Source organism: Cytobacillus firmus NBRC 15306, from assembly GCF_001591465.1.
GTDB lineage: Bacteria > Bacillota > Bacilli > Bacillales > Cytobacillaceae > Cytobacillus > Cytobacillus firmus.
The window spans coordinates 1-57671 of sequence record NZ_BCUY01000003.1; the positions used below are offsets into that span (position 1 = coordinate 1).

54 protein-coding genes and 1 pseudogene (1 of these 55 running past the window's edge) are annotated in these 57671 nt (G+C 42.8%); 4 read left to right on the top strand and 51 right to left on the bottom strand.

The window, feature by feature from the left end:
• From mutS to BFI01S_RS01300, 5 genes and pseudogenes are all read right to left on the bottom strand, one after another.
• Positions 1-2584: DNA mismatch repair protein MutS (gene mutS / locus BFI01S_RS01285; protein WP_061790997.1), on the bottom strand; the 2584-nt coding region annotated here is incomplete at its 3' end.
• 194 nt (positions 2585-2778) lie between these two features.
• Positions 2779-3396: a PH domain-containing protein gene (locus BFI01S_RS01290; RefSeq protein WP_061790998.1), complete on the bottom strand. Its 618-nt coding sequence runs from the start codon at positions 3394-3396 to the stop codon at positions 2779-2781.
• A 117-nt stretch (positions 3397-3513) separates the two neighbouring features.
• A complete protein-coding gene (locus BFI01S_RS23645; RefSeq protein ID WP_390890800.1) occupies positions 3514-3963 on the bottom strand; it encodes a VOC family protein in 450 nt (149 codons plus the stop codon).
• 288 nt (positions 3964-4251) lie between these two features.
• Positions 4252-4563 (bottom strand): annotated as a pseudogene (locus BFI01S_RS24525) (VOC family protein); the annotation flags it as partial.
• Positions 4564-4726: 163 nt separating this feature from the next.
• A complete protein-coding gene (locus BFI01S_RS01300; RefSeq protein ID WP_019381802.1) occupies positions 4727-5272 on the bottom strand; it encodes an outer spore coat protein CotE in 546 nt (181 codons plus the stop codon).
• Positions 5273-5588: 316 nt separating this feature from the next.
• Here BFI01S_RS01300 and BFI01S_RS01305 point away from each other — a divergent pair, with 316 nt between their 5' ends.
• The 3 genes from BFI01S_RS01305 to BFI01S_RS01315 all read left to right on the top strand — a co-directional run bounded on the left by BFI01S_RS01305 (position 5589) and on the right by BFI01S_RS01315 (position 6720).
• Positions 5589-5963 carry a hypothetical protein gene (locus BFI01S_RS01305; protein WP_009330658.1) on the top strand — a complete coding sequence of 125 codons (375 nt, stop codon included), beginning with the start codon at positions 5589-5591 and terminating at the stop codon, positions 5961-5963.
• A gap of 44 nt (positions 5964-6007) precedes the next feature.
• Positions 6008-6304: a hypothetical protein gene (locus BFI01S_RS01310; RefSeq protein WP_009330659.1), complete on the top strand. Its 297-nt coding sequence runs from the start codon at positions 6008-6010 to the stop codon at positions 6302-6304.
• 65 nt (positions 6305-6369) lie between these two features.
• On the top strand, positions 6370-6720 hold the full coding sequence (locus BFI01S_RS01315; RefSeq protein WP_061791000.1) for a hypothetical protein: 351 nt from the start codon (positions 6370-6372) through the stop codon (positions 6718-6720).
• Between the two features lie 101 nt (positions 6721-6821).
• On the opposite strand, the gene BFI01S_RS01320 is transcribed toward BFI01S_RS01315, so the two are convergent.
• The 8 genes from BFI01S_RS01320 to rny all read right to left on the bottom strand — a co-directional run bounded on the left by BFI01S_RS01320 (position 6822) and on the right by rny (position 16322).
• On the bottom strand, positions 6822-7247 hold the full coding sequence (locus BFI01S_RS01320) for a YlbF/YmcA family competence regulator (RefSeq protein ID WP_009330661.1): 426 nt from the start codon (positions 7245-7247) through the stop codon (positions 6822-6824).
• On the bottom strand, positions 7247-8797 hold the full coding sequence (gene miaB / locus BFI01S_RS01325; protein ID WP_180319773.1) for a tRNA (N6-isopentenyl adenosine(37)-C2)-methylthiotransferase MiaB: 1551 nt from the start codon (positions 8795-8797) through the stop codon (positions 7247-7249). The genes BFI01S_RS01320 and miaB overlap by 1 nt, the downstream gene beginning before the upstream one ends.
• 460 nt (positions 8798-9257) lie before the next feature.
• The gene (locus BFI01S_RS01330) at positions 9258-10124 is read right to left on the bottom strand and encodes a 2-oxoacid:ferredoxin oxidoreductase subunit beta (RefSeq protein ID WP_061791002.1); all 867 of its coding nucleotides are present in this window, start codon (positions 10122-10124) and stop codon (positions 9258-9260) included.
• Positions 10125-11861, bottom strand: a complete 1737-nt coding sequence (locus BFI01S_RS01335; protein WP_061791003.1) for a 2-oxoacid:acceptor oxidoreductase subunit alpha — start codon at positions 11859-11861, stop codon at positions 10125-10127.
• Positions 11862-12161: 300 nt separating this feature from the next.
• The gene (locus BFI01S_RS01340; RefSeq protein ID WP_082804444.1) at positions 12162-13085 is read right to left on the bottom strand and encodes a dipeptidase; all 924 of its coding nucleotides are present in this window, start codon (positions 13083-13085) and stop codon (positions 12162-12164) included.
• 157 nt (positions 13086-13242) lie between these two features.
• Entirely contained in the window at positions 13243-13503 is a 261-nt protein-coding gene (spoVS, locus tag BFI01S_RS01345) for a stage V sporulation protein SpoVS (protein ID WP_009330666.1), read from the bottom strand.
• Between the two features lie 325 nt (positions 13504-13828).
• Positions 13829-14626 carry a TIGR00282 family metallophosphoesterase gene (locus BFI01S_RS01350; protein ID WP_061791004.1) on the bottom strand — a complete coding sequence of 266 codons (798 nt, stop codon included), beginning with the start codon at positions 14624-14626 and terminating at the stop codon, positions 13829-13831.
• Between the two features lie 130 nt (positions 14627-14756).
• Positions 14757-16322, bottom strand: coding sequence for a ribonuclease Y (rny, locus tag BFI01S_RS01355; protein ID WP_386850996.1), 1566 nt, complete (start codon positions 16320-16322; stop codon positions 14757-14759).
• A 60-nt stretch (positions 16323-16382) separates the two neighbouring features.
• Here rny and BFI01S_RS22825 point away from each other — a divergent pair, with 60 nt between their 5' ends.
• Entirely contained in the window at positions 16383-16523 is a 141-nt protein-coding gene (locus BFI01S_RS22825) for a hypothetical protein (RefSeq protein ID WP_156478320.1), read from the top strand.
• A 164-nt stretch (positions 16524-16687) separates the two neighbouring features.
• On the opposite strand, the gene recA is transcribed toward BFI01S_RS22825, so the two are convergent.
• From recA to BFI01S_RS01545, 38 genes are all read right to left on the bottom strand, one after another.
• Positions 16688-17728 carry a recombinase RecA gene (gene recA, locus BFI01S_RS01360; protein WP_061791005.1) on the bottom strand — a complete coding sequence of 347 codons (1041 nt, stop codon included), beginning with the start codon at positions 17726-17728 and terminating at the stop codon, positions 16688-16690.
• 271 nt (positions 17729-17999) lie between these two features.
• Complete coding sequence (locus BFI01S_RS01365; protein ID WP_061791006.1) at positions 18000-19250, bottom strand: competence/damage-inducible protein A; 1251 nt, start codon at positions 19248-19250, stop codon at positions 18000-18002.
• A gap of 27 nt (positions 19251-19277) precedes the next feature.
• Positions 19278-19856, bottom strand: coding sequence for a CDP-diacylglycerol--glycerol-3-phosphate 3-phosphatidyltransferase (gene pgsA / locus BFI01S_RS01370; protein ID WP_061791007.1), 579 nt, complete (start codon positions 19854-19856; stop codon positions 19278-19280).
• A gap of 116 nt (positions 19857-19972) precedes the next feature.
• Entirely contained in the window at positions 19973-20878 is a 906-nt protein-coding gene (locus tag BFI01S_RS01375; protein WP_061791008.1) for a helix-turn-helix domain-containing protein, read from the bottom strand.
• A 21-nt stretch (positions 20879-20899) separates the two neighbouring features.
• The gene (locus BFI01S_RS01380) at positions 20900-21691 is read right to left on the bottom strand and encodes a YmfK family protein (RefSeq protein WP_061791009.1); all 792 of its coding nucleotides are present in this window, start codon (positions 21689-21691) and stop codon (positions 20900-20902) included.
• Between the two features lie 234 nt (positions 21692-21925).
• The gene (locus BFI01S_RS01385; protein WP_061791010.1) at positions 21926-22183 is read right to left on the bottom strand and encodes a DUF3243 domain-containing protein; all 258 of its coding nucleotides are present in this window, start codon (positions 22181-22183) and stop codon (positions 21926-21928) included.
• A 115-nt stretch (positions 22184-22298) separates the two neighbouring features.
• Positions 22299-23021, bottom strand: a complete 723-nt coding sequence (ymfI, locus tag BFI01S_RS01390) for an elongation factor P 5-aminopentanone reductase (protein ID WP_061791011.1) — start codon at positions 23019-23021, stop codon at positions 22299-22301.
• A 58-nt stretch (positions 23022-23079) separates the two neighbouring features.
• Positions 23080-24369 (bottom strand): EF-P 5-aminopentanol modification-associated protein YfmH, encoded by a 1290-nt coding sequence (gene yfmH / locus BFI01S_RS01395; protein WP_061791012.1) that lies wholly within the window; start codon positions 24367-24369, stop codon positions 23080-23082.
• Positions 24369-25649 (bottom strand): EF-P 5-aminopentanol modification-associated protein YfmF, encoded by a 1281-nt coding sequence (yfmF, locus tag BFI01S_RS01400; protein WP_061791013.1) that lies wholly within the window; start codon positions 25647-25649, stop codon positions 24369-24371. Before yfmF ends, yfmH begins: the two co-directional genes overlap by 1 nt.
• 285 nt (positions 25650-25934) lie before the next feature.
• Complete coding sequence (locus tag BFI01S_RS01405; protein WP_035329089.1) at positions 25935-26894, bottom strand: ABC transporter permease; 960 nt, start codon at positions 26892-26894, stop codon at positions 25935-25937.
• The gene (locus BFI01S_RS01410) at positions 26895-27941 is read right to left on the bottom strand and encodes an ABC transporter permease (protein ID WP_061791014.1); all 1047 of its coding nucleotides are present in this window, start codon (positions 27939-27941) and stop codon (positions 26895-26897) included. It abuts the gene before it with no gap.
• Complete coding sequence (locus BFI01S_RS01415; RefSeq protein ID WP_061791015.1) at positions 27934-29469, bottom strand: ABC transporter ATP-binding protein; 1536 nt, start codon at positions 29467-29469, stop codon at positions 27934-27936. The genes BFI01S_RS01410 and BFI01S_RS01415 overlap by 8 nt, the downstream gene beginning before the upstream one ends.
• A 236-nt stretch (positions 29470-29705) precedes the next feature.
• On the bottom strand, positions 29706-30812 hold the full coding sequence (locus tag BFI01S_RS01420) for a BMP family lipoprotein (protein WP_035329083.1): 1107 nt from the start codon (positions 30810-30812) through the stop codon (positions 29706-29708).
• Between the two features lie 72 nt (positions 30813-30884).
• Positions 30885-31610, bottom strand: coding sequence for a GntR family transcriptional regulator (locus BFI01S_RS01425; protein WP_061791016.1), 726 nt, complete (start codon positions 31608-31610; stop codon positions 30885-30887).
• A gap of 428 nt (positions 31611-32038) precedes the next feature.
• Positions 32039-34375 carry a DNA translocase FtsK gene (locus tag BFI01S_RS01430; RefSeq protein ID WP_061791017.1) on the bottom strand — a complete coding sequence of 779 codons (2337 nt, stop codon included), beginning with the start codon at positions 34373-34375 and terminating at the stop codon, positions 32039-32041.
• A 164-nt stretch (positions 34376-34539) separates the two neighbouring features.
• Positions 34540-34761 carry a YlzJ-like family protein gene (locus tag BFI01S_RS01435; RefSeq protein ID WP_061791018.1) on the bottom strand — a complete coding sequence of 74 codons (222 nt, stop codon included), beginning with the start codon at positions 34759-34761 and terminating at the stop codon, positions 34540-34542.
• On the bottom strand, positions 34758-35510 hold the full coding sequence (locus BFI01S_RS01440) for a ClpP family protease (RefSeq protein WP_373682864.1): 753 nt from the start codon (positions 35508-35510) through the stop codon (positions 34758-34760). Before BFI01S_RS01440 ends, BFI01S_RS01435 begins: the two co-directional genes overlap by 4 nt.
• 127 nt (positions 35511-35637) lie before the next feature.
• Entirely contained in the window at positions 35638-37305 is a 1668-nt protein-coding gene (locus tag BFI01S_RS01445; RefSeq protein ID WP_061791019.1) for a ribonuclease J, read from the bottom strand.
• 215 nt (positions 37306-37520) lie between these two features.
• Positions 37521-38387 (bottom strand): 4-hydroxy-tetrahydrodipicolinate synthase, encoded by an 867-nt coding sequence (dapA, locus tag BFI01S_RS01450; RefSeq protein ID WP_061791020.1) that lies wholly within the window; start codon positions 38385-38387, stop codon positions 37521-37523.
• Between the two features lie 127 nt (positions 38388-38514).
• Positions 38515-39759 (bottom strand): aspartate kinase, encoded by a 1245-nt coding sequence (gene dapG, locus BFI01S_RS01455; protein WP_061791021.1) that lies wholly within the window; start codon positions 39757-39759, stop codon positions 38515-38517.
• A gap of 41 nt (positions 39760-39800) precedes the next feature.
• Positions 39801-40850, bottom strand: coding sequence for an aspartate-semialdehyde dehydrogenase (asd, locus tag BFI01S_RS01460; RefSeq protein ID WP_061791022.1), 1050 nt, complete (start codon positions 40848-40850; stop codon positions 39801-39803).
• A 286-nt stretch (positions 40851-41136) separates the two neighbouring features.
• A complete protein-coding gene (gene dpaB / locus BFI01S_RS01465) occupies positions 41137-41736 on the bottom strand; it encodes a dipicolinate synthase subunit B (protein WP_061791023.1) in 600 nt (199 codons plus the stop codon).
• Entirely contained in the window at positions 41733-42635 is a 903-nt protein-coding gene (gene dpaA / locus BFI01S_RS01470; protein WP_061791024.1) for a dipicolinic acid synthetase subunit A, read from the bottom strand. Before dpaA ends, dpaB begins: the two co-directional genes overlap by 4 nt.
• Positions 42636-42994: 359 nt before the next feature.
• On the bottom strand, positions 42995-43249 hold the full coding sequence (locus BFI01S_RS01475; RefSeq protein ID WP_048008980.1) for a YlmC/YmxH family sporulation protein: 255 nt from the start codon (positions 43247-43249) through the stop codon (positions 42995-42997).
• A gap of 126 nt (positions 43250-43375) precedes the next feature.
• Entirely contained in the window at positions 43376-44611 is a 1236-nt protein-coding gene (locus BFI01S_RS01480; RefSeq protein WP_061791025.1) for a M16 family metallopeptidase, read from the bottom strand.
• Between the two features lie 43 nt (positions 44612-44654).
• Positions 44655-45662: a polysaccharide deacetylase family protein gene (locus tag BFI01S_RS01485; protein WP_061791026.1), complete on the bottom strand. Its 1008-nt coding sequence runs from the start codon at positions 45660-45662 to the stop codon at positions 44655-44657.
• Between the two features lie 185 nt (positions 45663-45847).
• Positions 45848-47968, bottom strand: coding sequence for a polyribonucleotide nucleotidyltransferase (gene pnp, locus BFI01S_RS01490; RefSeq protein WP_061791027.1), 2121 nt, complete (start codon positions 47966-47968; stop codon positions 45848-45850).
• Positions 47969-48284: 316 nt separating this feature from the next.
• On the bottom strand, positions 48285-48554 hold the full coding sequence (rpsO, locus tag BFI01S_RS01495; protein ID WP_009330698.1) for a 30S ribosomal protein S15: 270 nt from the start codon (positions 48552-48554) through the stop codon (positions 48285-48287).
• Between the two features lie 122 nt (positions 48555-48676).
• Positions 48677-49627: a bifunctional riboflavin kinase/FAD synthetase gene (ribF, locus tag BFI01S_RS01500; RefSeq protein ID WP_061791028.1), complete on the bottom strand. Its 951-nt coding sequence runs from the start codon at positions 49625-49627 to the stop codon at positions 48677-48679.
• Positions 49628-49693: 66 nt separating this feature from the next.
• Entirely contained in the window at positions 49694-50611 is a 918-nt protein-coding gene (gene truB / locus BFI01S_RS01505; RefSeq protein WP_061791029.1) for a tRNA pseudouridine(55) synthase TruB, read from the bottom strand.
• Positions 50612-50677: 66 nt separating this feature from the next.
• Positions 50678-51058: a 30S ribosome-binding factor RbfA gene (rbfA, locus tag BFI01S_RS01510; RefSeq protein WP_035329043.1), complete on the bottom strand. Its 381-nt coding sequence runs from the start codon at positions 51056-51058 to the stop codon at positions 50678-50680.
• Between the two features lie 16 nt (positions 51059-51074).
• The gene (locus BFI01S_RS01515; RefSeq protein WP_061791030.1) at positions 51075-51356 is read right to left on the bottom strand and encodes a DUF503 domain-containing protein; all 282 of its coding nucleotides are present in this window, start codon (positions 51354-51356) and stop codon (positions 51075-51077) included.
• The gene (infB, locus tag BFI01S_RS01520; RefSeq protein WP_061791031.1) at positions 51356-53587 is read right to left on the bottom strand and encodes a translation initiation factor IF-2; all 2232 of its coding nucleotides are present in this window, start codon (positions 53585-53587) and stop codon (positions 51356-51358) included. Before infB ends, BFI01S_RS01515 begins: the two co-directional genes overlap by 1 nt.
• A gap of 19 nt (positions 53588-53606) precedes the next feature.
• Positions 53607-53909, bottom strand: coding sequence for a YlxQ family RNA-binding protein (locus BFI01S_RS01525; protein ID WP_009330704.1), 303 nt, complete (start codon positions 53907-53909; stop codon positions 53607-53609).
• Positions 53906-54190: an RNase P modulator RnpM gene (rnpM, locus tag BFI01S_RS01530; RefSeq protein ID WP_009330705.1), complete on the bottom strand. Its 285-nt coding sequence runs from the start codon at positions 54188-54190 to the stop codon at positions 53906-53908. Before rnpM ends, BFI01S_RS01525 begins: the two co-directional genes overlap by 4 nt.
• Positions 54191-54207: 17 nt before the next feature.
• The gene (gene nusA, locus BFI01S_RS01535) at positions 54208-55365 is read right to left on the bottom strand and encodes a transcription termination factor NusA (protein ID WP_061791032.1); all 1158 of its coding nucleotides are present in this window, start codon (positions 55363-55365) and stop codon (positions 54208-54210) included.
• Positions 55366-55517: 152 nt separating this feature from the next.
• Positions 55518-55985: a ribosome maturation factor RimP gene (gene rimP, locus BFI01S_RS01540; protein ID WP_048008989.1), complete on the bottom strand. Its 468-nt coding sequence runs from the start codon at positions 55983-55985 to the stop codon at positions 55518-55520.
• A gap of 269 nt (positions 55986-56254) precedes the next feature.
• A protein-coding gene (locus BFI01S_RS01545; RefSeq protein ID WP_115596720.1) for a PolC-type DNA polymerase III crosses the window boundary here: on the bottom strand, positions 56255-57671 show its end. 2894 nt of this gene lie beyond the right edge of the window; 1417 of the gene's 4311 nt are visible here — the last part of the coding sequence; its start codon lies off the right edge, out of view — the gene reads right to left on this strand; its stop codon occupies positions 56255-56257.

Consider the following 57671-nt stretch of genomic DNA (forward strand, 5'->3'; position numbering starts at 1 on the left):
GGTGCAGTTCATATAATGTATTTAATGCCTGCATTGGCGTCATATCAAGGATATCGAGCGCTTTGACTTTATCAATAATCTTCTTTTCTTTAGAGCCTATTGAAGGTTTCTTCACGTCTTCAGGCTCCTCAAAGAAGGATAATTGGGCAGCAGGCTCTGCAATCTTTTCTGCAGCAGGAATCTCTTTTTTCATTGGATGAGAGTCGTTCGATTCCAGTCCTGTTAAAATTTCATTGGCCCTTACAATCAGTTCATTCGGAAGCTCTGCAAGCTGGGCAACATGGATTCCATAACTCTTATCTGCTGCTCCTTCCTTAATTTTATGAAGGAACACAACCCGACCATTTTGCTCGACAGCGCTGACATGGATGTTTTTCACTTTTTGCAGTTCTTCTTCAAGCACGGTCAATTCATGGTAGTGGGTGGAAAACAATGTCTTCGCCCCAATCCGGTCGTGAATATATTCAATGATTGCCTGCGCCAAAGCCATTCCATCATAGGTGGATGTTCCGCGCCCGATTTCATCGAACAGAATCAAACTGTTTTGAGTGGCATTCACAATAGCATTTCGCGCTTCAAGCATCTCGACCATGAATGTACTCTGGCCGGAAATAAGGTCATCGGCGGCTCCGATTCTCGTAAATACCTGGTCAAAAATCGGCAGCACGGCTTCAGAAGCAGGTACATAGCAGCCGATTTGGGCTAAAATCGCAGTCAGGGCGATTTGCCGCATATACGTACTTTTACCGGACATATTCGGCCCTGTAATCAGCAGCACTTCCCGGTCCGCATCCATATAACAGTCATTCGGCACATATTCTTGTGCGTTCAGCACTTTTTCAACGACTGGATGGCGGCCGTCTTTGATATAAACCCGTCTTTCATTTGAAAAACTTGGCTTTATATAATGCCTTTGCTCGCTGACAGCGGAGAAGCACTGAAGAACATCCAGCTCACTTAGTGTTTTCGCCAGCTTTTGCAATCTCGGAATAAATTCTTTTACATGTTCGCGGACATTCGTAAATAATTCATACTCGAGCTCCACACACTTTTCCTGTGCTTCCAGTATGAGTGATTCTTTTTCCTTTAATTCAGGCGTAATAAATCGTTCGGCATTGGTCAGGGTCTGTTTGCGCTCATATTGCCCTTCTTTTAGAAGATGAAGGTTAGCGCGAGTAACTTCAATATAATAGCCAAACACACGGTTAAAACCGATTTTCAATGATTTAATGCCTGTTTTTTCACGTTCCTGCTTCTCAAGCTGGGCAATCCAGGTTTTCCCGTTGCGGCTGGCATCACGGTATTTATCCAGCTCTTCATGATAGCCGTCCTGAATGATGTTTCCATCCTTCAATGACAGCGGCGGATTTTCCATTATCGCGCTTTCCAAAGTATCCGTGACTTCTTCACACGCATCCAGGCGCTCAGCAAGCCTCACTGCTTCCTCATTCGGCAGATTTGAGACCATTTCTTTTAGAACAGGTATCTGCTGAAGAGATTTCTTAAGCTGCACAAGGTCGCGGGCATTTACATTTCCAAACGCCACTCTTCCTGCAAGGCGTTCCAGATCATAGACTTCCTTCAGTTTTTCCCGGATTTCTTCCCGTTCAAAGAAAGAGTGAATAAGCGTTTCAACCAGCGAATGGCGGCGTTTGATTTCCTGTTCATCAATAAGCGGCCTGTCGATCCATTGCTTTAAAAGCCTGCCGCCCATGGCAGTCTTCGTTTCATCCAGGAGCCATAACAGCGAGCCCTTCTTGCCTTTGCTGCGGATGGTTTCTGTCAGCTCAAGATTCTTTTTTGAAAAATAATCGATTTTCATGTATTGATTAATCTGATAAGTAGCCACCTTTTGAAGGTGATCCAGGCTCCTCTTCTGCGTACGGTACAGGTAATTAATCAGTCTGCAAGAAGTTGTCCTGAGCTTGTCCTGATTTAAATCAGCCAGAAGTCCCTCGAAAGAGTCCCGGACTCCGCAATCATCCTCGAATGAAATCGCCATGACGGAGCGTTCTTTCATTCTCCGCTGCCATTCTCCATCAAAGTCGGAAGAGATGACTACTTCCTTTGCACCTGACATAGACAGCTCGTTTAAGACCTCATCAAACCCGCTGCTTAACATCGTTACCTTCGTCTCACCTGTTGATAAATCATTGGTGGCAAATCCAAAGGTTTCATCTTCAAAGACCGAAATCGATGCAATATAGTTGTTTTCTTTTTCCTGAAGGCCTTTGCCCTCCATCATTGTTCCAGGTGTGATAAGCTGAACGACTTCCCGCTTCACAACTCCTTTTGCCTGTTTCGGATCTTCTGTTTGCTCGCAGATTGCGACTTTGTATCCTTTTTCAATCAATTGTTCAATATAAACCGGTGCTGAATGATACGGCACCCCGCACATGGGAATCCTTTCTTCCGTGCCTCCCTCGCGGCTGGTTAATGTGATTTCAAGCTCCTGTGATGCTTTAAGTGCATCATCGAAAAACATTTCGTAAAAGTCTCCAAGGCGAAAAAATAAAAAGGCATCCTGATATTCTGCCTTTACCCTTAAATATTGCTGTATCATAGGCGTGTATGCTGCTGCCATAACTTCCTCCAACGATCCATAATCTATTATTTTATAATCCTTTTTTAGAGATTTCCTCTAAAAACGTCTTTTTCATTATATCATAGATTATTGGCTGACTCAGATGTGCAATATTTGCCTTAGCTATTTCTTTTCACAGGTTCTCAGGCCAAGAAATAAAGCAGCAGCTCCCCAATGGAGAGCTGCCAGGATTCTTAGTTATTAATGTATTTTTCAAACACATATCCGAAGTCTTTCACATTATATTTCTTGCGGCTGTTCATCAGCCAGTTGAAGGCTGTTTCATTTAGTACACGGAAATTGTCCACCACATTGGCGTCCTGATTGGACACTGAACGTCCAAGAGTGCTTGATGCCAAATTCAGGCTTTTTTCAGCATACTCCATGGACACTTCATTTTCGCGGCAGATTTCGGAAATGCGGATCAGTGCTTTATATAAATCTTTCAATTCTTCGATATGCTTTTTATGTACGTCAATAGAGAATGCCTGAGATCCAATCACGAATTTGATTTCCACATCCAAATCGACTGTACCAGCTGTTTCCAGCATCACATTTGAAATGCTGTATTCGCGGTAGCTGTAGCGCTTTAGAGTTCGTTTTTTGCTGACAGCACTTGTACCATCCAGATGAATAAGCGCCTTATTTGTAAAGCAATATTCATCAGACTTGGACTTGATCAGGAAATAGATTTTCTCATTATCTTCGTGCAGGACATAATCATCAGCATCGACTTTGTCATAATCAGCCGGGTGAATGACGCTTCCCACATCACTTAATCCCAGCACATCAGAAGCAACCTTTTTAAACATAAACCCTCAACCTTTCTGAATTCATTTTACTACTTTGCTATTTTAACATATTTAGGAAAATGATAGCTTATTCATCTTAAAATTTACGTTGGAAAAGCTCCCGGCAAACCGGAAGCTTTATATCCCTGGTGTATTCATTAAGACAATCGGCCATCCATCGGGGTCTTCTATTGTTATTCCGCCTCTGCCCCAATATGGATTTTCCGGTTCTGTTTCCATATACCCAAAGGCAGCAAGCCTTTCGGCAATGTTATCACGCTCCAGGCGGTCTCCCACATAAAAAACTAATAGATGCTCCTTTGTCGGCTGCGGAAGCTCCATTTTTTCCTTAGATTGAGTAAATTCAAGATGGTATTGGCTATCAGGCAGACCAATCATAATACCATCATAGCCTTCATGATTCCAAAACTCGCCAACTCTCTTCAGACCCAGTCCTTTTTCATAAAAGGAAATGAGTTTATCAAGCTCGTTTGTCGGACGTGCAATGCGAAATTGCACAGCCGGGATGCTCCCTTCCCATTCCTTCCTCACAATCACTTCATAAGGATATTCCTGATGCTGAAACATAACATCCCTTGGTCCTGATGCAAATACTTTAATTGGTGAAATAACGGAAGCCCTTTCTGTTGGATACCAGTTCCGCCCTTCCTTTACAAGCACAAAAACCCCTTTCCTGTCTCCGTAAAAAGCAAACGTCTCACTGGAATCCATCTGTTCATTGTACAGATACTGATCTAATTCCTGCTCCATTGCAGCTACATCATTGACTGGCAAGCCAACTTCCCCAACATCATGCCAGCGGAGACCATCCTTTTTCACACCATCCAAAGGCCGCTCGAGCATCTCCATAATATTTCCGTCCGGATCGATAAAATATGCCTGCTTTCCTTTCCAAAACATACTGTACTCGCCGCTCTCATTTGGCAGCAGCACACTTTCAGCACCTAATTTCTGATACATATGTTCAAAGTATTCAGCATTAGTCCGGAAACACACATGATAAAAGGGGATTGCTGCATCTTTCTCAAAAAGAATCTTTGTTGAGCCGGCCATAATCGTAAAATAACTCTGAGTCTCCGTCAACAGTTCCATCTCCAGCACATTTGTATAAAATTCTTTCATCCTGTCTAAATCATGGCACTTCAAATTCAATTGAAATATTTTCATCCTCGCCTCTCCCCTTTACATCTTATACCTCCATTCTAAGGTAATGCACTGCAGATGCATTCAGACTAAAGGCGGAAGGTGCTGTCATTAATTCGCTTGAATTTGGCTGACACTATGAAAATATAAAAAGAAAAACTAGGAAGCAAAACCTCCTAGTTTGTCATTACTCTTCTTCAGTTCCCACCAAGAAATCCGGATTTAAATCCTCGAATTCTTCATCCTCCACATCAAGTCCCCAAGCGTCATCATCGCACTCGCACTTGTCTGGATGAACAGCTACACAAACTTTTGTTTCGCCGATCACCTCGACCATGAACTCTCTTTCCACAGTGACGATGATTTTGTTGCCATTTGGAGAAATGACTGCTTCACAGCAGCTCGGCTGCTGCAGAACACGGGCGATGACATCATGATCATCCAAACAGTCCGGATCACGGTACTTCAATTTAATGACATCTTTATACTCAACCCGTTCGGTAACAACTTCGGTTTTTGTATTATTGTTGAAAGAGTACCAAACGTTAATGTCATAATGGCCGCAGATTTCCACTGTTTTCCCAGCTTTTTTCGCCTCGTACGTATGGTTTATGATCCAGCAGCCAAGTATGCTTGACGGATGGTGTGACGGGCAGATCGTATGATTGGACTGTGTGAATTTACGTCCTTTCGCAACGACCGCTTTCGTTATAATCTCTCTGTAATCTCCCATTGCGAGCGAACCCTCCTCATTCATTTTCAATTCATCCTATGCGGGATATTAGACTAGTGTGCGATAATTTTTATGAATGTTAGGCAAAAGTATTGGCATGATTTATAGTATGCCGGGAGCGGGCGAATGTTCCGGTCTAAACAAATCCAGCAGGAGAATTCTCTATATAAATAAGGAAACTGCCTGCCTATGGTAAGGACTTAAAACTCACTAATAGGTATGTAATTGAAAAATGCACGTTTGTCCTACTGCATTTGCGGAGACAGCTTGGCTCTTGAATCAATATAATAAACTATCGATAAGGAGGTGAACAGGAATGGCAGACAAGGAGAACTCCAACTATAAAGTTTCAATCAATGGCAAAGAGATGACAGGGGAAGAAGCAAAACAATATGCAGAAGAAATGGTGGCCAAGTTTACGGAAACATTGGGCGGATTCTATACAAAAGGATTAGAAAAAATTCAGTCTGAAGAGTTAAAAGGAAATCTTATGGAATCTCTTAAGCCGTTGAGAAACTTAGAAGGGCTCTTCACAAAAAATTCCTCCGGGATCGGGAATATGATTCCTGCATTAAAAAATCTGCTGCCTGTTGTGGAAACATCCGAGGATTATAAACAGGTGAAACTATCTGTAAACGGTAAGAAACTTCTGGATCTGGATCTTTCAGACATGATGAAGAAAGACTCATAATCTGGAAAACAGCCACTTCAATCAATTGAAGGAGGTGAAAAAATATGCTATCAAGATGCTATGATGATTACGAAAAAGACAATGGCGTATTGCCGAGCGGCGGAGCAGTGAATGGAGCAGACAGCGGCAATGAAGCGGAAGCTTTTACTTTCGCTGCACAAGCAAACCTTCCTCAAACAAACCTAAACGGCCAATTGCCGATTTCTGGTGGAGGATTTGCTGTTAACGCTGCACTGATCAACATTCCAATTCTTTCAGCCCAATACAATATTGCAAATGGAGGAGACTCCACAGCCATTTCTGTGAACACTACAACTCAGCAGCAAAGCAACAAAGCGTAATTAAAGATAAAGCAATTCTTTCTATGCAGAGTCTAAAAATGTCCAAAAAGAAGGGAGGGAGTACCATGCTAAGTCAAAATATGCAAAAGCTGGATCTGGATCCGGAAGTCCTCAAGCAGCTGGGTATTCCAAAGGAGTATATTGATATGGCTGCAGAAGCCGGAATACCGTCGATTAATAACCATGCTGCCGGCGGAAAGGGCGGACGGGCCATCAATCTCACATATGTGGATAATTACTCGACATTGCTTCTTGTGTATACTTTTCTCCTCAACTTTTTGGACAAAAAATCTGATGATGCAGGGACTAAAATGCTGAATCAATCCCTGCTGTCAACGTTAAATGCAGCAATCATCGAACAGCAGGAGTACAGAAAAGAATTTTTAAAGGCAGTAGAACTATTGCGAAACCAATAAAAGGCCCCCCACAACCCATGGCCAATACCAATTCCTCCCTTAAATATAGAACGTAAAAACACCCTGCACCAATTGGTGCAGGGTGTTTCACTATCTGTTTATTAATGTGTACAGCTGCTGTTGCTGATTTTTGATCCTGTTTCGCCGCTCAGGAGATTTCCGCCTGTAGAAGTAATGACTTCGTCTGTTACAGTGTTGGAAATCGTATTAGCCACAATCTGCAGCAATTCATTAACATCCACCTGGGATTGCTTGAATTCCTGAACAACCGGGATTTCATCCAGCTGCTGTTCCAATTGGGCAATTTTTTCTTCCGTTTTCTTTAATGCTTCAGCTTTACCATAGTGCTGAAGATTCACAGCCTGCTTTTGCAAGCCTTTGATTGTTGTAATGGTAGCACTAACCTTATCGTTTTCATTAATCTGTGCTTCAGCACGCTTGAAGAAATCCACTTCTTCTGTCTCTGCAATCATGCGTGCCAATTCCTTCGCACGTTCTACAATCTCATCTTTTGTGTATTTAGCCATTACTGCTTCACCTCAACCGCGTCTAGTTCTTCTACCATTTCTCCGTTTAGGGACCATGTCTTTGCATCGGTTACTTTTACTTTTACAATTTTGCCGATCGCTGTTTTCGGTCCCTTAAAGTTTACCAGCTTGTTCTTTCTTGTGTACCCTGCAAGAATTTCAGGATTGTTCTTGCTTTCCCCTTCCACAAGAACTTCGACAGTCTGGCCTTTATATTTTTTCATTGCTTCTGCCGATAATTCATTAACAACTGCATTCAGGCGCTGAAGACGTTCTTTCTTCACTTCCATTGGCACATTATCCACCATTTTGGCCGCTGGTGTGCCTTCACGAGGTGAGTAAATGAATGTATAAGCAGCCTCAAAGCCTACCTCCCGATACAGGGATATTGTTTCTTCGAATTGCTCTTCTGTCTCATTAGGATAGCCGACGATGATATCAGTTGTGAAAGTAGCCTCTGGAATAGCCGCTTTAATCTTGCGAACAAGTTCCAAGTATTGTTCCCTTGTATATTTACGGGCCATGATTTTCAGTACATCTGTTGAACCCGATTGAACTGGAAGGTGAATATGCTCTACCAGATTGCCGCCTTTGGCCAGCACTTCAATCAGATGATCATCAAAGTCGCGCGGATGACTTGTTGTAAAGCGGACTCGCGGAATGTCTATTTTGCGCATTTCATCCATTAAATCGCCAAGACCGTAATTCATATCCTCAAAGTCTTTTCCATACGCGTTTACGTTTTGCCCAAGCAGGGTAATTTCCTGGTAGCCCTGTGCCGCTAACTGGCGCACTTCCTGAATGATATCCTCAGGACGTCTGCTCCGCTCTTTTCCGCGTGTATAAGGAACGATGCAGTAAGTGCAGAATTTATCACAGCCGTACATAATGTTAACCCAGGCTTTGATATTGCCGCGGCGTACTTTTGGAAGGTTTTCAATTACATCCCCTTCCTTAGACCATACTTCAATAACCATTTCCTTTGACATATAGGCTTCTTGAAGAATGTTAGGAAGACGGTGGATGTTGTGTGTTCCAAAAATCATATCTACCTGGTTATATGTTTTAAGAATCTTGTTAACAACCGATTCTTCCTGTGACATACATCCGCAGACCCCAATCAGAAGATCCGGTTTTTCTTTTTTTAAATGTTTAAGATGGCCAAGTTCTCCAAACACTTTATTCTCGGCATTTTCCCGGATGGCACATGTATTAAGCAAAATGACATTCGCATCTTCCACTGAGTTTGTAGGCTCATAGCCAAGACCAAGGAAAATGCCGGCCATTACTTCTGTATCATGCTCGTTCATCTGGCAGCCGTATGTGCGGATATAGAATTTGCGGCCATTTCCCATGCCATGAAATTCTTCAGGGATGTTAAAATCTTTATGATATTTTACTTCTTCTTTACCGCGTTTTTTCGCTTCCTTTAAGGAAGGTGCAGTGTAAACAGTTTCAAAGTATTTGCTGTAATCTTTTACGGATTTTTTGTCCGAAGGATTTGCTGTTTGCACTTGCTGGCTTTCTAAGCGTTGTTTTTCGTTCATCATTTATCCCCTTTCTCTTTCTCCTGAGCAGCATCTATCATTTAAACTCATTTTTCAGCTATTATTGGTGTGCATTTTATATATGTGCACATTATTATAGTATAAGGCTTTCTTATAGTTAAAACAATAGAAAACCGCACTCAGCCTCTTATCAGCAGCTATTACTTGTATGTACGTTCTGGTAAAGTTTTAACCCTGCACAACCACTAATACTAGACTAAAATTAACATTTTGTGTGTGATAAGTGTCACATTATATTCAATCTCCCTAAGCTTCGTCTCTGGTGGAATGCTTTCCACATTTTGCAGATTTTTATCCCGGATTACTCTAAACTTTCCTTATTTTTCTGATTGCTACTTCAATCCTGCTTTCATATCCCCAGTTTTTACATATTATTCGCCAAATTCACAATAGCCGTATCTGCCTCAAAAAAAGAAGCCCGGGAGCCCCGAGCTTCTTTCCATTACATAAATTCAGCTGCAAGTTTATCAAAGTGAGCTTGATCAAGTTCAAGATCCGCTTTTGATAATGGAGTTTCAGAGTAACCAGAAAGCAGTTCCTGATAAGACTTTCGCTCTGTATCCTGATAGATTAGGCCAGTTACAAGACCGCTGTGCTTCATAAGAGTCTGCATAGCCATTTCGCGGCTTGAATGATCATAGCCTTCCACATCGCTAAGCTTTGTCAGGTTTTCTTTAAACCAGTCATATGTGTTTACTTTGTTATATGTAACACATGGGCTGAAGACGTTAATTAAAGAGAAGCCATCATGCTTGATTCCTGCTTCAATTAATGCAGTCAGATCTTTAAGGTCAGTTGAGAAGCTCTGTGCCACGAAAGTCGCACCAGCTGTTAATGCCATTTCCATTGGAGAAATCGCCTGTTCAATAGAACCTTGCGGAGTAGACTTAGTTTTGAAGCCAGCCGCAGAACGAGGGGAAGTCTGTCCTTTTGTTAAACCATAGATTTGATTATCCATTACGATATAAGTGATGTTCACATTACGGCGGATCGCATGAATCGTATGGCCCATACCGATTGCGAATCCATCTCCGTCACCGCCTGATGCGATAACTGTTAAATCTCGGTTAGCCATTTTTACACCCTGGGCGATTGGAAGTGAACGTCCATGAATGCCATGGAAACCATATGAATTGATATAACCGGAAATACGTCCGGAACAACCGATGCCTGATACGACAGCTAAGTTCTCAGGCTCTAAACCAACGTTTGCTGCCGCACGCTGAATCGCAGCCTGCACGGAGAAGTCTCCACAGCCCGGGCACCAGTTTGGTTTTACATTATTTCGAAAGTCTTTAAATGTGGCCATTTAGAACAACTCCTTGCATTTTGTGTGAATTTCATGCGGCAAGAATGGATTTCCGTCGTACTTTAATAGCTTATAAACTTTCTCAGCATGTCCGACGTTCATCTTCATGATGTTCGCTAATTGTCCTGTAGCATTGTTTTCAACTACGGCAACTTTCTTAGCTGTTTTTACAAGCGGCAATAATTCATCAGTTGGGAAAGGATGTATTAGGCGAACTTGTGCATGGTTTACTTTAATGCCGTCCTGTTCAAGCCTGCTCATAGCTTCCTCAATTGCACCTCTTGTTGAGTTGAAGCCAACGATCAGCAAGTCCGCTTCTTCATGCGGAGCATTCTTGTGAACAGGTGTATTGAATCTAATATTTTCCACTTTGCGGAAACGCTTATCCATTTGCGCGTTACGGTTTGCAGCTGATTCTGAAGGTTTTCCAGTTTCATCATGTTCAACACCTGTCACATGGTGGATTCCGTTCTTCATGCCAGGAATTACACGTGGAGAAACTCCATCTTCTGTAACTTCAAAGCGCTTAAAGTAGCCTTTGTTTTCAATTTCTGGAAGTTCTTCTGTAACAAGCTTTCCGCGGCGGATTTCAACCTTACTGAAATCAAGCGGCTCCACTGTCTGTTTTCCAAGAGAAAGCTGCAAATCTGACAGGATAATAACCGGGCACTGGTATTCTTCTGCCAGGTTGAAAGCTTCAGCAGTATCATAGAATGCTTCCTGTACAGTGCTTGGAGCAAGAACGATTTTTGGAATCTCGCCATGAGTACCGTAAATCATTGCCATTAAATCAGACTGCTCCTGTTTTGTCGGAAGTCCTGTAGAAGGTCCTCCACGCTGAGTATCCACGATAACGAGAGGTGTTTCAGTTATCCCTGAAAGGCCGATCGCTTCCATCTTAAGGGAAAGTCCAGGACCGGCAGATGCTGTAAGTGAGCGGACACCTGCGTAGTTTGCACCGATTGCCATTGTAACCGCGGCAATTTCATCTTCTGTCTGGATAACAGATCCGCCAAGCGCAGGAAGCTTTTTAATCAGGTATTCCATGATTTCGGATGCAGGTGTAATTGGGTAAGCGGCCATAAAGCGGCAGCCGCCTGCAAGCGCACCAAGAGCGATCGCATCGTTTCCGATCATAAATAAACGCTTCAGCCCGTCAGCTTTTTCAAGCTCCATTAATTCCACATCATCGCTAAGCTTTCCTTTCATGAAATCAAAGCCGGCCTGAATGGCTTCCATGTTCTTATCGACAACCTGCTGTCCTTTTCGTCCAAAAATCTCTTGAACTACTTCTTCAAATACTTTAATATCTAAATTTAGAACTGCACATGTCGCACCAACAGCAACCATGTTTTTCATCAGGGATGTTCCAAGCTCAGTAGCAATCTCTGTAAAAGGCACTGCAAACAAAGCTGCATTCGTATCTTCTGGCTGTTTAGGATCAAATTTCGCATCTGCAATCATGATCCCTTTATCGTGAAGTTCTTTGTAGTTTAAATCGATTGTTTCCTGGTCGAAAGCTACCAGAATATCTAAATCGTCTGAAATAGAACGGATTTGTGACGTGCTGACGCGAATCTTGTTGTTCGTGTGCCCGCCTTTAATACGTGATGAAAAGTGGCGGTAACCGTACAGGTAGTAGCCTAAACGATTTAGCGCAATGGAAAAAATCTCTCCAGTACTTTCAATACCTTCCCCTTGCTGTCCTCCAACTTTCCATGAAAGTTGATTGATCATGTCTTACACCCCTTTAGATACGTTAAGAAATTATGTAAAAACGCTTATTAAATATCAGTGTAGTACTTGTCCAGTCAATCCCGTTATTTCAACATGCATTTAAGGCTATATTCCGGAAGATGGATGGGTACTAAACGCTTTCAATTCTAGACCTATGTGTCTAAAAAAGCAACCCTTTCCGAATATTTATCGGTTAAAAGATGAATATTTTTTTATTTTTTGAAAAATCTTAAAAAGATCATTTAATTTTCAATTTTTGAAGTTCCTCGCATACCTTGATATATAGTTTTTTCACCATTTTCACCTTGGAAACCTGCTATAAAAATTGCGAAATAAAAATTTTTCAGCTTGTATATCAGAATAATATTTTAACAGTTCATTTATCAGGCTACCGTATTTTCTTGCATCCTCCAAATCTGCAACTCTTCCATCCGTACCGTCAAAATCCGAACCAAAGCCCACATGATTTTCTCCTCCAAGTGAACATACATGTTCAAGGTGTCTTAGGATGTCAGTAATTGTGGCTGTTTGTTTTCCAGATAAAAATTCAGTCACAAATGTAATGCCCATCACACTGTCCCGGTCAATCAGAGCTTCGATCTGTTCGTTTGATAAATTGCGGGGATTCGGGCACAGCGAATAGCAGTTCGAGTGAGAGGCAAAAGGATAATCCGCCCATTCCATCACATCCCAGAACCCGCGTTCAGAAAGATGGGATACATCACACCATGCTTTGCTGTCATTTAATTCATAGACCACTTGTTTTCCAAATGAAGAAAGCCCTGCCCCCCTTACTTCAAGTACTCCATCAGCTGTACAGTTTGCATAATTCCAGGTCAATCCCACTGAAGACACTCCCAGCCTGAGAAGAGTCTTCAGTTTAAGTAGATCGCAGCCAACTGCATCACATCCCTCCAGTGTCAGCACTGCCCCTATTTCATCATCCTGCAGCAGGTCGATGTCCCGGGTGCGTCTAATGAGCTTTAACTGCGGATTGGGTTTAAGGACTTTCTCGTAAAACAGATTGGCCATATATAGGGCTGCATTGAACTTCATTTCCGGATGGATGGATTCCGGAACATATATGGCAAAGCACTGAACCTTTATGCAGGATGCCTGCAGCGCTTCCAAATTCACCTGAAGACTGCCTGAATTTTGAAAGTTAACCCTTTTGTCCATAAACATTTTATATAGAACATCACAATGTGCATCAAATATTTTCAAGCGTTCTTCCTCCCTCTTTTTCTCTGTAGCATTATCTTATTAAAAAAAGAACCTGTCTGCCTATGATGCAAACAGGTTTTATTATTTTTGTGAGAATCTATATTTTAATGACTTATGCAGATGACAAAGGATGATTTCCCATTCTGAAGCTTTTGGGCTAGCGCGGCTCCACAATCAGCTTAATGGCAGTCCGTTCTTCGCCGTCAATCAGGATATCCGTGAATGCAGGGATACAAATTAGATCCACTCCGCTAGGCGCTACGAATCCTCTTGCGATCGCTACTGCCTTAACAGCCTGGTTCAATGCACCTGCACCAATTGCCTGGATTTCCGCATTTCCTCTTTCGCGAAGAACTCCAGCAAGCGCACCAGCTACAGAATTAGGATTAGATTTTGCTGAAACTTTTAATATTTCCATTCCTAGCTCCTCCTCGTTTTACCCCTCCTGTATGCATTGCTCAAAGCGATGATTCACCTTCTGCAAAGGCCGGATGCCTTCAGATAGGCAATTTTTCCCATTCATACAAGCCGCTTTGATGGAATACAGCACCAGGTCTATATATCATTCCATTGCTACTATATTCAGCTTAGAATTCACATATTCCGGCTTGGACAAAAAAAGCAGGGTTTCAGGCAGATTTTCTTCGGGCTTTCTGCTTGTTCAAGGAAAATGCAGCTGAAGTCTTGTTTTGCAAATACAAAAAACTGCAATCCGGCTCATCCGGATGCAGTCTTTTTTCAGTTTATGAGTAAAAAGGATGGTCATCATTAATTAGGATCCGGTCAATTTTTTTGGCCAATCCTGTTTTAGGATTCAGTTCAATGACCGCTGCGCTTAACTGGGTCCTGCCTTCTTTCGGAACTTCAAATCGAACCGGGAGCCCGGAGAGAAACCTTTTGATCACAGCTTCTTTTTCCACACCAAGGATACCGTCATAAGGGCCTGTCATTCCCACATCAGACATAAAAGCCGTCCCGCCAGGCAAAATGCGGTTATCGGCTGTCTGCACGTGGGTGTGCGTACCTACGACTGCTGATACTTTTCCATCCAAGTACCAGCCCATGGCCTGCTTTTCGCTTGTTGCTTCTGCATGAAAATCAACAAAAATAAATGGAGTCCTTTCACGGGCTTCTTTTATCAGTTCATCTGCCTTTTGGAAAGGGCAGTCACTTGTATTCATAAAAGTTCTGCCCTGAAGGCTGATAACTGCTACTTCCTCTGTATTAAATTTCAAAAAAACCATGCCTTTGCCAGGATTATTAGAAGGAAAATTGGCCGGGCGAACCATATATTTCGCGCGGTCAATAAATTCAAAAATTTCCCGGTTATCCCAGGTATGATTCCCGAGAGTCACCGCCTGTGCACCAGCCTCAAGAAACCCCCGATAAATCATCTCCGTAATTCCCTTTCCTCCTGCTGCATTTTCCCCGTTAATAATCGTGATATGCGGCCGGTATTTTTCTTTAAGCTTCGGTACATATTCAGTGATCATATCCCTCCCCTGGGATCCCACTACATCTCCGACAAATAATATATTCATGTCATTTCCCTTTCTGTTTTTAAAGATTATATGTATGCTTTTACAGTCCTTATTATTAGTGTAACACAGTTTCCTGCCTTAATTTAAAGCACGCCATGAAAAAGAAATAAAGCGATGCATGTGCATCGCTTTACTTAGCATATTCAACGGCCCTCGTTTCACGGATAACCGTGACCTTAATATGGCCTGGATAATCAAGTTCCTCTTCAATCTTCTTACGGATATCCCTTGCCAAACGATGAGCTTCAAGGTCATCAATTTGTTCAGGCTTAACCATAATGCGGATTTCGCGTCCAGCTTGAATGGCGAATGATTTTTCAACACCATCATAGGATTCGGAAATCTCTTCTAGCTTTTCAAGACGGCGAATATAGTTCTCAAGCGTCTCTCTTCTTGCTCCAGGTCTTGCTGCTGATAATGCATCAGCTGCAGCGACAAGTACGGCAATGATTGATGTTGGCTCTGTGTCACCATGGTGGGAAGCGATACTGTTTATGACAACAGGATGCTCCTTATACTTAGTGGCAAGCTCCACACCGATTTCAACATGGCTTCCTTCCACCTCATGGTCAATTGCTTTACCGATATCATGAAGCAATCCTGCCCGGCGTGCCAATGTTTCGTCCTGTCCCAATTCGGCAGCCAGCAGTCCTGAAAGCTGAGCCACTTCCATGGAATGCTTTAACACATTCTGGCCGTAGCTTGTACGGAATTTTAAACGGCCAAGAATTTTGATTAAATCTGGATGCAGGCCGTGAACACCAACCTCAAAAGTCGTTTGTTCTCCGATTTCGCGGATGTGTTCATCCACTTCACGGCGGGCCTTATCAACCATTTCTTCAATCCGAGCTGGATGGATGCGGCCGTCCTGAACCAATTTGTCTAAAGCTAAGCGTGCAGTCTCACGGCGAATTGGATCAAAACCGGATAAAATAACCGCTTCCGGCGTATCATCGATAATGAGATCAATTCCGGTCAGAGTTTCCAGAGTACGGATATTACGGCCTTCACGGCCAATAATGCGCCCTTTCATCTCATCATTTGGCAGGTTGACAACTGATACAGTAGTTTCTGCTACATGATCAGCTGCACATCTTTGGATAGCCAGTGACAGGATTTCCTTCGCTTTCTTATCCGCGTCCTCTTTTGCTCTGGTTTCGCTCTCTTTTACCATAATGGCGACATCGTGAGCCACTTCCTGCTCCGTGCGCTCTAAAATGATGGACTTTGCCTCTTCACGAGTCAAGCCTGAGATGCGTTCCAGCTCAGCTTGCTGCTCTTTAATCATCACTTCCACTTTGCTTTCCATCTCTTCAATATGCTGTTGTCTTTTGCTAAGAGAATCGTCCCTCTTTTCTAAAAGCGCTTCACGTTTATCTAACGTTTCATCTTTGCGATCAAGGTTCTCTTCTTTTTGCATTAAGCGATTTTCTTGTTTTTGCAGTTCATTTCTTCGATCACGAACTTCACCTTCCGCATCTGTACGGAGCTTGTGAATTTCATCTTTCGCTTCAAGCAGGGCTTCCTTCTTCGTAGCCTCAGCTTCTCGCTTTGCGTCTTCCAAAATCTGCTCAGCAGCATCTTTAGCTCCTGCAATTTTAGCTTCGGCAATTGATTTGCGAACAAAATAGCCAACAAAAGCACCGACGATTAGGCCAAGCAAAATGGAGATGATTGCTGTTACTAGATCCATCATTTCACCTCCTCTTGCTATGAACTTGTTTGTGTTACGTTTTTTAAAGTGTTGGCATGTACATTGTCCAATTCAATATACAGCACTAAGGCTTTTAAACGTTTCAATCTTAAAGAAGCACTGGGCATCCATCTGACGGCTGGCAGTTTATTAACGTATGAAAAGCCAATGGAGCCTGCAGCCAGACAAAGTCTGACTCAATAAGAATTTCTTTACATATAAAATGTAAAATATACATTTTTAATTGTAAAGCTGTGGAATTTTATTGTCAAGGGTTTGTCTTAAGGGCTTTTCTTAATATTTCGATGGTTTGAACACTTTTGAAGAAAAAAAAGCAAAGCCACTCAGGACCTTGCTTTTCTTTAGTATTAATCGATCAGCTCGAATTCTTCCTGCTCTTCGTCTCCGTTGGCTACTTTTTCTTCATCAAGTCCATAATGTTCGCGGATTTGTTTTTGGATAGTCAGGCGAATCTCAGGGTTTTCTTTTAAGAATACTTTGGCGTTTTCACGGCCTTGGCCCAGGCGCTCCTCGTTGAATGAGTACCATGAACCGCTCTTTTGGACAATATCCAGCTCAGAGCCAAGATCGATGATTTCACCTTCCTTGGAGATCCCTTCACCGTACATGATGTCAACTTCCGCCACTCGGAATGGAGGAGCGACTTTATTTTTGACAATTTTAATCTTTGTCTTATTACCAACCATTTCATTGCCCTGTTTAAGAGTTTCTGCACGGCGCACTTCAAGGCGGATGGAAGAGTAGAATTTCAATGCGCGTCCCCCTGGAGTCGTCTCAGGGTTTCCAAACATAATCCCGATTTTTTCACGGATTTGGTTAATGAAAATCGCGATTGTCTTTGATTTGTTGATTGCACCTGATAGCTTACGAAGTGCCTGTGACATAAGGCGGGCCTGCAGACCCACATGGGAGTCACCCATTTCTCCTTCAATTTCAGCTTTGGGAACAAGAGCTGCCACAGAGTCAACTACGAGAATATCAATAGCACCGCTTCGAACAAGGGCTTCTGCAATTTCAAGCGCCTGCTCCCCGGTATCCGGCTGGGAAAGAAGAAGTTCGTCAATATTTACACCAAGCTTTTGTGCATAAACAGGGTCTAAGGCGTGTTCGGCATCGATAAACGCTGCTTGTCCGCCGCTTGCCTGAACTTCTGCAATAGCATGCAGGGCTACTGTTGTTTTACCTGAGCTCTCTGGTCCATAGACTTCAATAATACGTCCTCTTGGATAGCCGCCTACCCCAAGAGCTGCATCAAGAGCAAGAGACCCGCTTGGTACAGTGGAAATTCTGCGGTCAGTCTGTTCCCCGAGCTTCATGATAGAACCTTTACCAAATTGCTTTTCTATTTGTTTTAACGCCATTTCAAGAGCTGCTTGACGATCACTCACTAATAGTTCCTCCTTTTATATAGACGAATCTGTCTTTTGATTAGATTCGTTTTGTCTCATCTCAAAACCTAACTCTACTATAAACCTTTTCAATGCATTTGTCGAGCAAAAAGTCGAACATCCATTCGATTTTTTCACTGGGACATTTTGCACGAAAATATCAAGACTGCCGGAAAAAGTGAGGTTTTTCAGGGGTCAATCAGTAGTTGAAATCGCATTTCGGCAAGAAATCTGTCTTTTATTTTGGCTACTAAAAACTCAGAACGCATTTTCAGGCGTTCTGAGTTTCTTTTAATGCTTTAATAAGAAAATGGCAGCCGTACTTTACTGTACGAACCCGATTGGCTGCCCTGGTTCCTCCAAGGTTCAGCTTTTCGGTCTGGACCGGCCTTCCTTTAATCCAGATGCCTATATATACGGTTCCGACCGGGTTGCCTTCCAATTCATCAGGACCGGCAACACCTGTGAAGCTGATTCCGATATCGGCATTAGTCAGGCTTGCGACATTCTCGGCAAGTTCAGCTGCACACTGTGCACTGACGACCCCGTCGTTTTCAATCGTTTCTTTGCGGACTTTTAATACTTCAGCCTTAACTTCGTTTGTGTAGCAGACCACTCCGCCCTTTAAAAGTCCGCCGGCTCCCGGAATGGATGTAAACTCCTCCTGGAACATTCCGCCTGTTAAACTCTCCGCTGCGGAAATAGTCATGCTGCTCTCCTTGATCAGCTTGGTGAGCTCATACATCAGGGAAGTATCATCATAGCCATAGAAATATTGGCCGACACGATCCAGGATTTTAGTTTCCGCTTCATTAATCAGCATCATAGCCGTGTTAGCCTGACTATGCTTTGCTGTGAGCCTCAGAGTCACTTCACCATCAGATGCAAGCGGGGCAATGGTTGGATTACTCTGCGCATCGATAATATCCTCAATCTCCGTTTCCAGCATGGCTTCTCCGATCCCGAAGAAGTGCAGCACCCGGGAAACGATCATATCCTCGGTGCCCAGCTTGGATTGCAGGGCTGGAGAGGCATGTTTGAGGAACATCGGCTCCATCTCATTAGGCGGCCCTGGAAGAAGCATGAAAACATGCCGGCCACTATCGGCAATCATTCCGGGTGCCATTCCATGCTCGTTAGGAAGCACTTGCGCATCCTCAAGAACCAGGGCCTGTTTTTTATTATTCTCAGTCATCTCTCTGTTGGTGCGTTTAAAATAAAGCTGTATAGATTCAAGCGCCTGTTCGTCCATGACGAGCTCTTTGCCAAGATGGCGGGCAATCGTTTCTTTCGTTAAATCATCCTTTGTCGGTCCCAGTCCGCCCGTGAAGACGATCAGGTCAGAACGGCCTTCGGCAATTTTGATCACCGATTTCAGGCGCTCGGGGTTATCTCCAACCACTGTATGGTAAAAAACGTTAATGCCCAGTTCAGCAAGCTGCCGGGAAAGAAAGCGGGCATTTGTATTAACGATTTGTCCAAGTAAAAGCTCAGACCCGACAGCTATAACTTCAGCATTCATTCAAAAGCCCCCTTCCGGGTAAAGTAATTATTTTGAGTTAATGAAGGCCTGCTTGTTTTTAGCAAAGTAGTCCCAGCCAGACCAGATCGTAAAGAACATCGCAACCCATAGGGCAATCAGGTCAAACCGGATTGAAACCATTTCAAAAATAATATTATGTAAAAGCAGAGCAGAAATGGCCACGATTTGAGCCCAGGTTTTAATTTTGCCAAGCTGATTAGCTGCGACTACTTCTCCTTCCCCCGCCAGAACAAGCCTTAAACCTGTTACAGCAAATTCCCGGCTGATTATAATAATGACAATCCATGATGGAGCCAGACCAAGATCAACCAGTACAATTAATGCTGCAGAGACAAGAAGCTTGTCTGCAAGCGGATCAAGAAACTTGCCCAGGTTTGTAACCAGATTGTATTTGCGGGCAAAGTAGCCGTCGACCCAATCGGTAACTGAAGCAATAATAAAAATAAGAGCTCCAATCAGATGGGTAACGGGCATTTCAGCTCCTAATAATTCTACATTTCCCCATGAAAGAGGGACGAGCATGACGAGCAGAAATATTGGTATCAGCAAGATACGGGACACTGTAATTTTATTTGGCAGATTCATGTTTTACCTCCAAGTATAATAAATGAAGCTTCTTGCAGAAAAAGTTTAAGACATTTGCTGCAATCCTTTTTCTGATAATTTTTACATAAAAAGCGAAAATAGTCATCTAAAGATGACTATTCGGACTTCGGCGCGTACTTTATGGTTATATCCTGCTTGACGGATTGTGAAGGCGGCACCTTATACTCAATTTTTTCGCCGTTTACAAAGATTTCAGTTTGGGTCGAATTTCCGACTACAATGGAAGCTTCCGTTTCCTTTGAAAAGTCTACCTTCTGGCTTTTCTTCCCATCCGCAGTCAGCATTCCCTGGAAGAGGGAATCCCCTTTGCCGTTCTTGATATTCACCCAAGTTTCTCCTGTAGACAAAACCTCCAGTTCAAACTTGTCCGCATTTTTCAATTCATAAACGGTTCCATTTCCGCTGGATTGAACCACAGCAACCTCCTGCTTTGGCTCTTCCTCAGCTTCTTGGTCCTTGCCATTTTCCTCAGCAGCATCTTTGTCAGCAGATTCTTCTTTCTTTTCTGCTGATTCATCTTTTTTATTTTCGGCAAGGTTTTCAGACTCTTCTATAACTGTCTGTTCATCAGTCAGATCTGAGGGCTTCTCTTCATTATCCGCCTGATCTTTGGCCCCCAGAAAATTGTATAGGACCGCAATGAGGCCAACAATGAAGACGCCAATGAGAACCTTTGGAAGAATATCGAATACTTTTGAAGTCCTGCCGGAAAGATCTTTCCTGGATTGAACGCGCGATAGCTTTTCCGGGATATCATCATTCACCTGTGACGGAATATCATCTTTATACTGTTCGAAAATTTCTTCCGGTTCAATTCCAACCGCTTCAGCGTACTGTTTTATAAATGCCCTGACATAAAACTTTCCGGGCATCATGCTATAATCGCCCTCTTCAATTCCCACTAAATAGCGTTTTTGTATTTTTGTGACCTTTTGCAGATCGTCAAGGTTCATATCTTTAGCCAGCCGCGCTTCTTTTAACCGATTACCTAGTTCTGTCAATTTACAACACCTTCCAACTTACTAAAAATCAAAGCCTCCAAAATCAGGTTCAGAGAACATATTGTTCTTCTCTACCACATCATATGTTATCTCTTCATCATGGTCGTGACGAAGCTCTATAATATAATCAAAATCATTAAGAGAGTATTCAGTGTTTTGCACAAAAATATCCGGATGCTCTACTACCTTAACTGCCGGGAGGCGCATAATTTCCCGGACGAGCTGCCAGTGCCGTTCGTTGGCACGTCTGGTTGAGACAATTCCGTCAATTATAAACAAATTGTCTTCATTATATTCATCCTCAATCAGCTGATTTCGAATCGTCTGCTTTAGCAGCGTGGATGAAACAAATAGCCAGCGTTTGTTCGCACAGACACTTGAAGCGACTATGGATTCTGTTTTTCCAACCCTTGGCATTCCCCTGATCCCTATTAGCTTGTGCCCTTCCTGTTTAAATAATTCGGCCATGAAATCAACTAATAGCCCAAGCTCGTCCCTGACGAACCTGAACGTTTTTTTATCGTCGGCATCCCTTTGAATATATCTTCCATGGCGCACGGCCAGCCGGTCCCTCAGCTTAGGCTCACGGAGCTTAATCACTTTAATCGTGTCCATTGTATTAAGAATGGACTTCAGGCGTTCAATCTGTTCATGGTCTTTAGCCAAAATCAGCAAGCCTCTGCGGCCTTCATCCACTCCATTGATCGTGACTATATTAATGGAAAGCATACCCAGCAGGGAAGAAATGTCACCAAGCAAGCCGGGACGATTCTTTTGGATTTCATATTCCAAATACCATTCTATTTTCTCCACCGGAAAACCTCCTCCTGCATGATGCGCACGTATCTGCGCATTTTATATGTAATTGCAACTCATTTTTGTATGTAAAATTTTATTAAACTTATCCTAAATTTTCATCTAGGTTCTATAATATATGATTTTTTGCCAATATGAAAGGAAAAACCCGTTTGGCCGGAAAGGAATTGTTTTTGGGGAAAAAGCGAAAAGAGAGGTAATCCTCTCCTTTCACTGATAACTATTATTTTCTTAGCGAGTACCGTCGTTTTGAACAAGCTTTACCATCATATTGGCAATGGCATGCTGCTCATCAGGGCTTGCTACAGACCAGAGATCAGCCAGGATTTTTTCCTGGTCATTCTTTGGCTCCACTTGCTTGGCTAAATAATCGCCGATTTGATAAGCAAGGTCATTTACTGTTTCCTTATTCATTCCCTGATCCATTCCCTGATGAAGACGATCGCCAAGGAAATCTTTCCATTGCTGCCAGTTTTCTAGTACAGACATAATTTTGCCTCCTTTAAATGTTGTACAATTATATTGTGCTTAGGGGCTGAATAAAATATGCATGCACATAGACATGACTCAAAAAATATGTGACACTTCTTTGAACGATTGACAGTTACGTATACCAGCCTCCATTCACAGCCATGACCTGCCCGGTAATATACGAGGCATTTTCCGAAAGAAGAAAGGAAATGGCGTTGGCTATGTCAGCAGGCAAGGCAAGCCTGCCCATAGGAATTTCACTTTTTACAGCTTCAAGCTCTTCTTCAGTAAAATCCTTCAGCATGTCCGTCTCAACGGCTCCCGGGGCAATAGCATTAACCCTCACCCCGTTCAGGGCAACCTCCTTGCTTAAAGCTTTTGCAAAAGCAATTTGGGCACCCTTTGCAGCCGAGTAAGCAACTTCACAAGCGGCACCCGTCTGGCCCCATATCGAGGAAACCAATACGATATTTCCGCTCCCCTTTGATAAAAGTTTCGGCAGAAGCTCTTTCGTCAGGAGAAGCGGCGAGGTCACATGAAGGTTCATCAGAGCTTCCATTTCCGTTTGCTGTATTTCAGTAAGAAGTCCATATTGAGCTGTTCCGCTATTATGGATAATAGCATCAAGTGAAAATATATTAGGAATAATTTTTTTAAACCCGCCTGGTACAGACATGTCTGCCTGAATCGGAAAAAATTCTCCGCCATACCTTTGCAGGCGGTCCAGAAGCCTGTTGATCCCCTCCTCATTTTGATTGTAATGCAAATAAAGCGAATAGCCTTCTTCTGCCAGCTTGACGCTGACTGCCTGGCCGATTCCTCCGCTCGCTCCAGTTATTAATGCAAATTTCTTCATTTCAATCCTCCCGAAAATAGCAAAGCGCCATTTAATGGCGCTTTGCAGAAACTGCTTCTTATTTCTTAGGGACAACCTGGCAAACCGTAAACCGATCTTCACTTATCAAATTTCCAGCCGCATTTTCCACATCCTCAAGCGTGATGCTTTCAAGGGTCGGCACAACATCGAATAGATCCATTTCATTAAAAGCATACCGGGTAAATTGGTTGGCGATATATTCCGGTGAATTGACAGCCCGCAGGAATGCACCTATTTTCTTCTTTTTTGTCCGATCAAGAGTTTCCTGCGAAATTGCTCCCTTTTCCCTTGAATCGAGCAGCATCTTTTGCAGCGTTTCAGCCAAACGGTCAGGATCGTTTGTGTCTCCGCCTACCATGGCAAAGCCAAAGCCCTGCTCCTGTGTATAATCATAGGAGAATGTGTCATCAATTAATCCTTCATTATACAGTGTGCTGTAATGCTCAGAGCTTTTACCAAATAAAATATCCAGCAGCACATTCAGACTCATTTCATTTATCAGCATTTCTTTGCCGGACTGATTTGGGGTACTGCTCTTGATCCCCACCAGGCACTTAGAGGTCTGGACATTCATCTCCAGTACTTTTTTCTTTTCGGCCGCTTCAGGCGGCTCTTCCTCGAATTGGCGTTTGATTTCCGGCATCTCTTTATAATCCTTCTTGCTTTGATTATCCTTCACCTGAGACATAATCTGATCCGGATCAACAGGTCCAACGATGAACAGCAGCATGTTGCTTGGGTGGTAGAACGTTTCATAGCATTCATACAGCATATCTTTTGTGATGTGGGAAATGGACTCAATCGTACCTGCGATATCGATTTTTACAGGATGATTTTTGAACATATTTTCAATTAAACCAAAATATAAGCGCCAGTCAGGATTGTCATCATACATGGTGATTTCCTGGCCGATGATGCCTTTTTCTTTTTCAACGGTCTTCTCTGTAAAATATGGGTCCTGCACAAAATCAATCAGCGTTTCAAGGTTCAACTCTACATTTGACGTGCTGGAAAATAGATAAGCTGTCCTTGTAAAAGAGGTAAAAGCATTAGCAGATGCTCCCTGCTTGCTGAATTGCTGGAACACATCCCCGTCCTCTTTTTCAAAGAGCTTATGCTCCAAAAAGTGGGCAATCCCATCCGGAACTTTTATAAACTCCTCTTTTCCGGGGGGCAGGAAATGGTTATCGATTGAACCGTACTTTGTTGTAAAGGTGGCATAGGTCTTGTTAAATCCCTTTTTCGGCAAAATATATACATCCAGACCATTATCAAGTTTTTCATAATACAGTTCTTCCTGAAGCTGGTCGAAAGTGATTTTTTCCATTACTTGCCCGCCTCCTTTCCTGTCAGAAAATACACAGTATCCAAACTTACCTTTTTGGCTGTTGCGGCAATTTCCTCTTTTGTTACCTTATCCATTTCATCCATCCAGGTTTGAAGGGTAATTTCTTTTCCTGAAACAACATTATGGTAAAGAACCTCGACAATTCCGCGTGCTGTATCAACAGTCTCCAGAAGCTGATTTTTAATGACAGCTTTGGTCTGTTCCATTTCCTGTTCTGTAAAGTCACCGTTTTGCATGGCTTCCAGTTGTTCTTTAATAATACTCACAGCCTGGTCATAGTTGTTGTTATCAATTCCTGACATTACCATCATTAACCCTTTATGGCTTTCGAGACGGCTGGCTACGTAGTATGCGAGACTGGCTTTTTCCCTGACGTTCAAAAACAGTTTTGAATGAGAAAAACCACCGAAGATTCCATTGAACACCTGAAGCGCATAATATTCCGGGTCACCGTAAACGACATTTGTGCGGTAGCCGATATTTAGTTTCCCCTGCTTCACATCCTGTTCTTCCCGGACTTCGTTTACAGATTCCCTGGTATTAACAGGGGATGAAGGGGCTGCCTGGGGTGTTCTCTTCTCAAAAGTTAATAGTTCACCTGCATATGCTTCGGCATCTGCCTCTTCCACATCACCAATAACATATAAATCGAGTTCGTCCTGCTCCAATGCCTGCTGATAATATTCATAAAGGCTTTGAGGAGTGATACTGTCCACATCTTCTTTTTCGCCATGCACGTGCAGTGCATACGGTTCATTTTTGCACATTTCCTGAACCAGCCGATAATTGGAATAGCGCATTTTATCATCGTAAACGGATTGAATTCTCTGTTTAAGCGTCCTTTTTTCTTTTTCAACTGTATCCGGATCAAAAGCGCCTTCATGCACATTTGGCTTTGTCAGAATTTCCGCTAAAAATTGGAACGCTTTTTTCAAAAGAGGAGTTGGATCTGAAAGAAATTTTTCGTTTGCAATTTCAACTGAAATGGTAATGACATGATACTCGCCCTTTTTGGCCAGATCTACGAAAAGAGTTGCACCATATAATTCATCAAGGTAAGCACGCAGTTTTCCAGTCGCAGGGTAGGACGAGCTGCTGCTTTGCAATACATGAGGCAAAAGGGATCTTAATGTAACAGTACTCTTCTCCAGCGGGGCTTTCATTTTCCAAACCAGGGTATTGGTTTTATATTTCTCAGTTTTAACCACGTGAAGTTTATAGCCATTCATGGGTTTTACGGTTTCAGAGATTACGGCCATGTCTTTTCCTCCTGTCAGTAAATTAATGAGTCCAAAGTACAGTCAATAGTAAAAAGAGGGAACATCCCCTGTATGTAAACACTTTGCTGCTATCTTCTATAATGTCCTTTGTAATAAATCATATTCTTACTATACCTTGCCCTATTTCTTTATTTCAAGTTATTGGCTGTATTGGAAGGTTTATATATATGATAAGCGCTAGCGGCTTGTAAATGAGTGAGCGAACTCCCACAATAAATCTGAGCAAAAAAACCCCATTTCCGAGAAGAAATGAGGCTTTGCTTTTTAACGCTTTCCTTTTATATAAGGAGTACCAGATGCTTTTGGAGCATCGGCACGTCCGATGAAACCTGTTAATGCCAGAATCGTTAATACATATGGTGCAATGAGAAGATATACATTTGGAATATTCTCAAGGAATGGAAGGCTGGAGCCGATGATGCTCAAGCTTTGCGCAAATCCGAAGAATAAAGCCGCACCCATAACACCAAGCGGATGCCACTTACCAAAGATCAATGCCGCCAGAGCCATAAAGCCCTGTCCGCTGATGGTCGCATGCCCGAAATCTGAAGAAATCGATTGTGCGTACACCCCGCCGCCTATTCCTGCAAGTGCTCCGGAGATTAATACCCCAATATATCTCATCCTTGTTACATTGATACCCATTGTATCGGCAGCCATTGGATGTTCACCAACCGCCCGAAGCCTTAGCCCGAATGGGGTTTTAAACATCACAAACCAGGCCAGAAATGCAACAGCGATGGCAACGAATGAAGTATAATACGTGTTTGAGAAGAACAATTTGCCGATAACAGGTATGTCGCTCAAAAATGGAATATCCACTTTGCTGAACCCTTTTTGAATAATATCTGTCTGGCCTTTTCCATAAATGAATTTAACCAGGAACAGTGCTGCACCAATTGCAAGAAGGTTAATCGCTACCCCTGACACAACCTGGTCTGCTCTAAACGTAATAGAAGCAACAGCATGCAGGATGGATAGTAAAGCTCCAACAACCATAGCTGCAAGTAATGCAACCCATGGAGTCATACTGCCAAATACATCAACAAACGTAAGGTTAAAGACAATGGCAGTGAATGCTCCAATTACCATCAAGCCCTCTAAACCAATATTTACAACACCGGAGCTTTCTGAAAAGTTTCCGCCCAAACCAGTGAAAATAAGCGGGGCTGCCCATAGCAAAGTTGATGGAATAATAATTAATAAGATCTCCATTAAGCCCACTTACTTCACCCCCTTTTTGCTGATACGGTCAATTAAGATGCGAATCATGTAGCTTGCTGCAACAAAGAAAACAATAAGAGCAATGATGATATCAACCAGTTCATTTGGAACTCCAGCCTCAAGCGGCATGTTCAAGGCGCCAACTTTCAAGCTTCCGAATAGCAATGCTGCAAAAATAATTCCAATTGGACCATTGCCGCCTAATAATGCTACCGCAATACCGTCAAAGCCTACACCGGTAAATCCGCCCTTAATGGCTGCATAGCCGAATGTACCCAAAGCTTCCATCGCACCCGCAAGACCTGCAAATGCTCCTGAGATGACCATTGATAGGATGATGTTTCTGCTGACGCTCATGCCTGCATAATCAGATGCATGCTGGTTAAAGCCTACAGCGCGCAATTCGTAACCCTTTGTTGTTTTTTCCAATAGGAACCACATAATAAACACACATACTAAAGCAATTAAAATCCCCCAGTGCAGGCGGGAATAATCAGTTAATCCCTCTAGAAACGGAGAACGCAATGATGCAGATTCTGCAATCATTTCTGTCCGGTCACTTTTTTCTGAAAGAACTGTACGGATTATATAGTTGGTTACATGCAAGGCCACATAGTTCATCATAATCGTGACAATTACTTCATGCACTTTAAACTTGGCTTTCAAAAGGCCCGGTATGAATGCCCACAGTGCACCAGCCGCAGCTGCTGCGAGAACCGCGAGCGGCAGATGGATGAATTTTGGGAGTTCAAATGCAACCCCTACCCAAACAGCTGCAAGCCACCCGACGATCAGCTGCCCTTCAACACCGATATTAAATAAGCCAGTACGGAAAGCAAATGCAACCGCCAAACCGGCAAGAATATAAGGAGTCACCTGTCTGATTACTTCACCAGTGTAGTAGATTTCTCCGAAAGCACCGTTCCATAGGGCAATAAATGCAGATCCGGCATTATATCCTGTTGCTATCATAATGATTGTCCCTACTAATACCCCGAGGAGAACGGCAACTAGAGGTACGACAATATTCTTCATGCGATTAGACATGGTTTTCGCCACCCGCTTCCTTCCGTTTAGAACCGGCCATCAATAAACCTAATTCTTGTTCTGTTGTTTGTTTCGGGTCAACTACCGCTACAATTTCACCCTCATAAATAACAGCAATCCGGTCGCTGACATTCATAATCTCATCTAATTCAAATGAAATAAGCAGCACTGCTTTCCCCTGGTCGCGCTGTTCTATCAGACGCCTATGAATATATTCAATTGCACCAACATCAAGACCCCGTGTCGGCTGAGCAGCAATCAGGAGATCCGGATTGCGGTCAATTTCACGTCCGATAATGGCTTTCTGCTGGTTACCGCCGGAAAGTGCCCTGGCAAGAGTAAACTCACTCGGAGTTCTGACGTCAAATTCTTTTATAAGCTTTTTTGCTTTGCTGTAAATTTCTTTAAAGTTGAGAACTCCTTTATTAGAGAATGGAGCTTTATAATAAGATTGCAAAACCATATTTTCTCCAATAGGGAAATCGAGAACAAGTCCATGCTTATGGCGGTCCTGAGGAATATGCCCTACGCCTGTCTCCGTAACTTTACGCGGAGGCATATTCGCGATTTCTTTGCCATTCAATTTAATTGAACCGCTTTCAGACTTCCTCAAACCGGTAATCGCTTCAATTAACTCTGACTGTCCATTTCCGTCTACACCGGCAATACCCACTATTTCACCTGCGCGTACATTAAGGTTTAGATTATTAACTACACCCAGACCCCGTGAATCTTTCACATTTAATCCTTGAATCTCAAGCACCTGCTCCTGCGGGGTAGAGTCTGTTTTATCTGTTTTAAAAGTAACTTCCCTACCCACCATTAAGCTGGCAAGTTCATTCGGGTTGGTTTCAGTGACATTTACTGTTCCGATCCCAACTCCTTTGCGGATAACAGTTACCCGATCACACACTTCCATTATTTCCTTCAGCTTGTGAGTGATTAAAATAATAGATTTGCCTTCCTGAATCAGGGTTTTCATAATCTGGATTAACTCTTTAATTTCCTGCGGAGTCAGAACAGCAGTAGGTTCATCAAAAATAAGGATTTCAGCACCCCGATAGAGAGTCTTTAAGATCTCCACCCTCTGCTGCATTCCTACTGAAATATCCGAAATTTTAGCCTGAGGGTCAACAGCAAGTCCATATCGCTCGGAAATCTCCCTCACTTCTTTTTCAGCCTTTTTAATATCTATTTTTCCGCCTTTGGTTGTTTCTTTTCCTAGAATAATATTTTCAGTGACAGTGAAACGGTCTACAAGCATGAAATGCTGGTGGACCATTCCGATGCCCAGGTCGTTGGCTATATTAGGGTCGGTGATGCGCACCGGTTTTCCTTTAACTTTGATTTCACCCTTTTCAGGCTGATAAAGGCCAAAAAGGACGTTCATCAACGTTGACTTGCCTGCACCATTTTCGCCAAGCAGCGCATGAATTTCACCTGGTTTCAGCTGAAGTGTGATATTATCATTTGCAACGATTCCAGGAAACTCCTTGCGAATGTTGAGCATTTCAATAACATAATCCATTTGTTTCACTCCTTGCTCAAAATATAAGGAAATCATTAGTAGTTAGAGGTCAGACCTTGGAATTTCTTAGAAAAACCTGGCTAAAAAAGCCAAGCTTCTAAATAATATGAAAAAATAATTAGTGCATTAAAAATCTAAGTGAAATACAGAATTTATTCTGTCCTTCATTTAAACTTTTAATATCTTAAAAAAGGAATAAGAGGCCGCAGTGCAACCTGCTTATTCCTTAACATTAATTATTCCACTGAGAAAGAAGCCAGTTCATCTTTTGAAGATGGAACAGTCAGGTCACCATTCTTGATCTTTTCCTGCCATTCTTTAACTGCACCTTCGATTTCTGCTTTTGTTGATACTTCCGGGTTGATAGGAGCAAGGCCTACACCGTCTTCAGCCAATCCGTAAGTAGTTGTTTCTCCGCCAGGGAAGCTGCCGTCTTTAGCCTTTGTAGAAAGGTCCTTAACAGCATTGTCTACACGCTTAAGAGCAGATGTAAGGATTACATTGTGCTCTTTGCCATCGATCTCTACTACACCCTCAGCTGTCTGATCTGAGTCAACGCCAATTGCCCAAAGTTCTCTTGCCGGGTCTTTCTTTTTAAGGTCACGAGCTTCCTTGAACAGACCGTTTCCAGTTCCGCCGGCAGCGTGGAAGATTACATCTACGCCAGAAGAGTACATTTTAGAAGCAATTGTCTGGCCTAATTCCGCTTTATCAAATGCTCCAGCATATTGAACTTCTACTTTAATATCAGGGTTTACCGCTTGAACACCAGCAAGGAATCCAGATTCAAAACGCTCGATTACCGGAATTTCCATACCGCCGATGAAACCAATTTTGTTTTCTTTAGTTGCATTTGCTGCAGCAACACCTGCAAGGAATGCAGCTTCCTGCTCTTTAAACATGATGCTTGCTACGTTCGGCTGATCTACGACCGCGTCAACGATACCGAAATGAGAATCTTTTTGCTGCTGGGCAATCTCATTGATTGCACCTTCCATTAAGAAACCGATTCCAAAAACAAGATCAAAGTCCTGACGGGCTAATGTATTCAGGTTTGTAGAATAGTCTGCATCTGACTGTGATTGAAGATAGTCAAATCCGCCCTTTCCTTTTTCAAGTCCATTTTCTTCACCAAATGCTTTTAAACCTTCCCAAGCAGATTGGTTAAATGATTTATCATCTACACCGCCGACATCTGTAACCATCGCTACAGAGAATGCTTTTTCTTTATTGTCTCCTCCAGCTGTTTCTCCGCCTTTTTCTTCACTTTTGCCGCAAGCACCCAGAATTGTTCCGGCAGCAAGAACTAAAGATAGCGCCAATCCAAATTTACGCTTTTTCAAGGTTGGTACCCCCTAAGAAATTGTTTTTGCATTAGCGGAATGAATGATTATGTTTTCGTGCATCCCAAAAAGCTAGATTCTCTTCCTGAGGACATGGAAACTGAACTTATCAGCTCTGAAATAATTGACCGAATAAAGAATCGGAGTATCCGATTCATCGAAATGCATTTGCTTTAATACAAGCAGTGCAGTTTCCGGGTCACATTCCAGAATAGGGGAAATTTTCTCGTGATAGCCAATAGGCTCTATTTGGGCCACAGCATATGTGATTTTCCGGTTTGCATCCTCTTCAAGCATGTTGAGGATCGACTCCTGTTCGTGGGAAAATGTGTCCGGAAGAATATTCTCAGGAACTTTATCCACACAATAAACGACAGGTTCACCATTGGCTGTTCTAACCCGCTCAATCACGGCAATTTCCTGGTCTAAAGCACATGAGAATCTGCGGATATCATCTTCAGTCGGTCCCAAAGTTACAGAACTCAAGAAAACGGTTCCCGGCTTCATCCCTGCCTGCAAAATCATGTTTGTGACACTATTAAGCTGTTCGATGCCGGATGTAAAAAGCGGCTTTGCATTGACAAAGGTGCCTACACCGTGACGGCGGATGATGACGTTTTCTTCTTCAAGAATGCGCAGCGCCTCCCGCAGTGTAGCTCTGCTTACACCAAGCTGTTTGGCAAGATCGAATTCGGACGGAAGCTTTTCTTTTTCTTTATACACTCCATCTTCAATGTCTTGTTTTAATCGATCGATGACTTGCAAATATAAATGCCGGTTATCTGACTTAATAGACATGCAGGGTTCCTCCAACTTCAGTTCTCAAGACATCAGACCTCTGATGTTCAATCATTCCTACTAATCGAAAATACTATAACACTTTTTACCCAATAAAGAAATAGAAATTTATCAATTTGTCGAAAAAAGGTGAAAAGAACAAAATGTTTGTGAATCCCTCTGTACCAATTCTTTTTTTCTGGTATAATACTACTCTGAAAACGATTACATTTCAGTTTTATGCTAATAATGCACCATACAAAAAACCCTCTTTTGTGATGAGTTGAAAGTACCAGACCTCTTTCATTTTATGTAAGCGCTTTTGGTAGTATGGCATTTTGAACTATATATTTTTATTGATCTTAGTTTTAGGCATATATCTTCCTAATACATAAAAAAATAGCCGTCCGGAGACTGGCCATTTTTTTAATAAGTCATGCTTATAAATTTTAAGAGCTTGCTTCTTCAGAAGGCTTGCCCTGCAGCACAGCTCTTGGCTTGCTGCCTTCATATGGTCCGACAATGCCCCTTGCTTCCATTTCGTCAATCAGCCTTGCCGCTCTCGTATAACCGATCCTGAATCTCCTCTGAAGCATGGATACAGAAGCAGTCTGCATTTCCAATATCAATTCAACAGCATCTTCATAAAGATCATCATCCACTTCTCCCGCCGCTTCCGGGATATCCTCTGGAATCATTTCTTCCTGATATTGTGCCTTCTGCTGGCCGATGACAAAGTCCACTATCTCTTCAACTTCTTCGTCTGACAGAAAGGCCCCCTGTACACGGACTGGTTTAGAAGCACCCACTGGAAGGAAGAGCATATCTCCTCTTCCCAGAAGTTTTTCCGCTCCGCCCATATCCAGAATGGTTCTTGAATCTGTCATCGATGAAACAGCAAACGCAATTCTTGATGGTATATTCGCTTTAATTACACCTGTGATAACATCCACTGACGGACGCTGGGTTGCGATGATTAAATGGATGCCTGCCGCCCGTGCCATTTGAGCAAGGCGCGTGATTGCGTCTTCGACATCGGAGGATGCTACCATCATTAAGTCTGCAAGCTCGTCCACTATGACAACAATATACGGCAGGAGGGGCTGCTGTGCTTCCTCCTCGGCATTATGCCTTTTTACATACTCATTGTAGCCTTCGATATTTCTTGTGCCTGTATGGGAGAAAAGCTCATAGCGCCTTTCCATCTCACTGACAACTTTCTGCAGCGCCTGAGCCGCTTTCTTCGGATTTGTCACAACAGGCGCCAGTAAATGAGGCACCCCATTGTAAACATTCAATTCCACCATTTTAGGGTCAATCATCATTAATTTTACTTCATGCGGTTTTGCCCTCATCAAGATGCTGGTAATGATTCCGTTAATGCAAACACTCTTCCCGCTTCCTGTCGCGCCGGCAACAAGAAGATGGGGCATTTTGTTGAGTTCTGCAAGGACAGCTTCTCCGGTGATATCACGGCCAAGCCCGATCATAAGCTTGGAGTCCGGCTTGTCATTTTGTTTGGATTCAATTACTTCCCGCAGAGAAACCATCGCCACTTCAGAGTTAGGGACTTCAATTCCAATAGCTGATTTACCCGGGATAGGTGCTTCGATCCGGATATCCTTTGCAGCCAGCGCAAGTGCCAAATCATCATTCAGACTAACAATTTTGCTTACCTTTACCCCAACATCAGGATGCACCTCATATTTTGTAACAGCCGGTCCTAAATGAACCTGTGTCACTCTTGCTTTTACTCCAAAACTCTGAAATGTTCTTTCGAGCTTAGCAGCATTCGCGTGGATAAGTTCATATTCACCGCTTTGGTCTGTTTGCCTTGGCAGCTTTAAAAGTCTGATAGGAGGCAGCTCGTAGTCTTTGTTTTCCACTTCTGTGAACGTGATTGGCGGCGCATTCTCATCCTCCGGCTCTGTGACTGCCATTTCCTGAGGCTGATTAGAACCAGCTAGGGGATCCTCCTGATAAGCTATTTCGGCAAAGCTTGATATTATTGGTTCGGGAGTTGGTTCAGATACCGGTACAGCAGAATTATTGATCGTTATAACCGTTTCAGGTTCTTCATCCTGCTGAAGATTGTGCTGTTCTTCTTCTCTTCTTGACTGCCTTTCTTCTCGTCTCTCTCTGCCTTTTTGTTTCCATTCTTTTATATCATCTATAAAACCAGCCCATTGTTTCTTGCAGAAATTCAGAATTGCGGCCATCATTTTCCCTGCAGCATCTCCGAATGTTTTTCCTGTAATAAGGACAAATCCGATAATAATTAATAAAAAGGCTACAATTTTTGAACCTGTTTCATCAAAAAGATAATAAAAGAGAGCGAAAAAAATAGCACCAAGCATTCCGCCGCCTAAATCGGTTGTGCTTGTTTCTCCCCGGACTTCCATCCGGAATAGTTCCCATGTATTAGCTATTACACTCGGATCATCAAACTTCCCTCCATTTGAGAGAAGCTGAAATAATGTTACATGACTCAGCAGCAGCAGGGAGCTGATGATGAGATAAACTCCGATTAATTTAGTGTGGAACAGGTATGGCAGCGCTCTCTTCCACATCAGATAACCTGAAAAGATAACGAGTCCAATCAGGCTGAGCATGTACCATTCTCCCATAAAGAAACGGAAAAAAAGCACCGTTGCATTCCCAACTGCTCCCAGCCTGGCAATTGATATTACCGCAAGTGCCAGTAGAATCAGGGCAATTAATTCAAATTTCATCGTCCGTTTTAATGTTTCGTTCTTTTTAGACTTTCTTTTCTTTCTTTTGGCCATATTATCACCTTATCATTGTTCTTATTAACAGCATCATCAAAATTCCATTATGTAATACATCACGTCTGTTATGAAAGAAGAAGCAGCCATTTTTTGGCTGCTTCTAAAGTTACTTTTATTATATCATAACGATTCTTAATTAAGTTGTTTTTTGAAATGATTTATCAGCTTAACTGCGTTAAAGTGATCATGGACCCGGGAGTGTATCTTTCATCCATATAATGGGTAGGGTCGCTGCTCATGATTCTTAAAATGCGGCATTCCTGTCCTGCATTCATTTCAACCAGGAGAGGGATTCCTTCATATGAGACAATTTTCTGCTTGCTGAAATCATCCTGCTCATTTTGGTAAATGAGTTCTTGCGGCATCATTGTATAAAGGATCATTGAACCATCACTTCTTCTTTTGGTTTATTCATATCAATCAGCTCATTCAGCTTTGCGAGCGCAGGACCGACCCCGCCTACTTCATCAATCAGTCCATATTCAACAGCATCCCTGCCGACCACATTCGTCCCAATATCCCTGGTCAGGTTGCCTTTATCAAACATCAGGTCTTTAAATTTCTGTTCGGATATATTGGAATGCTTCGTTACAAAATTAATTACACGATCCTGCATTTTATCCATATACTCAAACGTTTGCGGCACACCGATTACCAGGCCGGTCAGTCTGATAGGATGGATGGTCATTGTAGCTGTCTCTGCAATAAAGGAATAATCGCATGATACCGCAATAGGAACACCAATGGAATGGCCGCCTCCAAGGACAATGGAGACTGTTGGCTTAGACAATGATGCAAGCATTTCTGATATTGCCAGCCCGGCTTCCACATCGCCGCCTACAGTATTCAAGATAACCAGAAGACCTTCTATTTTTGGGTTTTGCTCAATCGCGACGATCTGAGGGATTAAATGCTCATATTTTGTTGTTTTATTTTGCGGCGGAAGCTGAAGATGCCCTTCCACCTGTCCGACAATGGTTAAGCAGTGAATTTTGGAATCCTGGGACAGCTGCGGCACATTTGTTTGTCCAAGCTGCTGAATTTTCTCCATAAGGGCAGATGGTCTATCCTCTTTCGGCTGTTCTTGCCCTTCTCCGCCTTCATTGCGGTTATTTTTCATATCGTTTTCCATCCTTATTTCTCCCTTCAAGCAATATATTGTTAGTATTAACGCGTGATCATTTTTCATGCGCGCAATTGCCTGAGGGGCGAGAGCAAAAAGCACAGTCCGGCAATCGATGCGGGCTGTGCTCTAACCGTTATCCCTCCATAAGAATCGGAAGGATCATTGGTCTGCGTTTTGTTTTTTCATACAGATACTGATTCAGGCTGTCACGCATATCCTGCTTAATCCCAGACCAGTCAAATGCTTCTCTGGCAAGGTTCTGTTCTACCGCTTCCCTTACTATTTTTACAGCTTCCTCGAGAAGTTTTTCTGATTCCCTGACATATACAAATCCTCTTGTAATGATTTCAGGACCAGCGGAGATTTTCTTTTCCTTTTTATTAAGAGTAACCACCACTAATAAAACACCATCCTGAGAAAGCAGCTTCCGGTCTCTTAGGACAATATTGCCGACATCGCCGACACCAATCCCGTCAATCAGCACATTACCTGATGGGATTTTCCCTCCGGGAACGATTGCACCATCCTTGATTTCAGCTACATCGCCTTTATCCGGGATGAAAATTTGTCCGCTTGATAATCCGCACGCCATAGCAACTTTAGCATGGGCTTTCAGCATTCGGTACTCACCATGAACCGGGATGAAGAATTTGGGACTCATCAGATTAATCATAAATTTAAGTTCTTCCTGACTGCCATGGCTCGAGGTATTAAAGGTTCCCTTTCCTGGAATCACCTCAGCACCCGCTCTAAACAGCATATCAATCGTTTTGAAAATAAATACTTCTGTTCCTCTTAAAGGTGATGCAGCAAGTAGTACGGTATCACCCTGTTTTATATTGACCTGTCTGTGGGACTGCTTCGCCATTTTTTGAAGGGCTTCGATTGGCTCTCCCTGTGTACCCGTGGTAAGAACAACGATTTGGTCATCACTGTATTTGCCGATCTCAGTGACAGGAATAATCACATCTACTCCTACCTGCAAATACCCGAGTTGCAGAGCAATATCATAGATTCTCTGCAGACTTTTGCCCACCACTGCCACTTTCCTGCCTGTATCGATCGCTGCATCAAAAATATGCTGTATCCGAATTAAGTCAGATGCAAAGGAAGACGCAATGACTCTCCCCTTAGCAGCGAAGAATGCAGCTGTCATCTCTCTGGCCACTTTCGATTCTGAGCTTGTGTAGCCTGGCTTTTCTGCTTCTGTACTGTCAGATAGAAGGCAAAGAACTCCTTCCTCCCCTAATCGCGCCATTTTGCCGATTTCAGGTTTGTATAAGTCAGTCGCTGCCTGATCGAATTTAAAGTCGCCGGTATACACAATTGCACCCTCTGATGTATGTATGGCAACTCCGACACTATCCGGTATGCTATGGCTCGTTCTAAAAAAAGTTACATCTGCCGAATCAAATTCAACCCTGGCATCTGAATTGATTTCAATAAACTGTACTTTGCCTTTGTATTCCTGTTCCTTCATCTTGGCTTTAGCCAGTGCCAGAGTCAGCTTTGTTCCATAAACAGGTACATTAACCTTTGCAAGCACATAAGACAGGCCTCCAATATGATCCTCATGTCCATGTGTCAGAAAAATTCCTCTGACTCTTTCCTTGTTTTGAACTAGATATGTAACATCCGGTATCACGATATCAATTCCGAGCATTTCATTTTCAGGGAACATTAATCCGGCATCAATGACATATATATCATCGTCCACCTCTGCCAAGTACATATTCTTTCCAAGTTCTCCGACTCCTCCGAGTGCTGCCAGCTTGATGCTTTCATTCTGTCTCTTTTTCAATGTATTATCCTCCCATGTATGTTCAGCCGATCAAGATCAGTTATCCATATTATACTTGAAGTCGTAAAACCATGACAACCAAATTTATACATGGGCTTTATTTGAACGTTCCTGAGGCTTTATATAATTAGCCTCTGGTTTTTGGGCGTTATAAGTCCTTCATATAATAAATAAAATAAAACCAACCAGCAAAGCACTGGTTGGCAAGCTTACATTTATTTAAATAGAGCAGCAACTGCACTGCGTTCCTGTTCTGTTAACGGAACCATTGGAAGACGGACGGATCCAACATCCAGCCCTTTAAGCTGCAGCGCTGTTTTTACAGGCACTGGGCTTGGGGCAGCAAAAAGCCCTTCCATGATCGGAAGAATTTTTTGATGGATTTTTGCAGCTTTTTCATTTTCACCATTCAGGTAAGCTGTGATCATTTCCTGCATTTCATTTCCTATTACATGGGAAGCAACAGAAACAATTCCAGTCCCGCCAATTGCCATGCATGGAAGAGTAAGCCCGTCATCGCCGCTGTAAAGCATAAAGTCATCATCCGTATTAGCAATAATTTTGGCCATTGCATTCAGATCTCCGCTTGCTTCTTTCACTGCCGCGATGTTAGAGATTTCGGAAAGGCGGATAATCGTTTCAGGCAGAATATTCACGGAAGATCGTCCCGGAATATTATAAACCATTACCGGGAGGCTCGTGCTTTCCGCAATTGCCTTAAAATGCTGGTAAAGCCCTTCCTGATTTGGCTTATTGTAATAAGGTGCTACGATCATGATCGCATCTGCACCCATTTGCTCTGCTTTTTTCGTTAATTCAATGGATTCATACGTATTATTGCTTCCGGTGCCGGCAATGACAGGCACACGTTTGTCAGCTGCTTTCACAGCGTGTTTGAATAATGCCAGCTTTTCCTCTTTTGTAAGTGTTGGCGACTCGCCTGTTGTCCCGGCAACGACCAATGAATCTGTTCCGTTTTCAATAAGATGATTGATAAGCTGTGTGGTCTTAGGGAAATCAATATGTCCCTTGTTATCGAATGGTGTTACCATAGCTGTTGATACTCGGCCAAATAGAACCATGTTTACACTCCTAGCAGATGTTTAAAAGAACGGGAAGAAACGGGCGTATCTGCCGAATAGGATGCAAATCCGTCGTTAACCGCTAAAATGGCTTTCTTCTCCTCTTTAAACATGTTATTTTCTAAAATTAAATGTCTGTTCTCTCATATTCCGCTAAATCTTCTTCCAGGCGGAAAGCATCGTGCAATGCATTAACAGACTTTATCAAATCTGCCTGCTTCACCAGAACCCAGATTGTTGTATGGCTGTCTGCTGATTGCAGGATGCGGATTCCCTGCTCGGACAATGCCGTAACGATTCGCGAGGCCACACCGGGTACTCCCTGCATTCCAGCTCCGACAACCGAAACTTTTGCACACTCTCTTTCAACCAGCGGATCATGACCTAGGCCCTTTAAAATACTAATCGCTTTATCGGTCATTTCTTCCGTAACCGTGTAGTTGACGCCATTCGGATATATATTGATAAAGTCAACACTGATCTCCTGGTTTGCCATGGCTTTAAAGACCTCAGACTGAAGATCATACTGGTCTTTCTTCGCAAGAACCTTTATTTGTGTCACATTGGAAACATGGGCTATTCCAGTTACCGAACGCTCTTTAATATCTGTTCCGCGTCTGTCTTTATTTAAAGTTGTGACAAGTGTTCCGAGACTGTCGGAGTAGGTTGAGCGGATTCTTATCGGAATTTTGGCCTGCATGGCAATCTCGACAGCACGAGGGTGAATCACCTTAGCACCCTGATACGCCATATTGCAGACTTCCGTATAAGTGACAACTGATAATGGACGTGCATTTTCAGCTATGCGCGGATCAGCAGTCATGATGCCTTCCACATCTGTAAAGATATCAATCCACTCAGCATTTAGGGCTGCACCAAGAGCCGCTGCGGAGGTATCACTGCCGCCTCTTCCGATCGTTGTGACATCACCGGTTTTAGAAGAACCCTGAAATCCTGCGACTACGACAACATCATGATTTTCAAGCTCTTTCAAAAGCCTGTCGCATTTCATATCGATAATTTTTGCGTTAGTATGATCATTATTCGTTCTAAAACCTGCCTGTGCCCCAGTCAAAGCTGCTGCAGTGATTCTATGTTCATTTAGCATGTTTGAAAATACAACACTTGAGATGACTTCACCGCAGGATAAAAGCAGATCCGTTTCGCGTTTGCTGATTTTGGTGTTATTGCCTTCAACCAGCGAAAGCAGTGTGTCAGTTGCATATGGATCTCCTTTTCTGCCCATTGCCGAAACAACGACGACAACCTTGTATCCATCTGCCAGCGCTTTTTTTATATGCTTAATTGCATGCTCGCGGCTGCTCTCGTCGCGGACTGATGTGCCTCCATATTTTTGAACGATGATATTCATTAAAACACCTCTAACCTCTCAGCATGAAGAGAATACGTTAACTATTTTACTATTCCCAGATTAATTAAACTTTCGGCGATCTGCACGGAATTCCATGCTGCCCCTTTAAGAAGATTATCAGAAACCACCCACATATGGAAGCCTTTATCCTCATCCAAATCTTTGCGGATACGGCCGACAAATACATCGTTTTTCCCGACACAATCAGCAGGCATCGGATAAATCTGATTATCCGGATCATCCTGCAAGACAACTCCAGGTGCATTTTCAAGAAGGCTCTTTACTTCATTTGCCGTAACGCTGTCTGATTCCACTTCAAAATAAAGGGACTCTGAGTGTCCGGTTGCCACTGGGAGACGCACGCATGTAGCAGCCACTTGCAGCTCTGGCATATGCATGATTTTCTTTGTCTCATTGATCATTTTCATTTCTTCAAACGTGTAGCCATTATCCTGAAATTTATCAATTTGCGGAATCGCATTGAATGCAATTTGATAATGTTTTTTATCGCTCTTTACCGGAAGAATTGACGGCTCATACTCTTCGTTATTTAAAATCGCTTTTGTCTGCTCATTCAGCTCTTGAACTGCAGCTGCTCCAGAACCTGAAACAGCCTGGTAAGTAGAAACAATTACTTTTTTCAAGCCGAATTTCTCTTTTACCGGCTTTAGTGCAACAACCATTTGGATTGTTGAACAGTTTGGATTGGCGATAATGCCATTATGCTTATGAAGGTCTTCTTCATTCACTTCAGGTACGACAAGTGGCACATTGGGATCCATACGGAAAGCACTTGTGTTGTCTACCACAATGGCACCATGTTCGACCGCATGAGGAGCCAGTTCCTGTGAAACGCTTCCTCCCGCGCTGAATAGTGCGATGTCCACACCTTTAAAGCTCTCTGGCTTTGCTTCCTGAACCATATACTCCTGGCCCTTGAATGCTACCTTTGATCCGGCAGAACGGGCTGATGATAAAAGGGTTAATTGAGAGATCGGAAAATCTCTATTTTCAAGTGTTTGAATTATTTGCTGTCCAACTGCACCAGTTGCTCCAACTACCGCGACATGAAATCCTTTTTTCTGTTCCAAATTTCTTTTCCCCTTCCGTACCATTATATTTTTCTAGCAAAGTTAGTTTTTAGTGAAAAACAATAGCCCAAAATTCAATAGAACGGCAGCCAAAGTCAATTGGCAGCCGTTTTCCTGCCTGATTATAAAAATGGCAGGCTTCCATTTATATTATCAGCATATTGTCAATACTCCAAGAGGTTAATATTATTTTAAACACAGCTTGGAGGTTGGTTATCTTAGTAATTTTTATTTTAACATATTCGTTCACTAAAGGACTAAAATTTTTGCTAGAAAAAATAGGGGGCTAATTCTCGTCTTTATATCTTTCCACTAAAACCGGCTGAAGCTGCTTGCCTTCCATTGCATGAAGCACTGTATCAGATAATGCTGTCATTCTTGCCACCATTGAATTCGGCTTTTTCACAGGATCATCCTGGCCATATGGGATAAAATAAATATTTTTGGTAGCCATTAGTCTCATTAAGTTTACTCCGTTTAAACCCAATGCATCATTTGTGGATATTCCCAGCACGACTGGCTTCCCGTTCCTTAAAGTTGCCTTTGCTGCCATCAGCACGGGCGAATCGGTCATGGCATTGGCGAATTTGCTCATAGTATTTCCGGTAAGCGGGGCAATCACCATGCAATCAAGAGGGATTTTAGGTCCCAGCGGCTCAGCTTTCACAATTGAATCAATCACTTTATGTCCAGTCAGATCTTCTATTCTCTGAACCCAGTCTTCCCCTTTTCCGAATCTGGTCTCAGTGCTCTTCACCGTAAAGGTGACAACGGGAAGCACTTCAGCCCCTGCAAGAACAAGTCTTTCTATTTCCGGGAACACTGCATCATACGTGCAATGCGATCCAGTTAATCCGAATCCGATTCTTTTTCCTTTCAAACTCATATTGTATTCCCCTTTCTCTTTTGCAAATCTTCCTTAATCAATTGAGAAAGAACATTCGCCAGTATTTGTCCGGCGGTTTTTGGAGCAACGATTCCAGGCAGGCCAGGGGCTAGCAGGGCTTTTACACCCCGTTTTTCTGCGTAGCGGAAATCGGTTCCTCCGGGCTTTGAAGCCAAGTCAATGATCAGCGTATGTGTCGGCATCTTCGATATGACGGACGCTGTTACAACTAAATGGGGAGCTGTGTTTATGCAAATATCAACATCTTTTACCGCATCCTCAATCTCTTTCAGGTTAAATGGAGTTAGGCCCATTTCCGTTATCCTGGCGATGTGCTCACTTTTTCTCGCACCCACCTTTACTTTAGCACCCAGTACATGAAAGGTTCTTGCTACACTCATTCCAACTCTGCCAAGGCCGATTACGGCAATATTAGAACCATGTATAGTGAAATCTGTATGCTGGATTGCCATCATGATGGTTCCTTCAACTGTTGGGATGGAATTATAAATAGCTACATCATCCCGTTCAAATAATTGAACAAGACGGCGGTCTGCCGATTTGGTTACACCGGTTAGATATGAATTGGTTATGCCGGAATATACTGTACAGTGTTCGGGAGTCTGGGCGAGAATTTCCTCTTCAAAAATCACTTTTTCATTGGAAAAAATCGTTTCAATCTGACCCTCCAGACCCGTACCGGGAACAGGCAGGATAATCGCGTCTATATTGGAAAAGTCCACTTCATCTATTTTTTCTTTTACTGCACCAGAGAACGCATGATCGAGCTGCTCAAAACCAATTAATGCGAGCTTTGCATCAAGCTCGGTCAGTTTACGGATGATTTCGAGCTGCCTTGCATCACCGCCGATGACTGCTATTTGGGTTCCTGTCAGCATGCAACACTCACCTTCTTTTTTCTTTCTTTTTAAGAAAGCATTTATTTTTGAAACACCTCTGATAAAAAGTATCCTCGCACCGGCAACGCCGCTATACTAAGCAGCTGCACAAGACAGCAATTGCAAGCAGATTATCTTTAAACGAAAGTGGCGTTATTTTTTGGCCGGCAATTCAATTAATAATCATAAGGGAATTGTTGTAATGAACTACTTCAACATCTTATGTATGAACGGGGCAAAAGGTGAGTTTTCCACTTAAAAGAAAATGGGTCAATGATGGAAGGGATTTTTAAAGGGATTAAGGAGGTTGACTTCAAACGGTAAAAACAAAAAGGACCAAACCGGCCCTTCCTTCAAAACTATTCCTGCTGATCTTCAGATTCCGGGATATCAATAATGATCATGTCATTGCCTATCTTCCTGATATGCTGCCATGAAACCCGGATTTCATCTCCCTGGCGCATGAAGCCGAACCACTTTAATGAAGGGATGAGCAATGCCTGAATCTGTCCACTTTTCTCATTTATTTCAAGGTCTGTCTGCCCGAGTACTCCCAGCCGTTCTGCACGCTTAACATCCACAATTTCCTTTCCGCTCAGCTCACTTAATCTCATTTATCTGCCCTCCTTTTCTCTTCTCTATATTCTTATCGTTCAGCCTGGAGTTTTAGAAGTCCAGGCCAAAAGAAAACAGCCTGCATGATACAGGCTGTTTCACCAATTTTGCAATTGGAATAAATATTAAAGATTTTTCGGAAGTTCTCCATCCGGACTTATTAAAGCCACAGAATAATGATCTTTGAAAATGGAATTCGCCATATTATTCACGCCCTGCATGGAAACTGCATCGATTTCATCCACGATTTCATCCATAGACCGATGGCGGCCCAGAAGCAGTTCATTTTTGCCATTGCGGCTCATCCTGCTGTTTGTGCTTTCAAGGCTTAGCATTAAGCTTCCTTTGAGCTGTTCCTTACTGTTATTCAGCTCTTTATCTGTGATGCCTTCTTTTTTGAGTGTGGCAAGTGTTTCCTGAATCGTATCAAAAAGAACATCTAGCTGTTTAGCTCCCGTACCGCCGTAAAGCGTCACAATACCGCTGTCCTGGAAGGCAGAATGATAAGAGAAAACAGAATAAGCCAATCCTTTTTGTTCCCTGACATCCTGGAATAAGCGGCTGCTCATGCTTCCGCCCAAAATATTATTTAAAACAATCAGATTGTATATTTCCTCATGCCCTACCTGCAGACCTTCGAACCCTAAGCAAAGATGGGCCTGCTCGGTATCTTTTTTACGGGCAAGATGGTTTGAATGAAACTCAGGCTTCTGCTCTGTGCATTCTCTCTTACCGCCTTCGTAGGATCCAAAGTATTTTTCAACTTCTTTGATGAAAGATTCCTCAATATTTCCGGCAATGGAAATTACGACATTTTCAGGCGTGTATGTTTCATGCATATACTGTTTTAAAGTTTCGCCATTAAACGTGGCCAGCGTTCCTTCAGTGCCAAGAATCGGATAGCCAAGTGAGTGGTTCTCGTAGATTGCTTTGCTCAAAAGATCATGAACGATATCATCAGGCGTGTCTTCATACATTTTGATTTCTTCGTAAACAACATTCTTTTCTTTGTTCAGTTCCTCATCCACAAACGTGGAGTTAAAAAACATATCAGAAAGCACTTCAAGAGCAAATTCGGAATGGGTATCCAATACTTTTGCATAGTAGCATGTATATTCTTTTGAAGTGAAGGCGTTCACCTGCCCGCCAATGCTATCAAAGCTCTCAGCAATTTCACGGGCTGATCTCGTTTTCGTTCCTTTGAAGAACATATGCTCAAGAAAATGAGAAATTCCATTATTCTCTGGAACTTCATTTCTTGAACCTGTTCCGATCCATACCCCTATCGCTACAGAACGGACGGTTGGAATATTTTCTAGTACGACTCTTACCCCGTTTTGGCATGTATATTTCTTGATCAAGTAAATTCCTCCTGTTCTGAAAACGCAAAGACCTATGCTTACATTAGTTTATATTATTATTGTTATTTTTTCCAAAATCCTGATTATTATTTTGGATTCTCTTTTCGCTTAACAGCTCGGATACTGTTCCAATTTCGAGGTTTTTCTCCTGAAGCCCTGTTATAAGTCTATCAAGTGACTTTTCGGTGGATTCCGTAGGATGCATCAGAATAAGTGCTCCATTATGGACCTTTGATAACACTCTGTTTATCAGCACATCCGGGGAGGGCTTTCTCCAATCCACTGTATCAACAGTCCACATGACGGTGCCAAGGTTTTTCTCGGCAGCAATCTTCACTGTTTCATCTCTATAGCTGCCGCTTGGAGGAGCGAACCATGTAATAGGCTTATTTAGCTTCTCATCCATTGTGGCTTCAATCACATCATTTGTCTTTTGGATTTCTTCCCTTGTCCTTGCAGAAGAGATCACTTTCATGTCAGGATGGGTGTACGAATGGTTGCCTACTTCATGTCCTGCATCCATGATCATTCTGGCGAGTTCCGGATTATTCTTTACCCATCTTCCTTCAAGAAAAAAACTTGCTGACACATTATGTTTCTTTAAAGTGGCCAGCATGTCGGACAAATATTCATTCCCCCATGCCACATTAATGATGAAGCTGACCATTGGTTTATCGGGATGGCCTTTATAGACAGGTGATGGCGGCAGGTCCTTTAACTTCACCTTCGGTTCAATTTGTTTATATACTAGTTTATCTTCATTGAACTTTTTGCCTGACCTCATCTTTCTATACGATGCCTCAACATCTACTTCAATTCCATTAAGACCAGGAATGGCTTTCCATACAGGGTCTATTTTTGCATCCTGTGGAGGAATGCTGAATTCTTCTTTCTTTGCTGTAATTTCTTCATATAATGAATCCTTTTGCTTGGAAACAGTTATGGCATCTGTTTCTTGTTTCAGGCCTGATACATACTGATCAGTTAAAGGATTATTGATAAAAACAAGTGCCAGCACAAACATGATCGTAATATGGATAAACTTTCTCATTCTTCATGCCTCCTTCAATTCATAGTATGATTTGAAGGGACAAGGTAGAACGGAACCGAGTAACAAAGGTATGCAGTATTGGGCAAAAGCCCATGAAAATTCGTATATGTAAAAAGCCAGGGTTCCCCCTGGCTTTTAGGAAAATTCGCAACGCAAAATGCTTCTCTTTTAAATAGAGGTTAGTATTATTGCTGTGCTTTTTCCTTTTGCTCACGCTGTTCACGCAATACGGCTTTGCGGGAAAGATTTACGCGGCCTTGTTTATCGATTTCAGTAACTTTTACCAGAAGTTCGTCACCAATGGATAGCACATCTTCCACTTTCCCTACACGCTCTTCAGCAAGTTCTGAAATGTGAACTAATCCATCTTTACCTGAGAAGATTTCAACAAATGCGCCGAATTTTTCAATCCGTTTTACCTTGCCCAGGTACATTTGTCCAACTTCCACTTCACGTACGATATCTTCAATAATTTTCTTCGCTTTTTGATTCATCTCTTCATTTACAGATGAGATGAATACTGTTCCATCTTGTTCAATATCGATCTTAACGCCTGTTTCTTCGATGATCTTATTGATCTGCTTTCCGCTCGGTCCAATAACATCACGGATTTTATCAGGGTTGATTGACATCATCAGAATCTTAGGAGCATATTGAGACAGCTCTTTTCTTGGCTGTTCAATAGTGCTCAGCATGGAATCAAGAATCTGCATACGGCCTTTCTTCGCCTGCTGAAGTGCTTCCTCCAGAATCTTACGGGACAAGCCTTCAATCTTAATATCCATTTGCAGAGCAGTAACTCCCTTGGAAGTACCCGCCACTTTGAAGTCCATGTCGCCAAGGTGATCTTCCATGCCCTGAATGTCTGTCAGGATTGAATAATGCTCGCCTGATTTAATAAGGCCCATTGCTATACCGGCAACTGGCGCTTTAATAGGCACACCTGCATCCATCATAGCCAAAGTACTTGCACAAATACTGGCCTGTGATGTTGAACCATTTGATTCCAGCACCTCAGATACAAGACGAATCGTATACGGGAAATCCTTTTCAGATGGAATAATCGGCTCAAGAGCACGTTCTCCAAGAGCACCATGCCCGATTTCACGGCGGCCCGGCCCTCTGATAGGCCCAGTTTCACCTACACTGAAGTTAGGGAAGTTGTAATGGTGCATGAATCTTTTTTCTTCTTCAATTCCAAGCCCGTCCAGAATCTGTACATCTCCAAGAGCTCCTAATGTACAAATGCTAAGTGCCTGAGTTTGTCCGCGTGTAAACAAACCTGAACCATGTGTGCGCGGCAGAAGGTTTACTTCTGAGGACAGCGGGCGGATGACATCCAATCCGCGTCCATCCGGACGCACTTTATCTTCTGTAATTAAGCGGCGTACTTCAGCTTTAACAATTTTATCAAGGATCTGCCTGATTTGCTTCAGCTTGTCGTCGTCTGCTTCTTCACCTTCATATTTAGCTGTGATATCTTCTTTAACTGCTTTGATGGCAGCTTCACGGGCATGTTTCTCCTGCACCTGAATAGCTTTAATCATATCCTTCTCACAGATGCCGCGAATTTCAGCCTCTAAATCCTGGTCAACCTGGTATAAAACAACTTCCATTTTCTCTTTCCCGATTTCAGATGCAATTTCTTCCTGGAAAGCAATAAGGCGTTTAATTTCCTCATGACCAAACATAATTGCTTCAAGCATAGTTTCCTCAGGCACTTCCTCAGCACCTGCTTCAACCATGTTGATCGCATCTTTTGTACCCGCTACAACAAGGCTGATATCGCTTTTTTCAGCCTGGTCTACAGATGGGTTAATGATGAATTCTCCATCGATGCGGCCTACGCTGACTCCCGCAATCGGTCCGCCAAATGGAATATCCGACACAGAAAGGGCTAATGATGAACCAAACATTGCAGCCATTTCTGATGAGCAGTTTTGATCCACACTCATCACCATGCTTACAACCTGAACATCATTTCTGAAACCGTCAGCGAATAATGGACGAATTGGCCTGTCAATTAAACGGCTTGCCAAAATCGCTTTTTCACTTGGACGGCCCTCTCTCTTAATAAAACCGCCCGGAATCTTACCAACAGCATACAAACGTTCTTCATAGTTAACTGTCAGCGGAAAGAAATCCAGGTTTTTCGGTTCTTTTGATGCTGTAGCTGTACTTAAAACTACAGTATCACCATAGCGCACTAAAACTGCACCGTTAGCCTGTTTAGCCAGCTGGCCAATCTCTACGGTCAATTTGCGCCCAGCCCAATCAAGGCTGTAGACATGTTTATCTTGTCCCATAATTGTACCCCTCTCTGCATTCACTTAAGGACAGGCGTCTATTCTGCCTGGTCAGTTTAATTGTTAATTATCCTGCATATTCTGCAGGCATTCCTGCTATGACAGCATCAGAAGCTAATGAGCTTTGCATTGCCAGCAGTCCAGTTTTATATAAAAGCATGAAATGCTCGTTAATCATAATAAAATTAGGCATCTTATAGTATGCACAATTTTCCCGTTTGCTAAAATAGGATAAGTTATGTATGTACATGATCAGGAAGAAATTTCAAGTTTTTAAAGCTAATAAAAAAGCGGGAAAAAATCCCGCTTCTGTTGATTATCGACGTAAGCCAAGCTTATTGATTAACTCACGGTAACGTGCAACGTCTTTGTTGCGAAGGTAAGTTAATAGGTTACGGCGCTTACCAACCATTTTCAAAAGACCGCGACGTGAATGGTGGTCTTTCTTGTGAGTACGTAAATGGTCGTTCAAATTGTTGATTTCTTCAGTAAGGACAGCGATTTGAACTTCTGGAGATCCAGTGTCGCTTTCATGAGTTTTGAACTCATTGATTAGCTCATTTTTACGTTCTTTAGTGATTGCCATCCGGTTCACCTCCTAATTTTTCAATCCCCTGTTACTGAGCAAGCGTCGGTGACTCGACTTGCCAAGCAAAGGTTCATTTGGTACGTTACTTAGAATACAACTTTTTATGACAAAAAGCAAGGCTAAACCCTGTTTTTCTCAAAATATTGCTCAGTCAGCTGTTTATCTTTTTCAATTTGCGCAATTAACTCCTGAACGCCAGTAAATTTCCTTTCGCTTCTAAGATGTTTATGCCATTCAACGGTAACCTTCCTGCCATAAATATCTGAAGAGAAATCAAAAATATGGACTTCAACAGATGGCCTGTCCCCTTTTTCCTGATTAAAAGTAGGTTTGTAGCCAACATTGCAGACACCTTCATACCAGCTGCCATCTACTGAGAATCTTACAGCATACACACCAGGCGGGGGAATGATGCTGTCATCAGAAACATCCACATTCGCTGTAGGAAAGCCGATTGTACGGCCTCTCTTATCACCATGGATAACAATTCCTGATGTTTTATAATATCTTCCTAAAAGGCCGGGAAGCTCAAGCGTTTTCCCTTCACGGATATATTTCCTTATTAGCGTAGAGCTGATTTTTTCGTCTTCTTTTGCCAGTTTAGCAACGACTGAATAATCAAATTGATCCCTCGAATGGAACAGCAATGTTTCCATTGTGCCGCGCCCCATCCGTCCATAGGAATAATCAAAGCCTGCCACGACGTGCTTGGCATTAAGACCAATCAGGTATTGGTCCACAAACTCCTGCGGCAGAAGATTAGCAAATTCCCTTGTAAAATTGATAACAAATAAATAATCTATGCCGAATTCAGCCATGATAGAAATTTTATCCTCAAGGGGCGTAATATACTCCACATGCTGAACGCTTTTCCCCAAAACCACCGAGGGATGCGGGTCAAATGTCATGACAGCACTTTTTAATCCTTTTTGTTCAGCTATTGATTTTGCTTCACGGATGACTTTCTGATGACCCAGATGAACACCATCAAAATATCCAAGTGCTATTGCCAATTCGGGCATTTCGTTTCTATCCATTCGATGGGGATGATGTATATGAATAACTTCCATATTAATATTTCACCTTTTCTCTACAGAGCCTGGACCTATATAAATGCACAGCTTTTTAACGAGTGCTTATTGATCATTCCTTAACACCTTTACTGGCTTCATTAACCCTGGTTTGCGGGGGTGATGCTCATAAATTGCCAGCACAAGACCTTCTTTTTCCTCTACTGCAATTGGGCCTTTAGTGTCGAGTAAATGATCAGGGATAGTTAATACAGCCCCATTTTTTACTTTCTCTGCTACTTTATCACTTATTTGAAATTTCGGCAAATGAGAAAGCGCGGCTTCCATAGGTCGAAGAACCTCGGCCATTGTCCCCTTTTCGGCCCTGTCTTCTATTTCTTCAAATGTCAGGCAATCATCAAGTGTCAGTGAGGCAGACTGGATTCTTACCAGATCAGACATATGGGCGGGGTATCCCAGTTCACAGCCAATCATGACCGCAAGCGTTCGGATGTATGTACCTTTGCTGCAGGCTACACGGAAACGGAAGGTAATATTCTCCCCCTCTAACATCTCTCTGTCATCGAGAAGTTCGATTGAGTAGATAGTAACTTTCCTGGACGGCCGTTCCACTTCTATTCCCTGTCTTGCATATTCATAGAGGCGCTTCCCATTTACCTTTACTGCTGAATACATGGGGGGAGTCTGTGTAATTTCCCCGGTCAGGCTTTGAAGTACTTTCATCACCTGACTTCTGGAAATAGCCGCTGCAACATCTTTCCTCTCCACGACTTCACCTGATGCATCTTCTGTTGTCGTAGAAAAACCTATTGTGACTTCTCCCTCATAAGATTTCCCTGCATCTGTTATGTATTCAGCCACCTTCGTTGCCCTCCCAAGGCAGATTGGAAGTACTCCTGTCACATCAGGGTCCAATGTACCGGTATGGCCGATTTTTTTCATTCGCAAAATCTTCCGCAGCCTGAAAACACAATCATGGGATGTCATTCCCTTAGGTTTAAAAAGCGGCAAAATCCCTTCCATTTTATGTACCACCTTGTCTATTTGTGTTTAGAAAAAAATGGATAGACAAAGTGTCTATCCATTCCATTATTCTTCTTCTTTGGAGCGCTCCTCATCTTTGGAACGGCCTTCGTCCTGAATTTGATGGAGCAATGATTCAATACGGTTCCCGTAGTCGATTGATTCATCAAATTCGAAGAGAATTTCCGGTGTTTTCCGCAGCCGGATTCGCTGGCCGATTTCAGATCGGATAAAGCCTTTTGCTTTAGCCAGCCCGCGAAGCGTATTTTCCCTCTGTTCCTCATCACCCAGAACAGAGATAAACACGGTTGCCTGCTGGAGGTCCCCGGTAACTTGAACATCAGTGACTGTTACAAAACCAACCCGCGGATCCTTGATTTTTCGGCTGATGATTTCGCCCAGTTCTTTTTTCATTTGTTCTCCAACTCGATTTGCTCTAAGGCTCATTCTATATCACCTCTTCTTAAAGCCACTCTAAATCTGTAATTGTCCGCTCAATTTCCGGGAACGAATCAATCAATTTCAGCGCATTTTGCAGCTCGTGTTCAGTTGAAACCTGGGTGGACGAAACGGCCACAATGGCAATTTTGGTCCGCTGCCACAGGTCCTGATAGTCCACCTCAGATACAGAAACATTGTATCTTTGTTTCAGCCTGGTTAGAATACGCTGCAAAACAGCCCGTTTTTCTTTCAAAGAATGTGTGTCATAAATGATACATTCACAGGCTGCAAGCCCAATTATCATTAACGTTCCACTTCTTCCATAATATATGCTTCGATAACGTCGCCTTCTTTAACGTCATTGAAATTTTTGATGGTAATACCGCACTCATAGCCTTGGGCTACTTCTTTAGCGTCATCTTTGAATCGCTTAAGAGCGTCAACTTCGCCTTCGAAAATTACAACTCCATCACGGATTAAACGAACGCCGCTGTCACGGGTGATTTTTCCGTCCGTGACATAAGAACCTGCAATTGTACCGATTTTGGAAACTTTGAATGTCTGGCGTACTTCAGCCTGGCCGATGATTTTTTCCTGGAACTCAGGATCAAGCATACCCTGCATCGCCAATTCAATTTCCTCGATTACTTTGTAGATGATGCGGTGCAGGCGGATGTCAACATTTTCTGCATCTGCTGCACGTTTCGCGTTATTGTCAGGGCGTACATTGAATCCAATCACAATAGCATTGAAAGCAGCAGCTAGAGTGATGTCAGACTCGTTAATGGCACCTACACCTGTATGAAGGATACGTACATTAACACCTTCTACATCAATTTTATGAAGAGCAGCAGTCAATGCTTCCGCAGAACCTTGAACGTCCGCTTTCACAACGATGTTTAAGTCTTTCATTTCCCCTTGTTTCATATGTTCAAACAAGTTATCCAGACTTACGCGTGTTTTTTCATTTCTTTGAGCCTGCAATGCCTGCTGGGCACGGGCTTCACCAACCTGGCGGGCTGTCTTTTCATCATCAAGAACAGCGAAGCGGTCACCGGCTTGAGGAACATCATTAAGACCTGTAATTTCAACAGGTGTTGAAGGTCCCGCAGTTTTCACACGGCGGCCAAGATCATTAACCATTGCACGGACACGTCCAAATGAGTTACCGACAACGATTGGGTCTCCTACCTTCAATGTACCGTTCTGCACAAGAAGGGTCGCAACTGAACCGCGTCCTTTGTCAAGCTGTGCTTCGATAACTGTACCAACGGCATTGCGGTCAGGATTTGCTTTGTATTCTTCCACTTCACCTACAAGAAGAATCATTTCAAGCAGTTCATCAATTCCCTCGCCTTTAATAGCTGAGATTGGGACAAATATTGTATCTCCGCCCCATGCCTCAGGAACCAGGCCATGTTCAGTCAATTCCTGCATAACACGGTCAGGATTTGCTGCTTCCTTATCCATTTTGTTAACAGCCACAATGATTGGCACTTCTGCTGCTTTCGCATGGTTAATTGCTTCAACTGTTTGCGGCATAACACCGTCATCAGCTGCTACAACGAGAATTGTGATATCGGTAATTTTCGCACCGCGGGCACGCATAGTTGTGAACGCAGCGTGTCCAGGAGTATCAAGAAACGTAATCTTTTTGCCGTTTTCTTCAACTTGATAAGCTCCGATATGCTGAGTGATTCCGCCTGCTTCTCCCGCTGTTACTTTCGTGTTGCGGATGGAGTCAAGCAATGTTGTTTTACCATGGTCAACGTGTCCCATGATTGTTACAACAGATGGACGTTCCACCAGTTCGGCATTTTCATCTTCTGTGAAGTATACTTCAAGGTCAGTTGTATCAATCAATACCTCTTCTTCTACTTCTACACCATATTCCCCGGCAATCAGCTCAATGGCATCTTTGTCAAGGTCCTGGTTAATGGTTGCCATAACACCAAGCATAAATAGCTTTTTAATGATTTCAGATGGCTCGCGGTGAAGCTTCTTTGCCAGTTCCGCTACAGTTAGTGATTCGCTGAAAGTTATCTTTGAAGGCAGCTCCTTCACTTTTTTAGGAGCTGGGGCCACATGCGTCTGCTGCTGTTTGCCTTTGTTGTTTTTATTCTTATTGTTGTTTCGGTTATTGTTATTGTTTCTATTGTTATTATTGTTTCTGTTGTTGTTATTGCCTCTGTTATTGCCGGAGAAGTTTTTGCCGGACTGGCTGCCCTGTCCCTGGCTTCTGTTTTCACCGGAATTATTCTGAGGCTTGCTTTTAGCAGCTGTGGAATTGCCGGCACTATTATTAGAAGCCGGTTTTTGATTTCCCTGCGGCTTCTGCTGGTTTTGAGGTTTGCTCTGCTTTTGAGCCTGGCTGTCATTCTTGATAAAAATACCGTCAAGCTTCTGGACTGCCGCCGGCTCAATCGTAGTCATATGATTGGAAACCTCAATATTCATGTCTTTTAATTTTGTAATAACATCCTTGCTTGAAATGTTATGTTTTTTCGCATATTCATAAACGCGCATTTTACTCATACTTTCACCCCCGCTAGTATTAATCGAGCAACGTTAACAGCTTTTTTGCAAATCCGGCATCTAACACTGCCACTACAACGCGGGCTTCCTTCCCTATAGCCTTGCCGAGCATTTCCCGGTTTTGAATCAGCTTATATGGAACCCCAAATGATTTACATTTATCTGTAACTTTTTTTGCCGTATTTGCGGATGCATCTGCAGACAGCAAAACAAGCTTTGCTTTGCCGTTTCTGATCTCTTTAACAGCAAGCTCTTCTCCCGAAGTAATTTTCCGTGCCCGATTGGCTAAGCCAAGCAATGACATCCATTGATTTGAGTTCATTTGGATTGCCGTTTCTCCTTCTCAATTAACTCCAAGAGTTCTTCATAGATAGCATCATCTATGGAGACTTCTAAATGATTGGCTAAGATATTCTTCTTCTTTGCTAACAATACTGCTTCCTTTTCTTTGGAAAGATAAGCCCCGCGCCCTGATTTTTTTCCGGTCGGGTCAACAGATACTTCCCCTTCTTTGGAGCGAACGATGCGAACGAGTTCTTTTTTCGGCCTCATTTCACCGGTAGCGACACATTTTCGCAAAGGAACTTTTTTACGATTGTTCACGATCATTCACCTCTTCCCTATTCTTTTTCCTCTAAAAGCTCATCCTGAAAATCGAAGTCTGCATTTTTTTCGTAGTCTTCGTTTTCATAATCATCATTATCAAAGTTCAACAATTTTTCATCCCTCGGATAAATTCCGGCTTCCCGGGCATCTGTCTCCGATTTGATGTCAATTTTCCAGCCTGTAAGCTTGGCTGCAAGTCTTGCATTCTGTCCGCGCTTTCCGATTGCCAGTGAAAGCTGATAATCAGGAACTACAACAGTTGTTGCTTTGTCATCTTCATTTACGATTACATCAAGCACCTTAGAAGGACTTAGTGCATTTGCCACGAATACTACAGGATCTGAAGACCATTTTACAATATCAATTTTTTCGCCCTTTAGCTCATTGACTACCGCCTGTACACGTGTGCCCTTAGGCCCTACACATGAACCTACCGGATCAACTTCTTCATTGTCTGAATGAACCGAGATCTTGGAACGGTCCCCTGCCTCACGCGCAACGGATTTGATTTCTACAGTTCCATCATAGATTTCAGGAACTTCGATTTCAAATAATCTCTTCAGCAGGCCAGGATGGGTTCTGCTTACGAAGATCTGTGGTCCTTTTGTTGTCTTTTCTACTTTTGTAATAAAGACTTTAATGCGGTCATGGGGCTGATAACGCTCATTTGGCATTTGTTCGTTCGCCGGAAGGATCGCTTCAATCTTTCCAAGGCTCACATAGATGAACTTAGGATCTGTACGCTGAACAATTCCCGTCATGATATCTTCTTCACGGTCGATAAATTCAGAATAAATGATACCTCTTTCCGCTTCACGGACACGCTGTGTAACAACCTGTTTAGCCGTCTGGGCAGCGATGCGCCCAAAATCCTTAGGTGTTACTTCCATTTCAACGACATCTTCCACCTGGTAGTTCGGATTGATTTTTTGAGCATCCTCAACAGAGATCTCAAGACGCGGATCAAATACTTCATCCACTACCTCTTTGCGGGCAAAGACTCTCATCGTTCCGTTCCCTAGGTTTAAATCAATGCGCACATTCTGTGCCTGGTTAAAGTTTCTGCGGTAGGCTGACACCAATGCAGCTTCAATGGCTTCGATAATCACATCGCGAGAAATGCCTTTTTCTTTCTCAAGCAATGTCAGAGCATCCAAAAGTTCACTGCTCATGAGATTTATATCCCCCTTTATTTCTCTTATAAAAAATGATCAACTCTAAAGCAGCAATTTGCTTTCTGATTAAGACCAGCAGTGAATTTTGTATTTCAATAGCGCAAGGCGCTTCAGCTTTTCTTAATAAGCAAGCCCGCAATCAGCCGATATTAAAATACAACGGCTAAACGGGCATTCGCTACCTTCTCATAAGGAATTTCAATATTTTTCTTCCTTGTTTTGATTTTCACTTCTACCGTAACGGTCTCACCGTCAAATTGGGTTAACACACCTTCGAACGTCTTTTCACCATCAATTGGCTCGTATGTTTTAATGTAAACATTCTTGCCGACTGCTTTAATAAAATCACTGTCTTTCTTAAGAGGGCGTTCAGCTCCCGGCGATGAAACTTCCAAGAAATAGTTGTATGGAATCGGATCTTCAGCATCAAGCTTTTCGCTTAGCCTTTCACTGACCATTCCGCATTCCTCGATATCAACACCAGTTTCTTTATCAATAAATACGCGAAGGAACCAGTCTTTCCCTTCTTTTACATATTCAATGTCGACTAATTCTAAATTAAGTTCATCCACAATAGGGGTGACCAGTTGTTCCACCGTTTCAGTCACTTTGCTCATTCATATCCCTCCTTTTCCTGGAATCTAAAGCGCTGTTTTTCAATCAATAAATCAGAAATTGGCTCTGCTAAACTTAATTAACATATAGTTTTAACATAGATCCGATATTAAGAAAAAACCGTACACAACACGAAAGAGTGGGTTGCCCCACTCTTCCTTTTGCGAGAGTTATTCTTAGTATTTCCAATAAAACTATACCATAACCAATTTTTTTATGCAAATGGAATAGCTGTCAGCAGAAGGGTTTGGACCAGTCGCTGGTCTTATTTTTAGAATAGAGAAAGCTGGTTTTGTTCCGGAAGGGATTCCAGGCAGCCGTGGTTATCGAGATACTCGATAATCGTCTTCGACACTTTTCCGCGCTGCTGCAGGTCTTCCTTCGATAGGAATTCCCCTTCTCCCCTTGCTTTAACTATATTGAATGCTGCGTTTGTACCCAAACCCGGAATGGAATTAAACGGCGGGATCAAAGAATCTCCATCAATGATAAACTCACTTGCGCTTGAGCGGTATAAGTCCACCTTTTGGAAGTTAAAGCCCCTTTCGTTCATTTCCAGAGCCAATTCCATGACAGTTAGCAGGTTCTTTTCTTTCGTTGAAGCATCAAGTCCCTTTGCATTGATTTCTTCGATGCGCGCACGGATCGCCTGGGATCCTTTAACCATCGCATCCACGTCAAAGTCCTCTGCGCGGACAGTAAAATATGCTGCATAGTAAAGAAGCGGATGGTGCACTTTAAAGTACGCAATCCGGACAGCCATTAATACGTAAGCAGCTGCATGGGCTTTAGGGAACATGTATTTAATCTTTTTGCAGGAATCAATATACCATTCAGGCACTTCATTTTTTCTCATTTCCGCTTCCATCTCATCGCTCAGGCCTTTACCCTTACGGACCGATTCCATAATTTTGAAAGCAAAAGCAGGCTCAAGACCCTGATAGATTAAATAAACCATTATATCATCACGGCAGCCGATTACTTCACTTAGGTTACAAATATTATTATGGATTAATTCCTGGGCATTTCCGAGCCAAACATCTGTACCATGAGAAAGACCTGAAATCTGCACAAGCTCCGAGAAAGTGGTGGGCTTTGTATCTTCGAGCATCTGGCGGACAAATCGTGTACCAAATTCGGGTATGCCAAGCGTTCCGGTTTTACACATGATTTGCTCTTCGGTCACACCAAGGGATTCCGGCCCGCTGAAAATTTTCATTACTTCCGGATCATCTGTGGGAATGGTTTTTGGATCAATTCCGCTCAGGTCCTGAAGCATCCTGATAACGGTCGGATCATCGTGACCCAGTATATCAAGTTTTAATAGATTATCGTGAATGGAATGGAAGTCAAAGTGGGTTGTTTTCCATTCAGATGTCCGGTCATCTGCAGGGAACTGAATAGGCGAAAAGTCGTATATATCCATGTAATCCGGCACAACAATGATACCGCCCGGGTGCTGTCCGGTTGTCCGCTTTACCCCTGTACAGCCTGAAGCCAGCCTGTCAATTTCCGCACCCCTTATTTGCAGATTATTATCGTTCTGGTATGCTTTGACGTAACCATAAGCTGTTTTGTCGGCAACAGTACCGATTGTTCCAGCACGGTATACATAATCCTCCCCGAATAGCACCTTTGTATAATTATGGGCTCTAGGCTGGTATTCCCCTGAGAAGTTCAAGTCAATA

Excerpts from the sequence above, each read along its gene's own strand:
- BFI01S_RS01290 (WP_061790998.1), bottom strand. The coding sequence starts at position 3,396 with ATGTTTAAAAAGGTTGCTTCTGATGTGCTGGGATTAAGTGATGTGGGA.
- BFI01S_RS23645 (WP_390890800.1), bottom strand. The coding sequence starts at position 3,963 with ATGTTTCAGCATCAGGAATATCCTTATGAAGTGATTGTGAGGAAGGAA.
- BFI01S_RS01300 (WP_019381802.1), bottom strand. The coding sequence starts at position 5,272 with ATGGGAGATTACAGAGAGATTATAACGAAAGCGGTCGTTGCGAAAGGA.
- BFI01S_RS01305 (WP_009330658.1), top strand. The coding sequence starts at position 5,589 with ATGGCAGACAAGGAGAACTCCAACTATAAAGTTTCAATCAATGGCAAA.
- BFI01S_RS01310 (WP_009330659.1), top strand. The coding sequence starts at position 6,008 with ATGCTATCAAGATGCTATGATGATTACGAAAAAGACAATGGCGTATTG.
- BFI01S_RS01315 (WP_061791000.1), top strand. The coding sequence starts at position 6,370 with ATGCTAAGTCAAAATATGCAAAAGCTGGATCTGGATCCGGAAGTCCTC.
- BFI01S_RS01320 (WP_009330661.1), bottom strand. The coding sequence starts at position 7,247 with ATGGCTAAATACACAAAAGATGAGATTGTAGAACGTGCGAAGGAATTG.
- miaB (WP_180319773.1), bottom strand. The coding sequence starts at position 8,797 with ATGATGAACGAAAAACAACGCTTAGAAAGCCAGCAAGTGCAAACAGCA.
- BFI01S_RS01330 (WP_061791002.1), bottom strand. The coding sequence starts at position 10,124 with ATGGCCACATTTAAAGACTTTCGAAATAATGTAAAACCAAACTGGTGC.
- BFI01S_RS01335 (WP_061791003.1), bottom strand. The coding sequence starts at position 11,861 with ATGATCAATCAACTTTCATGGAAAGTTGGAGGACAGCAAGGGGAAGGT.
- spoVS (WP_009330666.1), bottom strand. The coding sequence starts at position 13,503 with ATGGAAATATTAAAAGTTTCAGCAAAATCTAATCCTAATTCTGTAGCT.
- BFI01S_RS01350 (WP_061791004.1), bottom strand. The coding sequence starts at position 14,626 with ATGAATATATTATTTGTCGGAGATGTAGTGGGATCCCAGGGGAGGGAT.
- rny (WP_386850996.1), bottom strand. The coding sequence starts at position 16,322 with ATGATGGATCTAGTAACAGCAATCATCTCCATTTTGCTTGGCCTAATC.
- BFI01S_RS01365 (WP_061791006.1), bottom strand. The coding sequence starts at position 19,250 with ATGAATGCTGAAGTTATAGCTGTCGGGTCTGAGCTTTTACTTGGACAA.
- pgsA (WP_061791007.1), bottom strand. The coding sequence starts at position 19,856 with ATGAATCTGCCAAATAAAATTACAGTGTCCCGTATCTTGCTGATACCA.
- BFI01S_RS01385 (WP_061791010.1), bottom strand. The coding sequence starts at position 22,183 with ATGTCTGTACTAGAAAACTGGCAGCAATGGAAAGATTTCCTTGGCGAT.
- ymfI (WP_061791011.1), bottom strand. The coding sequence starts at position 23,021 with ATGAAGAAATTTGCATTAATAACTGGAGCGAGCGGAGGAATCGGCCAG.
- yfmH (WP_061791012.1), bottom strand. The coding sequence starts at position 24,369 with ATGGAAAAAATCACTTTCGACCAGCTTCAGGAAGAACTGTATTATGAA.
- yfmF (WP_061791013.1), bottom strand. The coding sequence starts at position 25,649 with ATGGCCGTAATCTCTGAAACCGTAAAACCCATGAATGGCTATAAACTT.
- BFI01S_RS01410 (WP_061791014.1), bottom strand. The coding sequence starts at position 27,941 with ATGTCTAATCGCATGAAGAATATTGTCGTACCTCTAGTTGCCGTTCTC.
- BFI01S_RS01415 (WP_061791015.1), bottom strand. The coding sequence starts at position 29,469 with ATGGATTATGTTATTGAAATGCTCAACATTCGCAAGGAGTTTCCTGGA.
- BFI01S_RS01425 (WP_061791016.1), bottom strand. The coding sequence starts at position 31,610 with ATGTCTATTAAGTCAGATAACCGGCATTTATATTTGCAAGTCATCGAT.
- BFI01S_RS01430 (WP_061791017.1), bottom strand. The coding sequence starts at position 34,375 with ATGGCCAAAAGAAAGAAAAGAAAGTCTAAAAAGAACGAAACATTAAAA.
- BFI01S_RS01435 (WP_061791018.1), bottom strand. The coding sequence starts at position 34,761 with ATGATCCTTTATACAATGATGCCGCAAGAACTCATTTACCAAAATGAG.
- BFI01S_RS01440 (WP_373682864.1), bottom strand. The coding sequence starts at position 35,510 with ATGGAAAACGATATGAAAAATAACCGCAATGAAGGCGGAGAAGGGCAA.
- dapA (WP_061791020.1), bottom strand. The coding sequence starts at position 38,387 with ATGGTTCTATTTGGCCGAGTATCAACAGCTATGGTAACACCATTCGAT.
- dapG (WP_061791021.1), bottom strand. The coding sequence starts at position 39,759 with ATGAATATCATCGTTCAAAAATATGGAGGCACATCAGTCCGCGACGAG.
- dpaB (WP_061791023.1), bottom strand. The coding sequence starts at position 41,736 with ATGAGTTTGAAAGGAAAAAGAATCGGATTCGGATTAACTGGATCGCAT.
- dpaA (WP_061791024.1), bottom strand. The coding sequence starts at position 42,635 with ATGCTGACAGGAACCCAAATAGCAGTCATCGGCGGTGATGCAAGGCAG.
- BFI01S_RS01475 (WP_048008980.1), bottom strand. The coding sequence starts at position 43,249 with ATGAGATTAAGTGAGCTGAGCGGAAAGGAAATTGTGGATGTTAAGCGT.
- BFI01S_RS01485 (WP_061791026.1), bottom strand. The coding sequence starts at position 45,662 with ATGAGAAAGTTTATCCATATTACGATCATGTTTGTGCTGGCACTTGTT.
- pnp (WP_061791027.1), bottom strand. The coding sequence starts at position 47,968 with ATGGGACAAGATAAACATGTCTACAGCCTTGATTGGGCTGGGCGCAAA.
- rpsO (WP_009330698.1), bottom strand. The coding sequence starts at position 48,554 with ATGGCAATCACTAAAGAACGTAAAAATGAGCTAATCAATGAGTTCAAA.
- ribF (WP_061791028.1), bottom strand. The coding sequence starts at position 49,627 with ATGGAAGTTATTCATATACATCATCCCCATCGAATGGATAGAAACGAA.
- truB (WP_061791029.1), bottom strand. The coding sequence starts at position 50,611 with ATGGAAGGGATTTTGCCGCTTTTTAAACCTAAGGGAATGACATCCCAT.
- rbfA (WP_035329043.1), bottom strand. The coding sequence starts at position 51,058 with ATGAGCCTTAGAGCAAATCGAGTTGGAGAACAAATGAAAAAAGAACTG.
- BFI01S_RS01515 (WP_061791030.1), bottom strand. The coding sequence starts at position 51,356 with ATGATAATTGGGCTTGCAGCCTGTGAATGTATCATTTATGACACACAT.
- infB (WP_061791031.1), bottom strand. The coding sequence starts at position 53,587 with ATGAGTAAAATGCGCGTTTATGAATATGCGAAAAAACATAACATTTCA.
- BFI01S_RS01525 (WP_009330704.1), bottom strand. The coding sequence starts at position 53,909 with ATGAACTCAAATCAATGGATGTCATTGCTTGGCTTAGCCAATCGGGCA.
- nusA (WP_061791032.1), bottom strand. The coding sequence starts at position 55,365 with ATGAGCAGTGAACTTTTGGATGCTCTGACATTGCTTGAGAAAGAAAAA.
- rimP (WP_048008989.1), bottom strand. The coding sequence starts at position 55,985 with ATGAGCAAAGTGACTGAAACGGTGGAACAACTGGTCACCCCTATTGTG.